At 31.9% G+C, this 57,671-nt stretch carries 70 protein-coding genes, 1 tRNA gene and 2 pseudogenes (1 of these 73 running past the window's edge); 9 read left to right on the forward strand and 64 right to left on the reverse strand.

The window, feature by feature from the left end:
• Positions 1-110: 110 nt before the first annotated feature.
• From LQ694_RS12900 to LQ694_RS12920, 5 genes and pseudogenes are all read right to left on the reverse strand, one after another.
• Positions 111-428, reverse strand: coding sequence for a DUF4889 domain-containing protein (locus LQ694_RS12900; RefSeq protein WP_096791300.1), 318 nt, complete (start codon positions 426-428; stop codon positions 111-113).
• A 232-nt stretch (positions 429-660) separates the two neighbouring features.
• Positions 661-1,448: pseudogene (locus tag LQ694_RS12905) on the reverse strand (PhzF family phenazine biosynthesis protein).
• 181 nt (positions 1,449-1,629) lie between these two features.
• Positions 1,630-1,782, reverse strand: a complete 153-nt coding sequence (locus LQ694_RS12910) for an Rv0909 family putative TA system antitoxin (protein ID WP_158256831.1) — start codon at positions 1,780-1,782, stop codon at positions 1,630-1,632.
• Positions 1,783-1,867: 85 nt separating this feature from the next.
• A complete protein-coding gene (locus LQ694_RS12915) occupies positions 1,868-2,752 on the reverse strand; it encodes a hypothetical protein (protein WP_196968180.1) in 885 nt (294 codons plus the stop codon).
• Positions 2,753-2,855: 103 nt separating this feature from the next.
• Positions 2,856-3,293: a hypothetical protein gene (locus LQ694_RS12920; RefSeq protein WP_231493029.1), complete on the reverse strand. Its 438-nt coding sequence runs from the start codon at positions 3,291-3,293 to the stop codon at positions 2,856-2,858.
• A gap of 747 nt (positions 3,294-4,040) precedes the next feature.
• Between LQ694_RS12920 and LQ694_RS15655 the strand changes: the two genes are divergently transcribed.
• The 4 genes from LQ694_RS15655 to LQ694_RS12935 all read left to right on the forward strand — a co-directional run bounded on the left by LQ694_RS15655 (position 4,041) and on the right by LQ694_RS12935 (position 6,289).
• Positions 4,041-4,397: a tyrosine-type recombinase/integrase gene (locus LQ694_RS15655; RefSeq protein WP_196968178.1), complete on the forward strand. Its 357-nt coding sequence runs from the start codon at positions 4,041-4,043 to the stop codon at positions 4,395-4,397.
• 306 nt (positions 4,398-4,703) lie between these two features.
• On the forward strand, positions 4,704-5,123 hold the full coding sequence (locus LQ694_RS12925) for a YolD-like family protein (protein WP_239772099.1): 420 nt from the start codon (positions 4,704-4,706) through the stop codon (positions 5,121-5,123).
• Positions 5,124-5,133: 10 nt separating this feature from the next.
• Positions 5,134-5,634, forward strand: a complete 501-nt coding sequence (locus LQ694_RS12930) for a hypothetical protein (protein WP_048542402.1) — start codon at positions 5,134-5,136, stop codon at positions 5,632-5,634.
• Between the two features lie 154 nt (positions 5,635-5,788).
• On the forward strand, positions 5,789-6,289 hold the full coding sequence (locus tag LQ694_RS12935) for a P-loop nucleotide/nucleoside kinase family protein (RefSeq protein WP_048542400.1): 501 nt from the start codon (positions 5,789-5,791) through the stop codon (positions 6,287-6,289).
• A gap of 58 nt (positions 6,290-6,347) precedes the next feature.
• Here LQ694_RS12935 and LQ694_RS12940 read toward each other — a convergent pair whose 3' ends face one another.
• The 37 genes and pseudogenes from LQ694_RS12940 to LQ694_RS13125 form a co-directional block, all read right to left on the reverse strand.
• Entirely contained in the window at positions 6,348-6,905 is a 558-nt protein-coding gene (locus tag LQ694_RS12940) for a hypothetical protein (protein ID WP_048542398.1), read from the reverse strand.
• An 11-nt stretch (positions 6,906-6,916) separates the two neighbouring features.
• Positions 6,917-7,867, reverse strand: coding sequence for a Kiwa anti-phage protein KwaB-like domain-containing protein (locus LQ694_RS12945; protein ID WP_231493028.1), 951 nt, complete (start codon positions 7,865-7,867; stop codon positions 6,917-6,919).
• Positions 7,868-8,557: 690 nt separating this feature from the next.
• The gene (locus LQ694_RS12950; RefSeq protein WP_155403652.1) at positions 8,558-8,734 is read right to left on the reverse strand and encodes a hypothetical protein; all 177 of its coding nucleotides are present in this window, start codon (positions 8,732-8,734) and stop codon (positions 8,558-8,560) included.
• Between the two features lie 179 nt (positions 8,735-8,913).
• The gene (locus LQ694_RS12955) at positions 8,914-9,783 is read right to left on the reverse strand and encodes a peptidoglycan recognition protein family protein (RefSeq protein WP_053076881.1); all 870 of its coding nucleotides are present in this window, start codon (positions 9,781-9,783) and stop codon (positions 8,914-8,916) included.
• 75 nt (positions 9,784-9,858) lie between these two features.
• The gene (locus tag LQ694_RS12960) at positions 9,859-10,119 is read right to left on the reverse strand and encodes a phage holin (RefSeq protein WP_048542394.1); all 261 of its coding nucleotides are present in this window, start codon (positions 10,117-10,119) and stop codon (positions 9,859-9,861) included.
• Positions 10,120-10,131: 12 nt separating this feature from the next.
• Positions 10,132-10,518, reverse strand: coding sequence for a hypothetical protein (locus tag LQ694_RS12965; protein ID WP_048542392.1), 387 nt, complete (start codon positions 10,516-10,518; stop codon positions 10,132-10,134).
• Positions 10,518-10,979 (reverse strand): hypothetical protein, encoded by a 462-nt coding sequence (locus LQ694_RS12970; protein ID WP_229412508.1) that lies wholly within the window; start codon positions 10,977-10,979, stop codon positions 10,518-10,520. Before LQ694_RS12970 ends, LQ694_RS12965 begins: the two co-directional genes overlap by 1 nt.
• A 40-nt stretch (positions 10,980-11,019) precedes the next feature.
• Positions 11,020-11,307, reverse strand: coding sequence for a hypothetical protein (locus LQ694_RS12975; protein WP_048542390.1), 288 nt, complete (start codon positions 11,305-11,307; stop codon positions 11,020-11,022).
• A gap of 40 nt (positions 11,308-11,347) precedes the next feature.
• On the reverse strand, positions 11,348-11,509 hold the full coding sequence (locus LQ694_RS12980) for a hypothetical protein (protein WP_048542389.1): 162 nt from the start codon (positions 11,507-11,509) through the stop codon (positions 11,348-11,350).
• Positions 11,509-15,312 (reverse strand): phage tail spike protein, encoded by a 3,804-nt coding sequence (locus LQ694_RS12985; protein WP_070373049.1) that lies wholly within the window; start codon positions 15,310-15,312, stop codon positions 11,509-11,511. The genes LQ694_RS12980 and LQ694_RS12985 overlap by 1 nt, the downstream gene beginning before the upstream one ends.
• 15 nt (positions 15,313-15,327) lie before the next feature.
• Positions 15,328-16,848 carry a phage tail domain-containing protein gene (locus LQ694_RS12990; protein ID WP_239772087.1) on the reverse strand — a complete coding sequence of 507 codons (1,521 nt, stop codon included), beginning with the start codon at positions 16,846-16,848 and terminating at the stop codon, positions 15,328-15,330.
• A 14-nt stretch (positions 16,849-16,862) separates the two neighbouring features.
• On the reverse strand, positions 16,863-21,860 hold the full coding sequence (locus LQ694_RS12995) for a phage tail tape measure protein (RefSeq protein ID WP_048542387.1): 4,998 nt from the start codon (positions 21,858-21,860) through the stop codon (positions 16,863-16,865).
• A gap of 250 nt (positions 21,861-22,110) precedes the next feature.
• Positions 22,111-22,560: a phage tail assembly chaperone G gene (gene gpG / locus LQ694_RS13005; RefSeq protein ID WP_048542385.1), complete on the reverse strand. Its 450-nt coding sequence runs from the start codon at positions 22,558-22,560 to the stop codon at positions 22,111-22,113.
• A gap of 111 nt (positions 22,561-22,671) precedes the next feature.
• Positions 22,672-23,352: pseudogene (locus LQ694_RS13010) on the reverse strand (major tail protein); the annotation flags it as partial.
• A 12-nt stretch (positions 23,353-23,364) separates the two neighbouring features.
• Positions 23,365-23,745 (reverse strand): DUF806 family protein, encoded by a 381-nt coding sequence (locus LQ694_RS13015; protein ID WP_229412507.1) that lies wholly within the window; start codon positions 23,743-23,745, stop codon positions 23,365-23,367.
• Entirely contained in the window at positions 23,742-24,119 is a 378-nt protein-coding gene (locus LQ694_RS13020; protein ID WP_048542381.1) for an HK97-gp10 family putative phage morphogenesis protein, read from the reverse strand. Before LQ694_RS13020 ends, LQ694_RS13015 begins: the two co-directional genes overlap by 4 nt.
• A complete protein-coding gene (locus LQ694_RS13025) occupies positions 24,119-24,451 on the reverse strand; it encodes a head-tail adaptor protein (protein ID WP_048542379.1) in 333 nt (110 codons plus the stop codon). Before LQ694_RS13025 ends, LQ694_RS13020 begins: the two co-directional genes overlap by 1 nt.
• On the reverse strand, positions 24,441-24,773 hold the full coding sequence (locus LQ694_RS13030) for a head-tail connector protein (RefSeq protein ID WP_048542377.1): 333 nt from the start codon (positions 24,771-24,773) through the stop codon (positions 24,441-24,443). The genes LQ694_RS13025 and LQ694_RS13030 overlap by 11 nt, the downstream gene beginning before the upstream one ends.
• Before the next feature lie 11 nt (positions 24,774-24,784).
• On the reverse strand, positions 24,785-24,979 hold the full coding sequence (locus LQ694_RS13035; RefSeq protein ID WP_048542375.1) for a hypothetical protein: 195 nt from the start codon (positions 24,977-24,979) through the stop codon (positions 24,785-24,787).
• Positions 24,980-25,021: 42 nt separating this feature from the next.
• On the reverse strand, positions 25,022-26,248 hold the full coding sequence (locus LQ694_RS13040; RefSeq protein ID WP_048542373.1) for a phage major capsid protein: 1,227 nt from the start codon (positions 26,246-26,248) through the stop codon (positions 25,022-25,024).
• Positions 26,249-26,357: 109 nt separating this feature from the next.
• Positions 26,358-26,966, reverse strand: coding sequence for an HK97 family phage prohead protease (locus LQ694_RS13045; RefSeq protein WP_048542371.1), 609 nt, complete (start codon positions 26,964-26,966; stop codon positions 26,358-26,360).
• Positions 26,947-28,155 carry a phage portal protein gene (locus LQ694_RS13050; protein WP_376751187.1) on the reverse strand — a complete coding sequence of 403 codons (1,209 nt, stop codon included), beginning with the start codon at positions 28,153-28,155 and terminating at the stop codon, positions 26,947-26,949. The genes LQ694_RS13045 and LQ694_RS13050 overlap by 20 nt, the downstream gene beginning before the upstream one ends.
• Before the next feature lie 62 nt (positions 28,156-28,217).
• Positions 28,218-28,418: a hypothetical protein gene (locus tag LQ694_RS13055; RefSeq protein ID WP_048542367.1), complete on the reverse strand. Its 201-nt coding sequence runs from the start codon at positions 28,416-28,418 to the stop codon at positions 28,218-28,220.
• A gap of 11 nt (positions 28,419-28,429) precedes the next feature.
• Positions 28,430-30,157 carry a terminase large subunit gene (locus LQ694_RS13060; protein ID WP_048542365.1) on the reverse strand — a complete coding sequence of 576 codons (1,728 nt, stop codon included), beginning with the start codon at positions 30,155-30,157 and terminating at the stop codon, positions 28,430-28,432.
• A complete protein-coding gene (locus LQ694_RS13065; protein ID WP_048542363.1) occupies positions 30,141-30,623 on the reverse strand; it encodes a phage terminase small subunit P27 family in 483 nt (160 codons plus the stop codon). The genes LQ694_RS13060 and LQ694_RS13065 overlap by 17 nt, the downstream gene beginning before the upstream one ends.
• A gap of 169 nt (positions 30,624-30,792) precedes the next feature.
• Positions 30,793-31,149 (reverse strand): HNH endonuclease, encoded by a 357-nt coding sequence (locus LQ694_RS13070; RefSeq protein WP_048542761.1) that lies wholly within the window; start codon positions 31,147-31,149, stop codon positions 30,793-30,795.
• A 132-nt stretch (positions 31,150-31,281) separates the two neighbouring features.
• A complete protein-coding gene (locus tag LQ694_RS13075) occupies positions 31,282-31,491 on the reverse strand; it encodes a sigma factor-like helix-turn-helix DNA-binding protein (RefSeq protein WP_229412506.1) in 210 nt (69 codons plus the stop codon).
• 225 nt (positions 31,492-31,716) lie between these two features.
• Complete coding sequence (locus LQ694_RS13080) at positions 31,717-32,175, reverse strand: nucleoside triphosphate pyrophosphohydrolase family protein (RefSeq protein WP_070373048.1); 459 nt, start codon at positions 32,173-32,175, stop codon at positions 31,717-31,719.
• Entirely contained in the window at positions 32,162-32,371 is a 210-nt protein-coding gene (locus LQ694_RS13085) for a hypothetical protein (protein ID WP_048542359.1), read from the reverse strand. Before LQ694_RS13085 ends, LQ694_RS13080 begins: the two co-directional genes overlap by 14 nt.
• Complete coding sequence (locus LQ694_RS13090; protein WP_053076879.1) at positions 32,365-32,580, reverse strand: YopX family protein; 216 nt, start codon at positions 32,578-32,580, stop codon at positions 32,365-32,367. The genes LQ694_RS13085 and LQ694_RS13090 overlap by 7 nt, the downstream gene beginning before the upstream one ends.
• Positions 32,581-32,640: 60 nt before the next feature.
• A complete protein-coding gene (locus LQ694_RS13095; protein ID WP_048542357.1) occupies positions 32,641-33,039 on the reverse strand; it encodes a hypothetical protein in 399 nt (132 codons plus the stop codon).
• On the reverse strand, positions 33,039-33,461 hold the full coding sequence (locus LQ694_RS13100) for a RusA family crossover junction endodeoxyribonuclease (protein ID WP_048542355.1): 423 nt from the start codon (positions 33,459-33,461) through the stop codon (positions 33,039-33,041). The genes LQ694_RS13095 and LQ694_RS13100 overlap by 1 nt, the downstream gene beginning before the upstream one ends.
• Positions 33,458-34,165, reverse strand: a complete 708-nt coding sequence (locus tag LQ694_RS13105; protein WP_048542353.1) for a hypothetical protein — start codon at positions 34,163-34,165, stop codon at positions 33,458-33,460. Before LQ694_RS13105 ends, LQ694_RS13100 begins: the two co-directional genes overlap by 4 nt.
• Positions 34,149-35,078 (reverse strand): DnaD domain-containing protein, encoded by a 930-nt coding sequence (locus LQ694_RS13110; RefSeq protein ID WP_048542352.1) that lies wholly within the window; start codon positions 35,076-35,078, stop codon positions 34,149-34,151. Before LQ694_RS13110 ends, LQ694_RS13105 begins: the two co-directional genes overlap by 17 nt.
• Positions 35,079-35,110: 32 nt before the next feature.
• Positions 35,111-35,593 carry a single-stranded DNA-binding protein gene (gene ssb, locus LQ694_RS13115; protein WP_048542350.1) on the reverse strand — a complete coding sequence of 161 codons (483 nt, stop codon included), beginning with the start codon at positions 35,591-35,593 and terminating at the stop codon, positions 35,111-35,113.
• On the reverse strand, positions 35,594-36,196 hold the full coding sequence (locus LQ694_RS13120) for an MBL fold metallo-hydrolase (RefSeq protein ID WP_080964691.1): 603 nt from the start codon (positions 36,194-36,196) through the stop codon (positions 35,594-35,596).
• A gap of 95 nt (positions 36,197-36,291) precedes the next feature.
• Complete coding sequence (locus tag LQ694_RS13125; RefSeq protein ID WP_048542348.1) at positions 36,292-37,200, reverse strand: recombinase RecT; 909 nt, start codon at positions 37,198-37,200, stop codon at positions 36,292-36,294.
• A 63-nt stretch (positions 37,201-37,263) separates the two neighbouring features.
• On the opposite strand from LQ694_RS13125, the gene LQ694_RS13130 reads away from it, so the two are divergent.
• Positions 37,264-37,734 (forward strand): DUF2321 domain-containing protein, encoded by a 471-nt coding sequence (locus LQ694_RS13130; RefSeq protein ID WP_070373047.1) that lies wholly within the window; start codon positions 37,264-37,266, stop codon positions 37,732-37,734.
• A gap of 162 nt (positions 37,735-37,896) precedes the next feature.
• On the opposite strand, the gene LQ694_RS13135 is transcribed toward LQ694_RS13130, so the two are convergent.
• The 6 genes from LQ694_RS13135 to LQ694_RS13160 form a co-directional block, all read right to left on the reverse strand.
• On the reverse strand, positions 37,897-38,232 hold the full coding sequence (locus LQ694_RS13135; RefSeq protein ID WP_048542345.1) for a hypothetical protein: 336 nt from the start codon (positions 38,230-38,232) through the stop codon (positions 37,897-37,899).
• Entirely contained in the window at positions 38,229-40,181 is a 1,953-nt protein-coding gene (locus LQ694_RS13140) for an AAA family ATPase (RefSeq protein WP_048542343.1), read from the reverse strand. Before LQ694_RS13140 ends, LQ694_RS13135 begins: the two co-directional genes overlap by 4 nt.
• 87 nt (positions 40,182-40,268) lie before the next feature.
• Complete coding sequence (locus LQ694_RS13145; protein ID WP_048542342.1) at positions 40,269-40,574, reverse strand: DUF1108 family protein; 306 nt, start codon at positions 40,572-40,574, stop codon at positions 40,269-40,271.
• The gene (locus tag LQ694_RS13150; RefSeq protein WP_048542340.1) at positions 40,575-40,754 is read right to left on the reverse strand and encodes a hypothetical protein; all 180 of its coding nucleotides are present in this window, start codon (positions 40,752-40,754) and stop codon (positions 40,575-40,577) included.
• Positions 40,751-40,978 carry a DUF771 domain-containing protein gene (locus LQ694_RS13155; protein ID WP_048542338.1) on the reverse strand — a complete coding sequence of 76 codons (228 nt, stop codon included), beginning with the start codon at positions 40,976-40,978 and terminating at the stop codon, positions 40,751-40,753. Before LQ694_RS13155 ends, LQ694_RS13150 begins: the two co-directional genes overlap by 4 nt.
• A gap of 100 nt (positions 40,979-41,078) precedes the next feature.
• Positions 41,079-41,291, reverse strand: a complete 213-nt coding sequence (locus tag LQ694_RS13160; RefSeq protein WP_048542335.1) for a BRO-N domain-containing protein — start codon at positions 41,289-41,291, stop codon at positions 41,079-41,081.
• 48 nt (positions 41,292-41,339) lie between these two features.
• On the opposite strand from LQ694_RS13160, the gene LQ694_RS13165 reads away from it, so the two are divergent.
• Complete coding sequence (locus LQ694_RS13165) at positions 41,340-41,549, forward strand: hypothetical protein (protein ID WP_048542334.1); 210 nt, start codon at positions 41,340-41,342, stop codon at positions 41,547-41,549.
• Between the two features lie 111 nt (positions 41,550-41,660).
• On the opposite strand, the gene LQ694_RS13170 is transcribed toward LQ694_RS13165, so the two are convergent.
• Positions 41,661-42,443, reverse strand: coding sequence for a phage antirepressor (locus LQ694_RS13170; RefSeq protein WP_048542332.1), 783 nt, complete (start codon positions 42,441-42,443; stop codon positions 41,661-41,663).
• Positions 42,444-42,476: 33 nt separating this feature from the next.
• Complete coding sequence (locus tag LQ694_RS13175) at positions 42,477-42,716, reverse strand: helix-turn-helix transcriptional regulator (RefSeq protein WP_048542330.1); 240 nt, start codon at positions 42,714-42,716, stop codon at positions 42,477-42,479.
• Positions 42,717-42,860: 144 nt separating this feature from the next.
• Here LQ694_RS13175 and LQ694_RS13180 point away from each other — a divergent pair, with 144 nt between their 5' ends.
• Positions 42,861-43,481 (forward strand): LexA family protein, encoded by a 621-nt coding sequence (locus LQ694_RS13180; protein ID WP_048542328.1) that lies wholly within the window; start codon positions 42,861-42,863, stop codon positions 43,479-43,481.
• 58 nt (positions 43,482-43,539) lie between these two features.
• Positions 43,540-44,511, forward strand: a complete 972-nt coding sequence (locus LQ694_RS13185; RefSeq protein ID WP_048542327.1) for a DUF6414 family protein — start codon at positions 43,540-43,542, stop codon at positions 44,509-44,511.
• On the opposite strand, the gene LQ694_RS13190 is transcribed toward LQ694_RS13185, so the two are convergent.
• Positions 44,485-44,673, reverse strand: coding sequence for a hypothetical protein (locus tag LQ694_RS13190; protein WP_048542325.1), 189 nt, complete (start codon positions 44,671-44,673; stop codon positions 44,485-44,487). The two genes, LQ694_RS13185 and LQ694_RS13190, sit on opposite strands and share 27 nt — an antisense overlap.
• Before the next feature lie 171 nt (positions 44,674-44,844).
• Between LQ694_RS13190 and LQ694_RS13195 the strand changes: the two genes are divergently transcribed.
• The gene (locus LQ694_RS13195; RefSeq protein ID WP_048542323.1) at positions 44,845-45,873 is read left to right on the forward strand and encodes a tyrosine-type recombinase/integrase; all 1,029 of its coding nucleotides are present in this window, start codon (positions 44,845-44,847) and stop codon (positions 45,871-45,873) included.
• A 125-nt stretch (positions 45,874-45,998) separates the two neighbouring features.
• On the opposite strand, the gene LQ694_RS13200 is transcribed toward LQ694_RS13195, so the two are convergent.
• The 13 genes from LQ694_RS13200 to LQ694_RS13260 form a co-directional block, all read right to left on the reverse strand.
• A tRNA-Arg gene (locus LQ694_RS13200) sits at positions 45,999-46,072 on the reverse strand.
• A gap of 122 nt (positions 46,073-46,194) precedes the next feature.
• Entirely contained in the window at positions 46,195-46,410 is a 216-nt protein-coding gene (locus LQ694_RS13205) for a hypothetical protein (RefSeq protein WP_037587508.1), read from the reverse strand.
• 182 nt (positions 46,411-46,592) lie between these two features.
• Positions 46,593-47,099, reverse strand: a complete 507-nt coding sequence (locus tag LQ694_RS13210) for a metallophosphoesterase family protein (protein WP_049319312.1) — start codon at positions 47,097-47,099, stop codon at positions 46,593-46,595.
• Positions 47,096-47,680 (reverse strand): XTP/dITP diphosphatase, encoded by a 585-nt coding sequence (locus tag LQ694_RS13215; RefSeq protein WP_048542319.1) that lies wholly within the window; start codon positions 47,678-47,680, stop codon positions 47,096-47,098. Before LQ694_RS13215 ends, LQ694_RS13210 begins: the two co-directional genes overlap by 4 nt.
• A 12-nt stretch (positions 47,681-47,692) precedes the next feature.
• Positions 47,693-48,490 (reverse strand): glutamate racemase, encoded by a 798-nt coding sequence (gene racE, locus LQ694_RS13220; protein WP_049319314.1) that lies wholly within the window; start codon positions 48,488-48,490, stop codon positions 47,693-47,695.
• Positions 48,487-48,921, reverse strand: a complete 435-nt coding sequence (locus LQ694_RS13225) for a MarR family winged helix-turn-helix transcriptional regulator (protein WP_049319315.1) — start codon at positions 48,919-48,921, stop codon at positions 48,487-48,489. Before LQ694_RS13225 ends, racE begins: the two co-directional genes overlap by 4 nt.
• A gap of 286 nt (positions 48,922-49,207) precedes the next feature.
• Positions 49,208-50,017 (reverse strand): succinate dehydrogenase iron-sulfur subunit, encoded by an 810-nt coding sequence (gene sdhB, locus LQ694_RS13230; RefSeq protein WP_196968177.1) that lies wholly within the window; start codon positions 50,015-50,017, stop codon positions 49,208-49,210.
• 2 nt (positions 50,018-50,019) lie between these two features.
• Positions 50,020-51,783: a succinate dehydrogenase flavoprotein subunit gene (gene sdhA, locus LQ694_RS13235; protein ID WP_231493025.1), complete on the reverse strand. Its 1,764-nt coding sequence runs from the start codon at positions 51,781-51,783 to the stop codon at positions 50,020-50,022.
• A gap of 32 nt (positions 51,784-51,815) precedes the next feature.
• Complete coding sequence (locus LQ694_RS13240; RefSeq protein ID WP_048542311.1) at positions 51,816-52,427, reverse strand: succinate dehydrogenase cytochrome b558 subunit; 612 nt, start codon at positions 52,425-52,427, stop codon at positions 51,816-51,818.
• Positions 52,428-52,622: 195 nt separating this feature from the next.
• On the reverse strand, positions 52,623-54,404 hold the full coding sequence (gene uvrC, locus LQ694_RS13245) for an excinuclease ABC subunit UvrC (RefSeq protein ID WP_048542309.1): 1,782 nt from the start codon (positions 54,402-54,404) through the stop codon (positions 52,623-52,625).
• Between the two features lie 150 nt (positions 54,405-54,554).
• Complete coding sequence (trxA, locus tag LQ694_RS13250) at positions 54,555-54,869, reverse strand: thioredoxin (protein ID WP_025904628.1); 315 nt, start codon at positions 54,867-54,869, stop codon at positions 54,555-54,557.
• A 111-nt stretch (positions 54,870-54,980) separates the two neighbouring features.
• Complete coding sequence (locus tag LQ694_RS13255) at positions 54,981-55,727, reverse strand: enoyl-CoA hydratase/isomerase family protein (RefSeq protein WP_048542307.1); 747 nt, start codon at positions 55,725-55,727, stop codon at positions 54,981-54,983.
• 120 nt (positions 55,728-55,847) lie between these two features.
• Positions 55,848-57,671 carry the 3' portion of an endonuclease MutS2 gene (locus LQ694_RS13260; protein ID WP_239772093.1) on the reverse strand. Its footprint extends 525 nt past the window's final position, so 1,824 of the gene's 2,349 nt are visible here — the last part of the coding sequence; its start codon lies off the right edge, out of view; it ends in the stop codon at positions 55,848-55,850.

Consider the following 57,671-nt stretch of genomic DNA (forward strand, 5'->3'; position numbering starts at 1 on the left):
CAACTTTCAACTTAAATTCATCACTATATTTTGTCATATTAAAACACCCCTAAAGTTAGTTTTTTTACTCTAACTTTAGGGGTGCAGTACCCAATTAAGGTGGGTTTAACTTATTTTAGAGATTTATATTTATTTATAATATTACTTGGTACATCACTTTTATTAATAACTTCTTGTTTTACGATCGTACCTCTATTTTCAGTAAATGTAATCTTTATCCAATCACCTTTCTTTAACTTTTCCTCGTCATCTGGTAAATGATAATTATAGACAACATCTTTTTCCTCACTAACTAACTTATTAACTCTATTATTATCACTTATGACTCCATAATACTCAACATTTCTATTTAAATAATAAACTGAACATACTAAATAAGTAATTACTATTAGTAAAATAGTCCCAGTGATTATTAATATCTTTTTCATAATGTTCCTCCAATTTAATATACATTTATTGTAAAACATTACAAAAATTATTTTATCAGTCTTCAGATGTATATTACAAAAACATAACTTCGTATAACTAAAAACCCCATCACACAAAGTGACAGGGCAAGCATTGGAAGTTATATTAAGAAGCAATAGCACTAAAAAGTGCTTGTATATAGTAATACTACACTATTATAAAATAAGCAAATATAATCCTATTCATTAATTTTTAATTCTCTATTCTAATTTTTCCATCAATTACGATTTTTGAAATTCCACCAAGTTTCAAACCATCTTCTCGCTTAATATAAACTCTGCCATTTCGGTTTATACATTCTCCTTGTGAATTGGAATACTCTTTATTTTCTACCAAACCATATAGTTCATTCAGTGCTGCAACACACCCATTATCACTTCCACATACAGGATCTTCATTTACGCCTTCGTTAGGTGCAAATGATCGAACTTCATGAGTGGTATCTTTGACATCTTCGTTTTCACCAAAAATTGTTACACCAGTCGTTCCTTCGTATATATAATCTTTCATTTGTTCAAAATTAGGTTCAATTCTTTTAACAATACTAGAATTTTTTATATGTAAAGTTAGCCATTCAGCTCCAATGTTAACTTTTTTAGAGTGAATTACATCTTCACCATTTATACCTAAGCTTTCAATTATTCCCTCTAATTGCTTTAGTTCTATATCACTAATTTTTGGTTCAGGTAAGCTAAAGTAAGTTTTCTCTTCCGTGTAACCTATCTTTACTAAACCAACTCCACATTCTTGTACAAGATAACCTTTGTTTTTAGGTATTAAACCATTTTGTAATATTGCATAAGAAGACCCAATGGTTGGATGACCGGCAAAAGGCAATTCTCAGATAAATTAGTCCAACTAGCTATATCTTTCATTTGTTCAACCGTTAAGTCATAAGCATCAAAAATCACCGCAACTGGATTTCCCTTAAATGGTTCATTCGGGAATACATCAACTTGCTTAAAACTTAATTGTTTCATATACAACCCTCCAAAATTATTTTAAAGTTAACATAACACAATTTTTATATCACTGTATACTATTGAGACACATATAAAAACAACCCTACCTAGTTTTTTCGCTAGATAGGGTTTAAAATTCTATATAAATGTTAAGTAGAACTAATGTACCATATACAAATTTACATCACAAAATTTTGTATTATTTCTTTAATTTATCCATACCTTTGTCTATATACTTCGAATAGTCTTTACCACTTTTCTTTTTATACATATCGTTTGCTTTGTGTAACCCTTTTTCAAGTTGACCGTTTTTAACTAATTTATCGAATGTGCTTTTAATTTTATTTTTCACTGTTATCTCCTCATGTTTTCTATAAGATTATATCAGTCTGAAATATACCCTATTACACGAAAGGATAAACTTACACAACTTGAGGTTACTCTTCATCTTCATATTCAATGTCTACAATAGCGTTCATTTTAGTTATCAAATGATTGTTAATAGTTATAGTAGTTGGCTCATCTATTTCGTGTGTTTGCATAATTGGGTGAACTCTATCATTATAACTTTGAACATTTTCGTTGTACTCAGTTTTTGTTACATCTTTTTCTTCATCTTGTATACCAGATAATTTAAAGATTTTCCAAGAAGCGTTATCAGTATCAAAATTTTTATACTCGTCTTCTGGTATTGTTATTTTATCGTTGTATTTTGTGAGCTCAGCAAAATCGGTATAACTATCTTCTAGTTCCTTTTCTGTAACAACTAACGTTTCATCTAAATCATTTGATAGTTTTTCTCCAAGTATATTATCACGTTCTTCTTTTCCTATATCATCATAGGCGTATTGAGTTTCATAAAGTGCTAAATCAAAATTGTTACCTAATGTATAAAGTGCGAATATCATTGGTGGTGTATACTCTTCTTTATCATCATTCAATTCGTATAATCTTGACGTTTCGTTATAATACGTTTCATACATCCCACTGATATTAATTAGATGATCTCCTAATAGACTACCGTCAGCCATTAATTTTTCTGTATCTTTAGTGAATGTCTTTCTATTCTTTTCTAATTTGTTTTCAAGTTTTTTGAGTAATTTTGAAGTTTCTTTATCATTTGTTTCGTCGTTGTCCATATATTCGTCGTGTTCATCTGCAATATCCACGATAACTTTAGCAAATTCCTTTATTTTCTTCGCATATACTTTATTATCTTCTTCTACTTTTTTGTAATCATAATCATTCATTTCACTTTCGTTTTGACTACATCCTACTAAAAATAACACCAGTACTACCACTACACCTATTATCTTTTTCATTCCACATTACTCCTTTACAAATAGTCTTTTAACATTTCATTTCTTTTAAATTTATATTCTTCTTCAGTTAAAATTTCTAGATCATATAATTCTTTAAGTTTTTTCAATTCTTCGTAAGGCATATCAGTGCGTTTCTTTTTATATTCTTCTTGTCTCTCTTTTTATATTCTTCTTGTCTCTCTTTTTCTATTTCTTCTTCATGCTTTTGTCTTATTGATTCAATCATCCCGTTTAAGCTATCAATAAAGTTATCTCTATCTTTTGCAAAACTGAAATCGATAGTCACTTTATCTTCTTCTATAGGGAATTCAAGTATCGCTTTTTTAGATAGAAAACCATTTTTTTGAGTAATATTGTGCAAACTAACAAGAAAGTAACTTTCATCACATTTTTTATTCAATATCACAATAAACATATCGTTAATAAATAAACCACAGTCCCCTTTGCAATCTTCGTTTATTGTTACTAAAGCAGTTGTTTTATAGAGAACTGACATGTGGCTATAATCAGTCTTATCATACATTTCATCAAATTTATCCATTTAACATTTCCCTTTTGTTTTATTTTAATTATATTAAGTATTTCCTTATTCATGTTAACTTCATTGATTTTCTTCGGTATACTTCGTATAAATTTTTTCATCTTTGGTTAATTATCTAACAAAATATTTATTATTACTTATAATAATAAACCATTGCAAGTAATTTTAAAGCACTAAATTTAGTTTTTTAAAATTTATATCACTAATTCTTTTTAATACATAGTACATTTATTACTTAATCACTTTAAAGGTGGCTTCCGTACTAAACAAGAAGCACGTGCTGAAGCTGTTGAGTTAGAATCTTATTTTAGAAAAGGTATCGTATTAAATAATAAGTTTGAATTTGGAGACTACTTCAAGTCCTAGTATGAAACAAATAAGAAGGATAAAGTCACAAAGAAAACTTATGATCGTTATGTTATAGCACACAGATTAATTAAAGAATATTTTAACCACACGTTACTTACAGAACTTAATAGAATGGACTATCAGAAATTTATAAATGAATATGCTGGTAATCATTCGACAAACAGTACACGAAAGTTAAATAGTTATATTCGCAATTGTTTAGACGATGCTATACATGAACGGACTAATACACAAGAACGCCACATATAAAGCCAATACAAAAGGCTCTGTGGCGTCTAAAGATGAAAAGGATAAATACATTAGTCATAATGAGTTTAAAAGTAAAAATACTATTTAGAAACAAAAGAAAGTATGTCGTCCTTACTATTACTTATCATAATGGTTACTGGTGCAAGATTTACTGAAATACAGAAAATGAAACGTGACGATTTTAATTTGCCAAATAATCAAGTTCATATCCCTGGTACTAATACACAAACATCAGACAGACTAATTAGTATGGATCATAAAACTTTAAGTCGTGTTAAAAATTTTATTAATAGTCGTCCACATGATATTAATGGATATGTATTTTCTGAACATGGTACATTGATAACTAATAACGCAGTTAATAAAGCATTAAAGCGAGCGTGTAAGCAATTAAACATCAAAGAGATAACGGCACACTCACTACGTCACAGTTTTTGTTCAGTTTTTTTAAAGGGTGTTCAATACATTATATTTCTAAACGACTAGGACACAATAATATTAATGTTATCCTATCCATAAACTCACATTTATTAGAGGAAACATACCAATATGATGATGAGCAAGCCATTTACATATACAAAAAAATCCCGTCATATCTACGTTACAAGTAACGAGATACAACGGGATATTGGTAATTTACGTCCTGGGAGGGATTCCTTAAAGCCTATAACATCAGTGTTCTCAATAGTTTGTTGGCGTGTCGTTGGCGTAGATTAATTTTGATATAAATTTTTAAACTCTTTACAAAACAGAACATTTGTTCGTATAATGAAACTACTAATTATACGTGAGGTGTTTAAATTGAAAATCATTAACCCGGGTATGCCTGAACCATATAAGTATGAAACGGACTATAGAAAAATACCTAAAAAGTATTTGAATAGTAATATCCCAGAAGGTCGCAAGATGATTAAGTGGGCGCCATTTGCAACAATGCCACAACAATATGAAACGATTAACGGTTTTATCGAAGACCAAAACAAAGTTGATAAGCCTGTGTTTGATGAATTAGCGTTGCGTGATTTGAACGATGTCTTAGCGCAAAAATTATTTTATGATCCACCAGCAACAATTAAGTATTGGGAAGATGGATATTATAAAACGATTGAGTGTGAGATTAATAAGTTTGATAGTGAAAGAAATAAGTTAGAAGTGTTGGAGAATGGTGAGAAAGTGCAATTGAGTATGGATTGCATTGTGGAGATAGAGTAATATTGTAATAATGGAAGTTCGAAAAAATGAAGGGAATGGTAGAATGAACATTTTAAAAGTTATAATGTCTTTATTAGTTATAGCTATTTTGATGATAGGATTATCTTTTGCTGCGTTTATGGTGTATGAGAACACAATAGCAAAAAAGGATGATGTATCAACCAGTGTTAATGAACAACATCAAACTGTTGAAAACGATACTAGTATGAATAGTGAACAGATAGCAGAGGATAACAACGAAGTGTCAGAAGAAAATCCCGAATACTTACCTCACTTATCTGATAAAAATTATGCATTCAGACTTATGACACTAAATAGAGATGCATTACCTGAGGGAAGTAGAGAACAAAAAGAATATGATGGCACTATACAAACTGCACGTACAAACATTGCAAATGGTCTGGGTAAAGACTTTGATTACAAGATTGTTGAACAATATGAAGCAATAACTGCTGCAAGTGGTAACCAAGGAAAGGCTCAAGAATATATTAAAAATCACCCATATAAATAACCCACCAATTAAGGTGGGTTTAACTTTTAAAATCTGGATTGTATTATTGAGATAGAATAGAAAACACCATATTTACAGTACATTTATGATAAAGTGTATATTATATTAAAGTATAAACTATTATAATCCAAAAACATTTAGGAGTAGATTCAATATGAACAATTTAGGAACTTTATATTTTTTCACAGGTAAAATGGGTGCTGGAAAAACAACAATGTCAAAACAATTAACGAACGAAAAAAATGCAGTTTTATTATCAGAAGACGAATGGCTTGAAAGTCTGTATCCAAATAAAATTAAGACAATAGAAGATTATCAAAATTTGTCAAAACAAATAAAACCTTTGATAAAAAAACATGTACAGAATATATTGTGTGTTGGGACAGATGTAGTTATGGACTTTCCAGGAAACACCAAAAATCAAAGAAGATGGTTATTAAATATAGCTAATGAAATAAATGCTTATCATAAACTTATATATATAAATGTTGATAACAAAAAATGTTTAGAACACCTAAAAATAAGACAACTAGAGGAACCAGAAAGGAATAATTTTGATACTGAATCTACTTTCAATTATCTCACTTCATTCTTCGAGGAACCAAAGGAATCGGAAGGATTAAATATTCTAGAAATAAATAGCAAAGATAAATAAAAAAGCCCACCAATTAAGGTGGGTTTAGTTATAATTTTCTATTAAAGACATAAAATAATTATTTTCTCACATTTTTTATAATCCAAAATTTTTCATCAATCTTACGAGCGAAAACTTTTTTGCCCTCACATTTTAATGACTTCAATTCTTCTATACTGTATTTACTCAACAAAATTTCATTGTTTGAATCTTTGTAAAATTTATAATTTAATAATGAAAATATAGGATTTAAAAACAACAGATTTTGCTGTATATAAATTGTTCCTATTATCGTAAAAAGAAACGCATTTTGTAATAGGTTAACATAATCATTTGGATCAATAGAAAGCAAAGGAACTAGGTATGTCATAATGTAACTAATAATATTATCTCCCTGTTTTTCTAGGTTTGTATCAATTTCTATAGTTTTATTTCCTTTATCTTTAAAAATAATGTATATAGAAATCACTGAAATTATAATCAAAGTTATTAGTATAAACCAATATATGTATATAGATAGTGGTAGTTTGCTTAAACTGTTGTATTTAAAGGCACTATCAATTTCTTGTATAATTAACATTACATATAAAGGTGCAAAGGAAGAAATAAACAAACTTATTTTATATAATATTCCCATGACATTCTCCTTTAAATCATTTCATCTAATCTTTTCTGCTTTCCTACTATAGATTCATAAGCTGAGTCACTAATTAAACTAATAAATTGTTGAGTTAATTCTTCTTTATATACCAATTTACCATTTTCCAAGACAATCCCTTTAAATTTTTCATTAAATTCTTCAGAATTCAAAACTTCATTTACACCTTCAATATTTTCAAAAAAAGCTACAACTCTTTCAGGATGTTCGTTTAATTTAGCCAATCTTCTGGAAAATCTTTTATCTTTTTTTACTTTTTTATCAAATTTTTCAAAGTTAGTTATTACATCATATTCAGATATAGTATTCAGTAAATTTGTTGCCTGTTCATCAAATTCTATATGCATATTACATAATTTTTCAAAAATACTAATTTGATTAATTAGCATTTCTTCATCATGTATAAACATAGCCATTTTTTCATTAAATCCAACTAAATTGTTCTGTTTAATTTTCTTCAATTTATCATCTGTAATATTTCCTATAAATTTAGTTTTATTTAAGGAGCTTAATGCTGATATTTCTCCTATATAATATATGTACTTATCAGTTTCATATTCAATTGTAATTATATATGCTATAAATTTTTCAATATTTACATTTTTAGAACTACCAATTGAATTAGAATTTTTCAAATCATTAACAAATTTTTTGACATGATTATAATCTGATTTTGCAACTAAATAAAAACCTTTATAATCTTTACGCTGAATCACAGCATCGTATTTACTTTTATCTCTGTTTCTTATCCTTTTATCGTTAAAGTAATTCTTTACCAACGAATATAAATCCTTTTGAACATCAGCTTCAACCTTATATTCATAAAACAAGTTTTGTTGATTGTCACTATCTGATTTTTTAACCAGTGCAAACGAGACAGATTTTGTTATAACTTCGTCATCCATCTCCTTCAATTTATCAAAAATACTATCTAAATTCATTCCCCTTACCTCTTTCAGTGTGTATTTAACAATATTATACATTTTACACAATAAAGTAGAAAGAGTTTATTTATAAAAAGCGCAACTAACATCGGGGAAGACATTAGTTGCTAATACACATTTATATTATACCATATATTAAGACCTAATACTATTAGTAGATACTAATTAATAAATTTTAAAAAACAACCCCATCACTTATAGTGACAGGGCATAGGATAACTTAATTAGATTTGTTTATATTTGGAAGAGAAACAAACCTATAATCATTGTAACATAATAAAAACCCCATCACATAAAGTGACAGGGCTAGTATTGGAAGTTATATTAAGAAACACTAGCACTCAAAAAGTGCTTATTTATAGTAATACTACACTATTGATATTAAAGCAAATAAAAACCCCCTACATCATGGCATTGTGTAGAGGGTAAGTGTTTTAGGGTTAAACACTTTCATCTAGCTACTATATCATTATTTCGTCTTAAAAACAATAACACCCCACTTATTAGTGAGGTGCAAAAAGGTATTACTAAATATGAGTTTAAAACTAAAACGGAGATAATAGGTTTAAACTATACAAATTATATCATTAATATTACATAATTCAAAATAATAACCTACTCAATTACATGAGTAGGCTCGCCGTAATATTGTGTTTAATATGTCTAAAGTTATCTTAACATACTTAATCACACTTCTGTTTTAAAATCAGGACTTTGTATGGTAGTACTTTTTAATTTAGTAATACATTCTTCTAATATCGCTATTTCTACATCATTGTTGAAGTCTCCATTTAATTTTTCATTTAACAATATAGAAACATACAATAAATCATCGCTTAAATCTTGATAGTTAATTTCTTTCATAAAACTTATTCCTTTCAATTAATCTTGTATTAATAATAGATACAAGATACAAATACCCGATTAATTATCTTGCAAAACAAATTAAATAATAAAAAAATAACCCCACTCTACAAATAAGAAGTGGGGTTTGTGTGTATGAACTACCTAGCGGTTAAACTAAATAGGGTAAACATATAATACTACTTTTTACTTGTAATCTTCAAGTCAAACCATAATTTGGTTTCTTTTTCTAACTTCTCATCTTTGTGTGTAATAGGCCCCAATGCACAATAGAATCGTCCAGCTTTAGGGTTAGTTGGATATTCAAACTCTGCCCACCAATATTTATCCTTTTTAGTAACCGAGAAGAAGTTAATATATTGACCAGCTAAGATGTTATTTGGTGGTGCTAATGCCGGTTCGTTTAAACCTGGTTTCTTTTTAGCTGCGATTGGAGATACACCTTTCTTAGCTGTCGCTTTACCAGACCATTTCCAAGTTGTTTTAGGTGGTTTAGTTGTTGTGCCACCGTTGTAATAATGTTTAATACGAGAAATAAAGTAATCTTTTAACTTATTACGATTAGCTAACGTATCTGGTGCGTTTTTTCCTACATGCATATCCCAAGAACGATGAGGACAAGATGTGCCAAAATACTGTCTATGAAGATTAACTGTCGTGCGATTGACTGGCAAACCATAAGACTTCATGACAGCTGCTGCTACTTTAAATGTTGCCTCTTCATTTAATTTGAACTGGGCATCTGTTAAACCTGCTGCTGGGTGTGATTGACAAACTTCGAATCCGATCAGATTACTGTTAGCCCAGTTATTACCACAATGCCATTCTACATAATCTGTTGGGTGATACCAAAGCGTCTCATCTTTGTTTACATAAACTGAAGCCCACCCATTAACATGCGTTCCGTTTTGTTCTCTTGTATATAACCATGGTAAATACTGATTAGGTGTCATTGAACCATAATCATTGTGAATAACAATACCTGCAATACTTGCTTTTTTACCTGTTAACTTACTTCCTTGAATGTGATTTGAATAAATATCTTTCATTATAAATCTCTCCTTTAGTTTTTTCTTGGCTATAACTGCACTGTCATAACCAAGTCATAATAAAAAGCCGACTGATCATTCAGCCGACTTTCTAGGTTTTGTATATCGTTGTGCTTGTTCACTATCTTTGATACCACGCGTTGTTGGGTCTTGCACTACACCTAGTAACACCAACACACCCAATACACTATTCACAATATTTGTTATTTGGTCTGTATACACTGTTATATCGTAATCGAATGCACCCGCTACTTGTTGAGCAAATAAAAGGATAGCCGATATAATGGCTACCCAAAATGATTTTTGCTTGATTCGTACTTTCCAGTTGATTTTCATGCTATTGCCTCCTTATTTAAATAAGACTTGTATTAAAACTGGCACAAATCCACCTGCCCCAAGTCCAGCTGTAATTATTGTTATGAGAAACTTGTTTCTATCTACAACACCTGCTTGTTGGCTTTCTTGGACTCGTTTTAATTCAGTTTCAATACTGTCTGTTTTCTTTACGTAATCTATTAATATGGTATTGACCTCTTTTAAATCATCACGAATTCCTTTCATATTTTCATTTATTGGTTTTTGTCCTTCTATAAATGTTCGTATTGTTAAATTCAAAGCATTAAAGTTCTGATCGTGTTTATCTTCTACTTCGTTTATTCTTGCATGTAATTTACCTTTATCTTTCTCACGGCGTAGTTCGTCTTCATAATATTTCTCTGTTGTTAGATAATTCATTACTTACTCTTTTCTTGCTTCATTTCAGAAATGTTTTTGTAAGCTAATAGTGCAGTTGCTCCACAAAATATAGAAAAGGAAAGATTCATAATTGGCGTGACTAAATTTAAGCCACTGTCAAAACCAGCCGTTGAGAAAATATAATAAAAAGGACATGCTATTGCATATCCCCATGCAGTCAATCTATAAAAACTAATACTTGTTTGATGATATGGTAGTTTGATTCCTGCAAGAATAATTAATATTCCAGCAAGTACAAATGGAATGCCCCAAATCGTTAAAGGCATCACCTTATGCATAGCTGTGTAGAGTTCACTTTCGTATTGTGCTTTCTCAGCAAAAAGAATCCAATAACTACCTCGAACAATACAACAAATTCCAAAAGCGAAATCCCACGCAATTGCGTAAAAATGAAAAAAGTTCAATCCTTTTCTGCCCGTCATTAAAGCACCTACTTTCATTAGAATCTAAAAGCACCTACATTAGTAAGTGCTTTATGATCTACTCTGTCTCTTCTGTACCTTCTACGTAATTCTGTCCGTCTTGTTGTTTTTTAGTACGTGAAATTGTTTCTTCAATGTAATAAGTGAATGTGTTATTACCAAAAATTGTTGCTAATGTGTTCTGTACTGTACAAGCTGTTTTAGCGTCTGCTTCATTCATAAACTTATGAGCTGATTGAGGCGTTCCGCCTTTATTAAAGCCGTTCCCATAATTCTTGATTAGACATGTTTCTTGTCCTTTTTCGTCACGCTCTACTAAAAAATACTGTTTGATATTCATTTCCATTTAAAACACTCCTTTAAATTTTTATATATAAAAAAGCACCTTACTCGCTTTGAGCAGGCGCTTGATTATCAGTTTGTAATTGATCGTTTTGTTCTTGAATTATTGCTTTTAACACTGCATTCTCATGCGTTAGTCTTGAATTTTCCTGTACTAGATTGCTTATAACAATTTGTGGATTTGCTTGTATGCTTTGTTCATTCATTATTTTGCCTCCAATTCCGCTTCTAATGTACGGACTTTTTTAGTTAATTCTTGTATAGCTTTAAGACACCATGCCGTCATTTCATAAGAATCGACACCGTCCCCATTTTTCCATTCGTCTGGCGTTTCTCTTTCTAAAACAACACCGTGTCTAACTCTTTGACTGTCTTCTTCGATTTCTGAATATAGCTTATAACTATATAACTGCACTCGATCAACCAAATGTTCTAATACATCTATATCCCAATTCTCAATATCATATTTATAACGTTCAGAAGATGTCCACGTTGCACTTGCTGCTCTGATAGGTATATAACTATCAGTCGTATTTCTTTTAGTAATTCGCACTTCTCCGTCAGCCCTTAAATAAAGATTTACGGCATTTGTATTAGGGTTGATATCTAAGAAGTTGGCATATAGTCCATTAGCCGCTAAGTCGCGCCAAATAATATCCCCACCATTATATAAAGAACGTCCTGTAATTCTAACGCCATTATCGCTACCAATATAAAATCTTGCATTTGTATCTCTATGCGCTATTGAAGCTAACCAACCTATACCACCTCGAATATCAACATAATTTTCTGTTGTACCTCTAACAGTGAATCTAACCTCTGAACCACTGTCCGGACGAATATAGATATGTTGCCCCGCTGTAACATAATTAGAATCTAAAAAGTTACCGAAATATCCTAATGCTCTTACATTTCTATATATAGTATCTGTGCCATTATAACCACCACGAGAGGTCATTCGTATTTCTGCGTCTGAACCTAAATACAAGTTAGTTCCTGCGTTAGTCATCAATTTATCGCCTATAAAGCTATGCGCTCTGATAGGTACATATCTGTAACTATCCCATGCACCGTCACTTGGTATTTGCGTAATATCAACTGCTCTTACCTCATAACCTTGTTGAGCCGCAAGATATACATTTGAATTAGATGTACCTAATGCTGCACTTGTAACTAATAATCTGTCCATACTAAAACGTTTAGACCCATCGGGATTTAACATTTCAATACCATTAATACCCATATCAAGTTTATGACCATCTGCTCTAGTCATCGTTATTGTGCCATTTTCGATGTTTACAGATGCTTTATTGTCTTTTGCCTCAATACGTTTCGCTGTTATATCAACACTATTTAAGTAATTGATTGTCGCTTGTTTTGAGAATAGTTTGTCAATGTATGCGTCTTTAATCGTTGTGACACCGTTCTTAACGATAACGTCCCCGTCATTTATCTCAAACACATTCGTATTCAGTTTAACGCCACTAGGACCAACTGTAACATCACTTACTGTTCCATTCTCGTCATACTTTAATGTCACGCCTGTTGTCGTGTTCACTAAAATTTCGGCTGCAATTTTAGATAGCGTTTGTTTTGTCTTGTTCAAGTCTGTTTCTTTGGCTCTTAATGATATATCTATACCATTTTGTTCAATGCCTGTTTCCATTGTTTTAAGACGTTCTGCGGTTTCTTTAGGTGCTTGTTGATAGTCGCCAATTTTATCGCCTTCTACTAACATTGCATTAGTAACATTCACATTCAATGTATGTGGCGAAGTACCTGCAATATCTTTATAAACTAGGAATGTAGAACTCTCAACTTTAGCAACAAACGTTACTTTGATTTTACCTTCTACAATATCGACATCTATCAGGCCATTATCTGGTGTATATCCTCTGACAGATGTTCTTCCACTTTGATTAGTGTCCGTTGTATTAAAGTTACAAGTAAATGTATACGTCTTACCAACTTTTAAAGGTGTCGTTAAGTAGTATCTGAAAAAAGCATGAGTTAATGAACTGCTAGTCGCTTTGTCTTGATACAAACTATTTAATAATAGGTTTTCTGTACCTACCTTCATGTTGTTGTATTCATTTAAAGTTACACGGTCTTTTATCAATTTATCTAATTGTTCTCTTGCACTATCAGCACCATTTAAACGTTCGATAATACCTTTCTTATCCGTTTCATAATCAACACCTTTTACCACTTGCTTGAATTGTTCTTCAGTGTCCTCACGTAATGCTTGAATTGCACCGCTTATTAAAGAACCATCTCCAACAAGAAAACCATCTTCTTTATATTCAAACCCAAACTTTTCAGCTACCTTTTGCATTGCCTCGTTGTATTTTTCATCTGTGTATTGCGATTGAAGTAATTTAAAGCGTTCATCAATGGCTTGTCTAGCATTAAGCAACGCCGTATTTAGTGCATACGCTTGACCGCGATATTGAACTATCATGGCTTGTGTATCCATTAATTTACCTATCGTTGCTGTTTCTACTGTCATGCTATCTAGTGATGAAGTAATGCTTGAATAAATGTCAAGAAGTATATTTAGTTCATTGTTAAGCCAATCTCTTATACCCTCGTCAACTAAATATTCACTATTTAAAACCTCGTATACTTCGTTAATTACTTTTGCATGTTGTACAGATATAGAAAGAAATGTGCCGTTAATTTCGTTGTATATAATAGCTTCTTTCGTCATACCACCAATTTGTTCAACGTCGTGTGCTGACGCATTTTCCCAACGACCATTTTTAAATTCTCGTAATACTGCAACTTTAAAATTGCTAGTATCGTACCAAAAGTCGCCTTCTTCTGGGCTTGGTGGTGCTGTTTCGCCTCTGTGAATAGTTCTTTGTAATCTTTCAATTTCTTCTTCAATTCTATCTGTGATGATCGTATTAGAATTGTTGATGTTATTATTTAATTTCTTTTCGATTTCTTCCATTCTACTTCTGAAATATTTTAATAAATCATCTTCTTTATATTCGATTACATTTCCAAACTGCCATGTTAAGTCGTCTGAAATTAATTCGTGTACGAAACCAACAACTTCACTTTCTGCATATAAACTTGGCGTGTAATCTGGATTTTTAATCCTAACAATATCTCCAAATCTAATAATTTCATGAGGGTACTCTTTCTCTAAATCAAATGCATCTATTTCATAGCTTAATGCTGAAGACTTACGCTTGTTCAACTCGGTCTTAGTCAAAGTGATCAGTCTCTCAAGTGTCATATCTTGGTCATCTGATTCAGGCTCATATATACCCCATAAATAACGTTTAGGTAAATTAAACTGTTGTTGTGCTTCATCATCTACCACAACTGTACTGATACGTGTTCCATCGTCTTTTTCAGGACCAAAAGCAAATAAGGCTGTTTTAACTTCTGACATATCAACCGTTCTTTTCATAGAGATTAAATCTTTACCATATATGATTTCCTTTCCTTCAAATAAAGGTTTCGGTTGAATCATATTAACTTTTCTTCTCACGACTTCATTACCTTTAATCTCAATGACATAGTCTGGCTCTAATTTATAAGTGGTTGTTAATTGACTAATTATTTCATGGGGTGTTCGTACAGAAGTCCATGACATTGACTTGATTCCACCATATTCACAAAGACCAACTTCCCAACCTGAATCTTTTAACGTTTCTGAAAGTGCCTCATTTACAGTCATTTTCGTAAACTTACCAGCTGGTATAGGTTTTGCTTTACCAATGTCTTCTACATATGAAGCATCACATTCTATTTCTAGATATTGACCTTCTTCTTCAAGTCTATTAATTATAAATTCTTTATATGCACCATTAGGCTCTTGGATAATAACTCTATTTCGTTCTTTAAAATGTTCTGCTCTTTCTGAAAGTAAGGTGATATTTAACAGTTCACTTTTGTCTTCTTTACTTCTAGTGTGTTCTGCTCGAATAATCGCAGAATCATCTTGACTGATAAAATCAATAATCTCACTATTGAAATTAAGTACATGTATCAAATCCTCACCTCCTTCTTAATGGTATCTATCACGCCAGATTACTTTTGTATCAAACTTTCCAGCAGGTTCAATTATTAATTCCGACAAACCACTATCTAAATTAAAATAATTAGATCCAAAATCTTTCATTTTCAAAGCACTCTCATCATATAATGTAACGAGATTTTGTCCAGTATCTATTACAATTAAATCTCCTTGCCTAATTACAATAGGTGTTACGTCTGACTGTTTTGGTAATAACTCTTGAATTGAAAAACCTAATAAATTTACATACATTCTTTTTTCATATTTAACAGACTTTCCAACATACATTTGTGCTATTCTTGCTTTTCGTTGATAAAAGTTACCGCTGTCCTTAAACGTCTTAGAATCTTTATCGAGTGGTTTTCGTCGACCTTTATCTTTACCATAATCATATTTACACGTTTCAATGTATATCTCATTGCCTTTACGTTCTAATGTCATAAAGACATGCATATTATCTATTTTTAAATATTTAAACGGCGTTTCTCTAGCATAAATACGTTGTGCCTCACCGTGTTCATTATATGCATATGCGATAATCTGACCGAAGTTACGACTAGTTGATGTATTGACATAACCGATACTGAATAACGTTCTATTATTCTCATCAACTATATAGGTAAAACCTTTACCGGGACCTGTATCTGCATGATGTCTCACAAGTACTTTGAACTTCACTCTAAAATCTCCTAAACTTTTACCAAGTGATTTATAAATTGCTGCACCATGCCAATTAGTTGTACTTGCGGTCCCATAATTTGAAGGATATATACTCTCTTTCAATTCTGAAACCCCGAATCTTCCCCCGTTCGCATCTCCGCCATCTAACTTATTGCCAAATGAAGTATTTGCTGCAACATAAGCCCAATTACCTATACCTGTATGAAATTCATCATTGAACAAAAACGGTTCTTCATCTTTGTTAACTTTATTCGCATCTTCTGATTTACCAATCATAAAATAATCTTCTGCTACTCCATTTTGCCCTTTAGCAATCATATAAGATGTACTGTCTTTCAATGCTCTTGCTTCAATTATGACTGGTGTATCTGCAGTACCTTTATTAAGAATTGCAACTTCATCGGAAATAGCTGTATTTTCATATTCATTAGATGAGTATTTAAATGGATCTGTTAAAATAACTTTTATAGAAAACCTAACAAACTCTTTAGGATTTTTCGGGATTTCTATAGGGCCGTCAAATCTTGCTTTCCAGTACCATGATTTCGACTTAAACCTTAATTCAACTTCACCGTCGTAATTAAAAAATCCCACTAATTCATTTACTATCTCATCATGACTTTTTATTCCACCAGGCGATAAATAATCATTTCTCACAATTAAAGGTAATTCAAATTCTACTTCATCAATATTTCTTGATTTTTTCACACTACCTGGTCTGCCATTAACTTTTTCTCTTTCTGTAGCAAAATTAAAAGAGGGTATATTAAACCCTCTTGCTACAACAAGCCAATCAATTTTCTTTTTATTAACTAAAATAGTATCAAGCATTTATACACCTCCTATTAAGTCGCTGGATTATATCTACCTTTTCTCTTTTTAGTTCGTTCGTATTTCTCGATTAATTTAAACACTTCATTTTCAAGTGAATACTTATCAATTACTGGCTCATAATCTTTATTTGCAATTGCTTCATTACTTGATACAAGTTTAGAAACTAAACTTAATAACATATCAAATTTCTTTTCAAGATTTGAATTACTACTACCTGAACCAGTTGAAGGATTTGGTAAATTATTAGGTCTCTTACTTTTCGGCGAATTTTTCTCTAAATCATTAGCAGCTAAAGCTAGCAATTTCCATGAATCTTCACTACGTTTTGGATCTGATGGTATTATCCATTCTGGATATCCTTCTTCTCCCAGATGATAGAATCCATTCCAAACCTTACCACCTGTAGCAAATCTACGACTACCAGTTGGACCCCAACCCGAACGACCATAAGGCAAATTCTTTCTCCAATTAGAGTTATTAAAGAATGCTAGTAATTGGTCATATCCAGATTTAATGTTTCCGTGTCCTTTCATGGCATATGCTTTAAATGTACTAGGTACATATTGTAACAAGCCTTGTGCAGGTGTACCTCTTAAGTTGTTAATATCTCCAATATTACCTTGCGTTACACTTGCATCTCCACCGCTTTCACGTTGAATTTGTGCAATAATACCATTCATCTCTTTGCTAGATAAATTTACTTTCATTCTTCTTGCTGCTCTTTGAATAGTAGAACGCCATTGTGAAGGTGCTTGTTTACCTCCACCTTTTCCAGATAAGAATTTAGCAGGATCCACTGTATTTCTGTTAGTAATATCTGCTGAATGACCTTTCTCTACTTGATAATGTAAGTGAGGTCCAGTAGTCCAATGACCACTGTTACCTGTGTGTGCGAATTTTTCGCCTTGTTTAACCTTACCTGTCTTGAATATATCTTTTAAGTGCATAAAGAACTGTGTGAACTTACCACTTAATAATTTAGCAACTGTACCGCCGCCGTAGTTACTTAATTTTGAAATAGTACCGCTAGTTGGCGCTGTCAGTGTTGTACCGACTGGTGTTGCATAATCAATTCCATAATGACGTCCACCATTAAATCCATATCCAGCTACCGCTTTATTAGGACTATATGGTGTTGTAATAGCGTACTTCGTGAATGAACTACCATCTCCACCACCACTATCTTCAAGCCATCCGCCAAATAAATCTTTTACGCCTTCTTTTAATTTTTTATACATTCCTGCCATCATTTTTCTAGGTAATTCAGGTAGACTACCGAAATCTACACCAAAATGAGACATGACCTTATCTACTAGTTTTCCTGGATTGGATGCAAAGTCCCAGACATCACCTATAGCTTTATCAAATCCTTTTTTCAAAGCTTTAGCAGTGTCTTTGGTACCATTAATAATTTGCTTTCCTGCATTATTTGCTTGAGCCATTTTCTTACCTGCATATTTACCTGCATCTTTTTTCTTGTCATCAAGCCAACTACCTAGACTAAATCTCGGTAATGTACCCGTGCTAAACTGTGGAGTATTCAAATAATTATAAGTTGCTGTTCCGTTATGAACTCTTGAGCCTTTTGGCAAAATAACCTCTGTATCTGTTTTAGGTGTCATTGCTAGGCGTCCATTCGGATACTCAATCATTTCATGTCTAAATCCACCAGGACCATTACCAGGACCTTTATCTCCAACTATCGCTCTCGTATGTTGTTTCAACCGACCTTGGTTATCAGATAAAGAGTGATTGTGTTTTACTGTACCAGTAGACAACTTAATCTTTTTAAATTTATCCATTCCAATTTTAGTAGCTACTGCATTGACTCCATCAATTAATTTGTTTAAACCTTTTTTAACACCTTTGACCATACCACCTATATGATCTTTAATTTTCCCTACAATACCTTTTAATTTATCCCTCATTGATCTAAAACTTCCAAGCACAGCATCTTTAATATTTCTTGCCATTCCCGTCGTTTTATCTTTTATTCCACGCCAAATATTAGACATGAAATCTCTCAATCTTTGATTGATACTTTTACTGCTAGAGAATAATTTTTCAAAATGATTCTTAACACCTTTATATAAAGATGCCACTTTATCAACTGTATTTCTACGGATTGATGTCCATATATCACTCATAAAACTACGCAATTTCCTGAATAATTTGAGTGAATTATCATATAATCTCGTAAAACTACTTCTAACATTTACATATACTCTTAATGCCAAGTTAGAGATTGAATCTCTTAATCCTTTCCATAGATTCACACAAAAATTTCTTAATTTACTAAAAATATTTTTTGATGAACTGAAAGATTTTGTGAATGCATTTTTAATAATTGCATAAATAGATTGGACTATATTTTTGATTCCAGTTCTCATATGATCCAAAATTGTATTTACTGACTTTCTCATGAGTGTAAATATGTTTTTAGTAAAACTATAAGTTTTTGAGAACCCACTTGAAACTGCTTTATAAATAAATCCTAGTGAATTTCTAAATATACTTATAATTGCTTTCCAACCACCACTAAGTATAGATTTAAACAATTGAATAAAGACTTTTCCTGCTCCTAAAATTTTTCCAACAAGCATTAACTGTATTCCGTTCCAAATTAATTGAAGTGCACCTTTGAAAATTTGTTTGATGCCCTCCCACATTTTTCGGAAGTCTCCAGTAAATAATCCTGCAAAAACTTTAATTACGCCCATAATTACATTTAATGCGCCTGAAATAACGCCTTTAATATTACCCCAGACTGAGACTACTAACCATTTAATACCTGGCCAAATAATTTTCATGAGGTTCCAAATCAAAGTCATGATCGGACGTATTATGTTACCCCAAATAAATTTGAAAACAGTTGATATAACATTCGCTATATTTTGGACTGCTTCAGTAATTTGAGCACCGTTTTGATTCCAAAAACTAGTTAATTGACCACCAACTTGACTAGCAAAACCTTTTATTGCATTCACAACTTGAATGAATGTATTTTTTATTTTATCTGCAAAGGATGTTATTCCAACTACTACATTCGGTGGAAATATTTTAGATAGAGTAATGATTCCGTCTTGTCCATTTCCTTTGAATAATTGGAAGAAACCTTGAAGTGCAATCTTTGCTGCTTTAAAAACATTCATTACACCTGAAACAGCTTTATTTACAATATTTCTAAATGTTTCCGACTTCTTATAAGCGACAGTGAATGCGATGCCTAAGGCTGTTAATCCACCGACAATCCATAATAACGGACCGCCTGCAAAACTTATTGCAGGACCAAGCGCAGGGAATAGCTTAACTAATGTAGCTACTTTTCCAGATAGAAATGCCATAACTCCTCCAGCTTTACTAATACCAACTAACAATGGTCCTAGTGTTGTCATTGCACTACCAATCACACTAATAAACGAACCAAATATAAATACAACCGGTCCTATTGCTGCAACTAAAGAACCAACAACAGCTATTGTTATCTTCATACCATTAGACATGTTAGACATACTTTTTAAAACACCTGTTAATCCCTTGGCTAGCTTTATAACGATTGGTGCGATAGCGTCACCTAATGAAATACCAAAAGCTACAACATTGTTTTTCAATATTTTTAGTTGAGACGCCATTGTTTTATATCTTTGATTAGCTTCGTTAGATAAAGCTTTATTTTCTTTCCAACCCTTACCAGAGATTTGTACAGCTTTCCCCAATAATTTGTGATTATTAGCCATTCTTAAAATTGTATCCGATTCTCTAATTCCTTTGATTCCTAGATTCGCTAAAATATCAGAAAGGTTAGCTCCTTCTTTTTTAGATTCTGATAAACCACCGATAAAAGTATCTAAAGCTTTTATAGGGTCGCTTTCCCATTGCTTTTTAAATTCTTTAGATGAAACGCCACTTGCTTCTGCAAACTCTTTCAAAGCATCTCCACCATAACCAACTGCTTTATCAATTTTTTTAAGTACTGTTGTCATTGCAGTACCACCTGCTTCTGCTTCAATACCTAAAGAAGACATTGTCGCTGCAAGACCTGTTATATCTGATTCTGTCATGCCTACTAACTTACCTTGTGCAGCTATTCTCATGGACATACTCATGATTTCTGATTCTGTAGTTGCCATATTGTTACCCAAAGCGACGATACTTGAACCTAATCTACTAAATGATTTTTGTGGCATATCAACGATATTAGCAAATCTAGCAAACTCAGTTGCCGCTTGTTCTCTCGTTAAGTTCGTTGACTCACCTAAGTCAATTATTGTTTTAGAAAAATCTAATATATTACTTTTCTTGATACCTAGTTGACCGGCCATTTCTCCTACTTCAGCAATATCCGTTGCTGCAACAGGTAGGTTTTTAGACATTTTGATAATTCCGTCGGATAATTTTTTGTAGTCTTTTTCACTACCATTTACAGTTTTTCGAACTCCGGCAAAAGCACTTTCATAATCAATAGAAGCTTTAACTGCAGCACCAAAACCACCTACAATAGGGGCTGTAACATACATACTCATTGACCTACCGACGTTTTTCATTCCATCTCCCATCGTTTTTAAATGAGGTCCAAATTTAGAAAAGTTATTCCCTAATTTACCAAGAGTAGTATTTAAGGCTCTTTGATGGTCTTGTAAAGATTTCATATGTTTTTTAGCTTCTTCTAATTCATGATCGTATTGATTTAACTTAGCTGCTGCTTCATTATATTTAGATGCAGCTGCTTGAGTTTTGGCACTATTTTCTCCGGTTTCGGCACTTAAACGGTCATAATTTTGTCTAAGTTCTTTGACAATCTCTTTTTGGACTTTTTGTCTTTTAGTTAGTCCGTCAACTTTTACTTTTGATTTTTCCAAGCTGTTATCGTAACGACTGAATTTAGATAAATTGGCAGATAGTTCTTTACTGACCATCCTCATTTGTCGATTTAAACCTGTGACACCTTTATTAAAGCCTGAACCGTCTAAGTCAACTTTTATGACCATATTTCCAATAGGACTTGCCATAAAATTCCTCCTTTCCTTCTAAAATTAGATAAATAAAAAAAGTCACTCATTTATGTTTGAGTGACTTAACCAAATATGTCTTTAAAGCTATTGGCTGCTTTTTTGTTTTCGATTTTTGATTCTACAATTTCCAAGAAAAAATTAATTGGCATATTAGCTATTTTTTCAGGATCCATTCCTTCATCAATTAACTTTTTAGCAATTTTTATATAATTATTATATACACCTTCAGGCGTTAAATCTTCAGGTGTTATTTCGCCTTCTCTTCCACAAACTTTTTTGTATCACTTGGTTCTCCACCACTAGTAATATTTCTAAGAACAGTACCTAAAGTTTCAAAACCTTTATCTCCACTTTCAAGTCCTTTTTGTAATTCTTCAGGCGTAAATTGATTATCAAAAGCTTCAGCAATAAATTGAAAAACCTCGTCTAAAACATCAAACTGTTCTTCTGCCTTCTCAGATGCTTCTTCAAGTTTTTGATCATACTCTTTCTTTTCTGTTTCAGATAGTTCTTTATACTCTTCATCAGTTAATTCATTCAAATCAACAGCATTAAATACTTTTTGCATTTTTGCTGAAAGTTTTGAACCATAAATAGTTTCATATAAAGTAATAACTGGTTTAGCTAAATATTTTTTCGTCTGAACTTTTCCTGTCTTTGTAAATCCTGTAATTAATTCGATTGATGTACGTTTCATTTGTTTTCCAACTTTCTATTATTATTTTTAATTTGGCCAAAATAAAAATAAGTAGAGGACAAATGTCCTCCACTCTTATGCTTCAGGTACGACTCCACCAGCAACTACTGGTTTTTCAACTGCAGGAACAACTTGTTCTCCAACAGTAGACATAAATTCTTCGTATGTTTTACCGAATGTTTCCATAAACACATAGTCACGACCTTTAGTTTCACCTTTTGCATCATAACCTGTAACATGGGAAGCTTCGTCGAAAATACGGTCAACAAAACTACCTTCAACTTCGTCATTTTGGAATTCTACTTTATCTTGTTTTGATTGTCCTTTAATAGACGGTCTAGTAAATTTACCTTTAAATAGACCAACCCACTCGCTAGAGCCATCATGGTTACGACGTTCAAATACTGCACCTACGTCTGGCGGAATATCTTTCGCACTATATTTAAATCCACCCGTACCTTTAGTTGCACCCGATAAGAATGCTTTTTGTTCAGCAGGTACAGTAACAAAAGTAGTTTTAATTTCTAATTTACCATTAGATACAGCAGTTGCAGCAACGATATCATCACCGTAATCTTCTTCTGATTCTTGTGGTCTTTCTACTTCAATTTCTTTTAAGAATCTTGTTCGAGTTCCATTACCGTATTCAATACCTTCTTCGCTATCTTTTTTAATTGGTGCGAAATAAAAGTTTGAGACGCCAATTGCAATCCCTGTAACTCCAGTGCTTGAAGCAAAGTGCTGTAGGTTTAATTTTAGTAATCTTTCAGATTGTTTTAAGTTTTTTAACATGTTTAACTCCTCCTAATTTTCTCTTAATGAAAAAACCGTACCTTTTACACGAATGATTTCTCTAAATGTAAGAGTCTCTATTTCATATAACGGTTCACGGTAATATGCTTGGAAATTCATTTTTTCCAATAAAAAAACAAGCATTTCTGCTTGCTCAAATGGTTCGTTTTCTGACCACCAAATATCAATTTGATAATCATATTCTCTTGAAAGTTGCTGATCATCAGCGTAATCTTCTGGTGAAAAAGGTAAAGGAACTATTCTCACTATTGGATTATCTGTTTTTTTATGAAAATTTTCAGGCACGATATATTTAAAAACATTATCTGCCAGTGTTATATCTTTGTTTTTGATTATCTCATTATAAATTTCACTCGTAATGTTTTTAATCATCGTAACCCTCTTTTCATTGCAGTCTTCATAGCATTAAATACTATATTTCTGCTTTCTTTTTCTGATTTTGTAATAAATAATTGTGGTCTTTGATACATTGTACCGAATTCAGTTGTATGAATACGATGCGAGTACCCTTTTTCATAACCAACAGCGACATACTTTTCTAACGTACTTCTATCTGTTTTTACATTAGAAATTGCAATATAATTCCTAGCGTGCCTTTGCTGTTCGCCGAGTGGCGTGTTTTTTCGAAGAATTGGAATGATAGTAGATGCTCCAGCTTTCAAGACTCTCTTTTCTAGTGTAGACATTTGTAATAATTCTCTCTTTAATCCTTCAGCAACCGTATTTTTAACGATTTTTCCACCCATTAAAAAGTAACCTCACAATAAATACGTATAAATGATTTATCTATATAATCAGGTTTATAATATTTAATATTATATTTATAACCTTCATGTAAGACATAGTGCTTATTGCTCGGTTTGTAGTCGCCTCTTGGATCACGAATTATAATTGTTTTGATAAACTTGCTTTCGTTTGAAAGTGCCGTTTGAGTATCTGTCTCTTTAGAGTCTTGAATACAAGCAAAGCAATTATATAATTCAACTGTTTTAGGTCTAGATGGTAAACCATTAACAGATTTACTAATATCTTCGCAAAAAGATACTCTTTCATTCAGATTATTTGAGTTAAATTTCATTTTCATCACTTCCAATGTAATCAATAAACCTACTTCTCAAACGATGTACTACACTCATTACCATATGTGGAGCATAAGATAATGTTCGTTCGTTAAAAGCTATTCTATTCTCATAATAGTACGCTGTTAGTGGAAAAACAGCAGTTCTAAATGAAGTCTGATTATCAAACCAATCTTTATGTTTTTCATATTCATCAGTTACTGCACTCGCAATATCTTCTTTTGCCCACTCATAATAAGCTTTTAATAAATCATCTTCATAGTGATGATCTACCTTGCAGTGCATTTTTAATAATTTAAAATCTTCTTCAGTGATTGTCATTTAATCACCTCTTATTTTTTATCTTCGGATTTTACATCTACTTTTTCTTCAACTTTTTCAGCACGTTCTAAAATAACGCCATGCTTCTTTAATTTCTCATTAATTTCATTCGCACGCTTAACTGTCATTTTTACAACATCACCAGGTCTAAAAACTTTCCCAATTTCAATATCTTTATAAATATGTTTCACTTTAAATTCTGTCATTTTATATTCCTCCTAATTTTGTTAAATTAAAGAGGCTTAAAATTAAGCCTCTGGTGTTACAGGTGCATCTGTGTAATTAATAACAATCGCTGCTTTATAATCAAGTATTCTTACATCTTGACGCGTAGCAACCATTAAGCATTCACCGAAATGCATGTAATCTGTCCAACCCGCTTGATATTGAGAACGGTCGAATAATACTAAAGCATCTTTTAGATTACCAAATACTAAGGATTCATTACCTGCAGTTCCAAATGTTTCATCAGGTAAAATTTCGACTTTCGCTCCTAATAATCGTTGTTGTGACGCTTCTTTCACATCAGGTTGAATTAAGTAATTACCATTTTTATCTTTTAACTTATCTAGTTTAGCAAACATTGTTTGAGAAACTAACGCTACATTGTGTTCATAATTCGGTCTAATGTTTAAATTAACTGCATCTTTAAGTCCGTCAATTCCTTCTGCTGCAATTGTTTGTAATTTAGTGTTATCACCTAATTCACCTGGTCCACCTTTTTGAATTACATCAATAATTGCTTTATTACGTGTAGCTGCAATTGTACGTGCTAACCACAATTTTAATTCTTTCAATACATCGATTTGGCTATCCTCGATTGCTTCGCGTGAAATTCTGAAATAACCACGACGTGTCTTGATATCGTACGACAATTGGAAGAATGGTTTAACTGCTAACTCTGGGTTTTCTGCTAATTCTTCAACTTCTGGTAAAGCAGCAACTTGTGATTCGCGAACCACTGGGTATTTCCCTGAACCATTCTTAACACGTTTAACCGTTACATATTTGTCTAAATTAAATTCAACTTCTTTTAATTTAAGAATTTCTGTAACTATCTCCTCTGGAATAACCACATATCCTGAATCAGTTTTTAAGCTACCGCCAGGGATATCCGCTCTTGCTTCAATGTATTCAGTAAAATCACGAACTTCTTGAGATACATCATTACTAGTATGATTTGCACCTAATAAATTTGCGTTCGGAGTCTTTTTACTTCTCTTTTCAGGATTATTGTTACGATTTGCTTCAAGATTAGATGGATCATCCTCATCATTTGAACTCTCCTCTTTTAGTTTTGAAAGTTCTTCTTCCTTATCAGCAATTTGCTTTCTAAGTTCTGAAATTTCTTGTTCTAACTTTTCAGCTTTCTCTAAATCATCATCATTTAATGCTCTTGTTGCTACTTTGATTTTTAAATCAATACTACGTTGTAAATCTTCAATAACTGCTTTTAATTTTGATTTCTTGTTCATATAATGAACCTCCTAGTTTAAAATTTTTAATAAAAAATAAGCTCTACCTTATTCGGTAAGCTTGTCGGATTCATTTGATAACGGTGTTAATCTTCACCGAGATATTGGATCACCTCTTAGACATATTATTTTCAATTTGTAATTTACGTAACCTTTGAGATAATTCCTCTTTTTTAGCGATATCTTCATTTTGTTTTTCTATCATTTCAATACTTCGTAACGCAGGTGCTACATCTGTATCCTTATAAGCAGGATATGTGACAACTGAAACGTCTGTTAATTGACTTATATTCTTTAAAGTACGTTGATAAATGTTGTTATTTTTATCAAATCTCATTTCATCACCGTCTTCACTCAACATAAAACCAAAAGAACACTGATTGATATTTCCTAGGCGCATATTTTCGTATAAGTCTTTAGCATAATTGGTATTAGGTAATTCACAACGATATTTTAAACCAATTTCATCTTTAGTAAGTTTTAATGTACCTGCAGTTGTTCTTCCAATAATTTGAGAAGGTATGTGATCTACTAAACATCTAACATCCGTTAAATCTGTTTCATTTAAAGCATCAGGTGAAATCGTTTCTTTGAAACCGCCCAAATCTTCGGACCATGTGTTGTATTTTAAAGCATAGCCTTCAATAAACATTTTGTTACTCTCATCATCGCTTCTAACCTCTATTGATTCGAGAGTCCTAATTTCCTTTCCCTTCACTGTCGTCACCTCCCTTCAATTTATTATTCGTACCTTTAGATTTATTCATTTGGTAACTATCCACCAGTTCAATGTTCACATGATTTAAATCAACTCTATGAATACTTCCAAATCCACCTGGCACTGGTGGTAGTCCATCTCTTTGACGAACTTCATCAATATTTGTTTTTCCTGAATCCAAATTGATTTTGTCTATCTCTGCTTGTGTTTTTTCGTCTACAACTCGTATTTCTGTTGTATCGAATTTAAATTCTCGAATTCCATCTTCATAATCATTATTAAACTTGAAATTACATTCGGCACAAATACAAGTTGTGTATGGTTTAAGTGTTGAAAGATAGTCTAAATTTGCATCTTCAATGCTCATATTTGTTGGCTCAATACCAAATTTATGAAGTGGTATACCAAAGACACCAGCAATTTCACGTGTAGACGATTTATTGTCACGTATAAGTTTTAAAATTTCAGTATCTACTTCTAATTGTTCAAATGACATTGATTCATCCATTACTACGACTTTACCAGCTTGTTTCGTACCACTATATTGTTTATGAAATGACTCTCTCGCTCTATCTCTTGCTGCCTTATTATCCAATACGCCTTTCATCTTCAAAATGCCACCAGCATGTGTTCCATTTTTTAAAAAATTATTTAAAAATGATTTTCCGTTTTTATCAGTATCAATAGTGTTGCTTAAAGTATCTAAAAGCGACAATCCATTTACACCATCTAATGAATAAAATTTGATATCAAGCATGTCGTTAAACTCAATTTCTTTCTCATAGCCACTGCCATCAGATAATGTAGAAGTTAATTTATAAAAATAATCACCATTTGGACGGATTTTTAATTGCACTTCTGATGTTTTGCGAAAACACAAACCGCTAGGATTTCCTTTTCTATCTCTAAATATTTCTACATATCCATGTGACGTTAATAACGCATTAGCAAAAACAATGAATTTAAACATATAGCCGTTATACATGTTATTAGGGCGTATATTAAATAGTTTTGTCAAAGGGTGGTTATAGTCTATTTGTTTGTTTTCAATCAATCTGATAGGCATTCTAGCCAAATCAGAGGCAATCATGGTAACAGCTGTAAAAATATCACTATTCTTAATAGCTTCTACTGAAGAATATGTTGTAATTGACTGTCCTTGAAAGCCTGGTAGTGTTTGAACCATCATTTGTAAATCATCTTCATTGTATTGTAGATCACGAGTGTTGTTTAAAAAGATTCCCAATCACTTTACCTCCTTTCTGGTTTAGATTCATGGTCAATAATCAATGCAATTAAAATTAATGTAAGTCCTGTTGCTACTAGTCCGACTATTTCATTAAATCTTAAATACATAGCAATATTAACCAAGGTTAAACCTAATAAAAAAAGGATGCCTGTTAAATTAGCAACCAATAACATTAAGAAGTCTTTAATTTTGCTCAATTTCATCAATACACCTCCTAGAAACCAAATTCTTCACTTTCGTATATTTCATCCCAATTTTCTTGGAACTCATGCATTCTTGCTTCAGTCCATGCAATAAGAACTGAAACAATACTGTCTATCTTTTCTCTATACATAGACTTATCAACTTTGCAGTTCCCTTCTTTGTCATATATAAGGACTGCATTGTTAACACCAACGTCTAACGCTGGATTACTTGCATGAATAATTTTTTCTTGAATGACATCAAGTTGAAAATCTTTAATTGGTTGTGACATTACTTTAAATGATTGACCTACTTCAATCAGTCGCCAGTTAATATTTTTCCGCTTCTCTAACGAAGTTAAAAATGTTTCTGAATGCCAAGGATCATAACATAGTCCAATAACATTTAAGTTATACTCATCTACATAATTAATTAAAAACTCAATTACATGTTCGAAATCTATAACTCCATATTCAGACCGTGTTAAAGTTGCATTGCCTCGGTTCACCATTTCTAAATAATCTATTTTGTCACGTTTTATTTTCGCTTCAATACCACCTCGAGTTCCAACAAATACATGTGAATCAATATAATACTTTTTATCTATAGGATATATAAAACCAATACCAGTTAAGTCATTTAATCTTGATAAATCGACACCGATATAAACATCTCTATTTTTAATATCAGGTATATGTTCAACACTTATTTTTTCCCAATCTTTTATATTGACTAGTGATGATTCACTATTTGATTGCCAGATATTAAAGTTCTTTGTTTTAATTTTATGTGTTTCACCTTTATCGATTTGTTCTTGCATATCGTCTTTGATTGTTTGTAAAGCAACATCATAAAACGATTCAACTTCAAGTAATGGGTTAGCTTTAATCCAATTTTTCTCATTATCTATTTCTTCGTCATTATCCATTTCAGCACAATAAACAAAGTAATTATCATTTTCGAACTTTCCATACATTAGCCCTTTGCAATATACATATTCTTTATACATCGGTCCATTCAAATTAAAGCCTGCTGTACTTATGATAGCTATTAATCTATTCACTTGTTGAATCATACCTGAACGCAGGACTTCAAACATTGAATCGTCTTTAGCTTCGTGATATTCATCTAGAATACCTATATATGGGTCAAATCCATCTAATTTTTTAGTATCTTTTGAAAGTGGCTTCAATATTGATCCATCTCGCTTATTTGCCAAAAGGTTTTTTGATTCTGTTATTTTAGTAATGTTGTATACTTTAGCCGATTTATCTCGTAATGAATTCAATTGTTTCATACACATTTCCCAAACAACTTTAGCTTGGTCTTTCGCATTGGCTGTACAATATATTTGTCTACCTAATCTAGGATTTTCACCAAAAAGTAATTCATAAAGATTAATACCAGCAACTATGATAGACTTACCATTTTTTCTGGCCATACTGATATATGCACGTTTAAATCTTCTATGTCCTTGTTCGTTCTGCCAACCATAAATACTACCTACAATAAACTTTTGAAATAATGCTAATGGATGACATTCACCTGTTTTAATATCTGGTAACTTCTCAATGAAATTAATAACATGTAATGCCTTGTTTGGTTGCCACTGAAATGCTAAATCCTCACGTTTTAAGTCTTTTAAATGCCGTTTACACGCTCTTTTAACCATATTTGATGCTAAAATGTCGCCTCTTAGCACTTTTTTTGCATAAAAAGTAACTGGATCAATTAATTTATTATCAGTTAAAGAACTCATCCATTGGGTCCTCTACAACTTCATTTTTCTTTGGTGCGACAATTTTTATACGACTATCTAAACTAATACCAATCATACTTGCTGCAGCTCTCATTTCCCTTGCTACTTCTAACCTTTTTGATACTGCAGGATTAATCTTGATGTTAATAATTTCACCGTCGTCATTTCGAACTGGTATATTATGACCATTCTCTTGTAGTTCTTTAGTGAGTTCCAAATAACTTGAAACTTGTTCACAATAGTGACAAACGATTTGTAAATCTAGGTTTGCTATTGGCAAATTTTTCATTAAGGGAACAATACGCTTATATTCTTTTTTGGCCAATTTACTTAACCAAGTTGGTGGCCGTTCAGGTACACCCTCAAAGACATTCAAAAGTTCTTCTTCTTGCTTTCGTTGTCTGATTTCATCTTTTGTTAAGTTCTTTTTAGTAACATCAGTCGCAACTCGTCTTCTTCCTGCCAAACAAACCACCTCCTTCATAAATTCGGCTTAAAAAAGGGAAAAAGTCACAAAGAAAGCCCCGCCCCGTTCCGGGGAAAAATTTTTTCTTGGCCGTCAAAATTGGTGGGGGACTTTTTATTTTTCAATTTTTCATTTTCTGAATTTTTGTTTTTCACTTTGTTGCTTTTTATTAATTTCGCTTTTTTAAATCTTCTTGTGTTTTTTTGTTATGACATTCATTACATAGTGGTTGAAGGTTGTCTTCATCCAATCTCTTTGACCAATCTACTTTTGTTGGAATAATATGGTCTACTACTTCAGCAATTCTTCCACAACTACTACATAAGTAATCATGTTTCAGAAGTATTCTTTTTCTCATAGTTAACCAAGCATTTGATTTATAGAAGTTGATATATTCTGGATCGTTTCTTCTTCTAGTATCGTTGTATGCTTTGTTTGTATATGTTTTGTGCTTATCACAATATGTTTCGTCTCTACTTATCAATGTATTACATGTTGGATGATTACATCTTCGCATGATACTAATATCAATCACTCCTTCATCACATAATAAAAGGACCAACACAATGTGTCAGTCCTAGTTATAATTTTTCTATGCTATAACAATATCATGATTAATCAATAGTTTGTGTAGACTGTTTGTTGACAACGTTGACTACTAACTAATGAACTTGATTCTCTTGATACACTCAGCATGTTTCTTTCTAATGTATTGTTCACTATAACCTAAGTCATATGCAATCTCTTGTAATGTCATACCATCTACATATTTCTTTCTAAGTATCTTGTGTTCTATACCTTGGAAGCGGTCCAACAAACTTAATACTCTTTCCTTCTGTTCTTCTAACTTCTTTATCCTCTCATTCAATTCCTCTAACTCCTCCTCAATACGGCTGACCTGTTGTAAGCGAGAATGAAAGTCATGCTTCTTTCCTAAGTCTGCTCGTGCATAACTTATTGAGTGCCACCTCTCCATTTCTTCAATGCATATATCTTTTTTTATCTCTAATGCCTGCTGTTGCATATCCAAGTTCTGGTATAACTCTAGCCACTCGAACAATACATCTCACCACCTTTATTAAGAAGAAACTAATTACAGTTTCTTTACATCATATACATTAACTTGCTGATCATCATTATCGTTACTAATCAATAATGTATTTCCAATTACATCATCCACAATATATTGGTTATTACTAAATAAAACTTTATCTCCTGGTGAAATGTTCTCTATTCGATTAATACTATGCTTTTGATTAAATCCACCTGGATATCTATTAGATAATTTATTTAAATTATGACCTGCCACTTCATCAAGTGTTACGTCACACATACTAGCGAGTGAAGATAAGTACCAAAGAACATCACCGAGTTCTTTAACAATTTCGTCTTTGTTTAACTCATGGCCATGGAATATATGTTTCTTAATGTTGTCTGCAACTTCTCCTGATTCACCTGTTAAACCTAACGCATAATTAGTTAATGCTTCGCTTATGTTTTGTTCAACGTTATGAGTTCTTAACGCTATCTCTTGATATTTATTTAGTTCCATTATTATCACTCTCCATTTTCATCTGTAAGATAATAAATTTAAATGCTTGTTCTTCTGTAAACTTTGCATTTACTAATTCGTCAAATAGTACTTTCATTTGGCGAAAACCTAATCTATTCTCATCAGTTTGTACTTGTTTCTTAAAGTCTTCTAAAGTTAACTCAAACATCATATTTCTAACGTCTTTGTTTAGCATTTAGAATCCCCCTCAAATATTTCCTTGCCGTTCTTGTCTAATAGTCCTGTGGATTGTAGTAGTTCAATGTCTGAAAAGTATATGAAATCTCCATTATCTTCTTCATCAAATACTTCTTTAGTCCATACACCGTCTGCATCATAGTTAATTCCGTGAACATCTAACATTTCTTTATCAAATTTATCCCATGCTTTAAAATTCGGTATCATCTTCTCAACACTTCCTTTACCTTATCTAAAATATCAGGGTGACTTTCGCCACCCTTTGTTTTATTGGATTTCTTCGTTTGATAATTCTTCAACTTTCTCTTCTCCGCCATCAAATAGTGTTTCGTTTTCTGTTTGTTCATGTTCTTCTTCATTATCAACATCTTCAATTGTTAGTTGGTCTGGATTCTCTCCACTATCTTTAAAAAGTTCTTCTCTAATATAATTAACTCTTTCATACTGTAGATTCATGAATTCTGTTGGAACATTATCTCCAGAAATTTTATATTTTGAGCCTGCTTCACTTACAGTACAAGTAATCGTTGCTTCGTAAGCGAAAAACTCGATTGACCATGTTACATGTTTATCGGTAGCATTAAATTGTTTTCTTACTACTCCATCTTGTTCACTTTCACCAAATGTTTTTTTGATTAGTTCATCTGCAAATTGAATGTTTCTCATTATAATTCCTCCACTTTAACTTTTATTTTTGGTACTTCTGCGTATCTTTTAGCACAATGTAATTCAACGACTAATGCATCATCAGTCCATATCTTTTCATTTGCTGCATCCATAAATGTTTTCACCAAATTATCAATGTCTGGTTTATTCTTTTTGAATGCATGTATCATTCTTTTTATTAATGATTTAGACCATGACTTATTCATTGGAAATTCAAATAATAAAGTAAGCTTGATAGCATCATCGATGTTTAATTCTGGCATTTGTTCTTTTATAAATTGTTTGTGTTTCATGTAAGTAGTAGGCATGTAAGTTTGAATAAATTTACCTACATTCCTAAATCTCGGTCTAGGGGATGCCATTGGTTTATCTAGATGTTTTACGTCTTTTTTGAACAGTATTGTAAATGAATGAACCGTCATGATACTTCAATTACTTTCTGGTAATATAGCAACGCATGATCCTTATAAAATGCTAATTCATGTTGTATTCCTTCAATATCAATTTCTGATTGTTCTGTATGTCTTTCACTAAGCAGAGCTAATTTGTTTTGATATTCTTTGTTTGCCTCACGGTATTTCTTAGCTTCTGCTAAAATGTTATTAGATTCCTTAACTAATTCATCTAGCTGCTTTTTGTATGACACTTTGTCTTCGTTAATCTTCTGATAATCACGTGACAGCTTTTCATACTCATTTCTCAGTTCCGTCTTTTCTTCACTAATCACTTTAATTTCGTCTTCAAGTAAATTAATACGACCATGTAATTGATTCTTTTCAGAAGTTAGCTGATTTATTTTTTTATTAAGTGACTTATTTTCTTTCTCTAAAACCATTTTTCTAGCAATAGCAACCTTTGTTGTTGACTCATCATTTTGTTCATCATTTACTATCTTCTCTGGTTCTAAAGTTTTTGTAGTTAATTTAGTATTAGTTGTTTTATTTTCATTTCCTTTAACTTCCGACTCTTCTTTTAATTTTTTAAATGCTTTATGATTTTCTGATCTAAAACTATAAACTGCTCCAGGTGTTACACCAATTTCTTCAGCAACAGCTTTAACTGATTTTAATTCTTGTAGTAATTCAAATACTTCTCCTATAGTTTTACCTTTAAGTAGTACGCCCAAATTCTTCACTCCATTCCATTATTTCTTTTTCCATTTGTTTTTTTGTTTCTTCAAAAGCTTTACGTTCTTCCGTTGACATTCTTTCCTCTTCACTACTTCTCTTGTTTTTATAGCTGTTATCTGAAACCCATTGCGGCGTTTTTTCAATTGACTTTAATATATAAGGTTCATTGCTCTTATTTTTATAATTGGTCATCTTTTGCTTTTCATATGCGCGTACCTCATCCATTGATTTAAGATTAGACTTTAACCAATCCTTTAAAATAGCTTTAGCATATCCCCAATTAACTTTATTTCTATCTAGTGCTAACTTTAATGCTGCTATCACTATTTCATCTGAATCATTCTCAAAGCTTTCTAGATAGTAAGTGATATCTTGTGCAGTGTATTGATTAATAATTCCGAATCCTGATTCTTGATAAAAGTCGTAGACGTTCGACGTCTTCTTATTCTCCTTATTATCATTATTTTCATTATTCTCCTTATTATCATTATTGTTTGTTTTTTTCTGTGTCTTTTCTCTGTCTTTTCTCTGTTCTTTCTGTGTCTTTTCACTGTCTTTTCTGTGTCTTTTTTCTAAATCAACATTTTGATAGACGTCATAATTAACAATGGTTACAAGCGTTTTTTTAGTGTCTTTTTTTACAACTATCATTTTGTCTTGTTCTAACAGTCGTAAAAATGAATCTACTTTAGTTAGTGACCACTTCCATCTATCGCCTAGTTTTCTAAGTGAAGTGATTCGTTGACCTCTTTTTACGGTGACTAACTTACCATCCATAATTGTTTTATTATCTTTGTGATTAACCATTAGAAGTAAATCAATCCATGCTTCAAATTTAGAAAATTTTCTATCTTCCTCATATAACCAGTGATTTTCAATTGATCTATGCAAGCTAATCCAACCAGCCATAACTCCACACCTCACTTTCAAAACTGGTTAAATTAGAATGGCAAATCATCGTCGCTAATATCGATTGGGCCATTGGCATTTGAAAATGGATTACTACCACTTGGTTGATACGAACCTTGATTTGTTTTACTTCTTTGGCCACTTTGGGCATTACCTGATTGATTAGTATTGTTACTAGATTTTTCTTTATTCAAAAATAAAATTTGAGAATTTACTTTATTTACTTTCAATTGCATACCGTAATTAGTTGTTCCATCTTGACGTTCAAAGTTATTATTTTGCAACTCGCCTTCAACACCTATTAAATAACCTTTCTTTGCATAGTTATTTAAAAATTCAGCAGTTTTATCGAAGGCAATACAACTTATAAAGTCACTCTCATATTCATCTTGATTTTTTTTAAACTTTCTTTGAACAGCAATATCAAATGGTAAAATCGTTGTTCCATTTGCAGATACTCTTATCTCTAAATCTTTTGTAATTCGGCCAATAAACTTACAATCATTATTATCCATTTATAAACCTCCAATATAGACAGGCACACCACTTGCTTCTTGTACCTTCCGTTTGATTAGTTCTGCATCAGAATTAGTATTACTAAGATGTATTAGATGAATCTGTTGTAATTGAGATAGATCATTCACACTCAGTAGTTTTATTGCATATTCTAAGCTAAAATGTGAATCCATTATCCTGTTAGCCAATCCTTGGTGAATAATGCCTTTTTGAACATTCTCTTGCATTTTTTCGTAGATATAATTTACTTCTAACATCAAATGCGTTAAACCTTTAAAACTGTACTTACAAAATTTTGTATCTGTAAGATATAAGACTTTATATCCTTGTGTACTTTTTAGTAAAAATCCCACTGGTTCAGCTGCATCATGTTCTATTTCAAAAGGTAAAATTGACCATGTACCGATTCTTGTTTCCTGTTTAGCTTTTACTGAATACAGTCTGTGACTTTGAATATTTTTTACTTTCCTTGTTCCCCTGGTCATGTAACAATTAATTCCGTTCTTTAAATACTGGTCTGTGTATTTAGCATGATCACCATGTTCATGAGTGATGAGACAACCTGCTATATCTCTTGTTCTGTATTGAAGGGCTTTTTGCACCTTTTCATACTTCACACCCGCTTCTAATAAAAGCGTGGTTCTGCCATCTGAAATACGATAGCAGTTACCACTTGAACCAGTTGCTATAATATCAATTAAAATGGTTCTTCATCCTCTGTTGTTTGTTGTGCAGGTTCTTCTTTAATCTCTTCTACTTCTTCAAAATCAGTAACATCAGTTGTCTCTTTATGTGGTACTTCTTCGAATTCTAATAGTTCTTTATTCGCATTTGCTTCTTCTTCAGCATCTAAAATTTCTTTTCGTTGTCTATTGTCTCTATTTTTAATTTCACTTGATAAAAGACTACTGTCATCAGAACTATTTAATAGTTTCTTACATGCTCTATTAATTACAGTCTTTTTGGCCATTTCTTGGGGGAATCTTCTATGCGTTCCATCTTCCTTGAACTTGCCGTCATATACCATTTGAGATTGTTTCCATGCTTCTTCAATTTCTTCGAAGCTCATAATCTCTGTATAGTTTTTACTTTCATCCTCAAACACAACAGTTGCATATGCACCAATGATTTTTTTACTATCTCTGTTTCCGAATGATTGAGAATGTTCTAAATCGACGATTTTACCGTTCTTTGTTTTATATTTAACTTCATCACCTTCAAAGATAACTTCAGCATTTATTTCTTTAGCACCAGTAACTCGTCTTGTAACTGCCATCGTACCTAAGTAAGAACGTTGGAACTGAACTTTATCTCCGTACATAATAAAGTAACCTTGATTTTTAGCTGGATTTAGTCCTTGTACGACCATATCCATTAACGCGTTGGCAATACTGTTTGGATTAGCAAACTCAAGCGCCGGCTTATAACCATCTTTCTTAGAACCTTTTAAATCCTGAAGTGTTAACATTGCTGATTTCATTGCATTTTCAGGTGAATAGTTTTCAGGAAACTTTAGATCACCCTGTGTTTCTAAACTCTTAACTCTAGCTAGGACGTTGTCTCCCATTTTTTGATTTTTTACTAATACTTCGTTTTTATTTGTCATATATATAATCTCCTTTATTGTGTATAATTAAATTAATTTATTATGAAAGCGTGGTGATAAAATATGCGCGGTTATTATGAAAATGCTACAATCTGTTTAAACGGTCATGTTGCATCGAGTCAAGTTTCAAATTACATAAAATTTTGTAAAACATGTGGTGAATCTACAATTTCAAACTGCTTAAAATGTGAATTCCCAATTGAAGGTTCTTATCGTACTCGAGACTTTATAGATTTCACTACGTATAACCCACCAAACTATTGTCATGAATGTGGAACAGCTTATCCTTGGACAGAAAAAATATTAAATAATATTATCGAATTAGTTTCGTTAGACGATGAGTTATCTCAAGAACACAGAACAATAATCAAAAACGCAATTCCTGATTTAATTATTGATTCACCTACAACACCTTTAGCTCAAGCAAAATATAAAAAATATATGTCTCAAGCTGCTGAATATGTGCAAGAAGGAGCTAGAAATTTACTAATTGATTTAGTAAGTGAAGCTGTTAAGAAATCATTATTTAATTAAATTTGTGTCTGCATCTCGTACAATAGTTAGCACTACCAATTACTCTTGATGAACAAATTGGACATGCTTTAGTATTTAGATAAAACTCAACTAATTTACTAACACTTCTAATCTCCTCCGCCAAGATGATGATTAGGAGTGTTAATTTTAATACTTTAAGTTTCATCTTAATTCCTCCACGTCTTTAATTAATTGAATATCTTCTTTGCTCACTTCATATAGACAATTCATTCTTGTTGCTACCAGATAAACATCAATTGAATTTGTTTCTATTTCAACCATTTCTTTAATATAGTCATTCTCGTTAAGTTCATATGTGGCTGATTGTTTTAATTTATATCGATAACCTGCAATAAATCCCTTATCAACACAATCAACTTTCTTTCTAACAACAACATATTGTTCGTTATCGTCATTAACTTCTGATATAAGAGGATAACTATTCGTCTTCTTCCAACGTTTATTTATTCGTACATAATCACCTAACTCATATTTCATTCGCTTTTCTCCATTCTTAATGTGTCGTCTTGTTTACTAACAACTAATCTAATTTGTTGTGATTTTGTTGGTAAGATATCTATTACTGATTCAGCATTATCGATAAAGATTGGTGCATTAATTTTGTAGTGATCACACAACGTATTAATGATGTCTAGTCCTGCATTAAGCTTTTTAGCACTATTTAATCCCCTGTGATACTCAATCCCATTCACAGTTGTTTCACACGTTTCTTTAACTTCTCCGTCAACTTGTGTATAGAATAATTTAAATGTCACATATTTAAACTTTTCATTGATGTTATCTGTTAACTTATTGATTTTTGTAATCGTGAATTTATTCAGTTTGTAAAGTTGGCCAGAATAAATTTCTTTGTCGTCTAATAACTCATCTTCTTTATTTCTTAATTCTTGAATACGCTTTTCTATATTTTTATTAGATGCAGCAATCGACTTCAATCTATCTAGATTTTCTTTTTCAGCGTTTAACTCATTTAACTGTGAATCTAATTCATCGAGTTGATCATCTACTTCTTCTTGAATATTCATACGTTTTTTATTGAGTTCCTCAATATCGCTTTGAACTTCTTGATATTCGCTTGATTGTGTAACATCTGTGATTTTTGATTTCAGGCTATCGATTTTCCTTTTGATTCTTTTAGACTTCTCTGTAGCTTCATCTATTAATTTTTGATGTTTATTATTTTCTTCGTCTAGTGCATCAATGATTGGTTTAATCTTTTTACCATCTGCCAATACTCTTTCCATAGACCCTGTAATAACCTCAAGTTGAAGTGACTTTTCTTTGTTAAACTTTTTGAGTGCATTTTCTCTTGCCTCATTCAATTTTTCTATTGGTAACTCTTGACCACAACATGAACAAACTTTTTCATCTACATATTCAAACTTGTGATTTTTGGCCATTTCTAAATCAGACTTTAATCTTTTATGCTCTGCTAAAAGTTCTTTTCTTCTACCTTCTTCATAATGAATCTGAGCTAGATTATTCTTCATTTTTGATTTGTAGTTCAAAATAGTACTTTCTTCGGCGTTAAACTCATTCATAAGTGAATGAATTCTTGATTCAGTATTAGATGAGTGATCTCTTTTGATTCTTTCTAATTCTGATTGTTTATCTTTAACTTGATTACGCAACTCAATTTCTGCACTTCCGTTCTGCAACTCGTATCTCTTATTAACAAGTGCTTGAATGTTGTCTTCAAGCTGTTTGTAATCAGATTCATTCAATCCATCTACTTCAACCAATGAATGTGATGCTTCATTAATACGTGTTGGTATATCTTTAATTTGTTGATTGATTTGTTTTATCTTATCTACAACTATCTTCTTCTTTGTTTCAATATCATAATCAGTAAGTAATTCTTTTAATCCCTCTAGTTCTGAATCGCTTGCAATGACATCATCATCTGTAATGTCATCTGCAATTTGAAATAATAGTTCCCTACGCTTTTTCCAATCAAGATTATTGAAAGCTGTAGGATTTGTAATAAGTTTAAAAACTTCTTCATCTACAATCTCAGCCACTCTATTTTTGTAATCTGTAACTTTTACCTTTTCATCATTCACATATTGGTACTTTGTTCTACTTCTGGTATATTCTTTACGATTTGTTTTTTGATTTGTAGAATATTTTGGGTGTGACTCTTTCTTAAGTGTTAGTAATCCACCATCAATCTCAAATTCAGCAATTACTATAGGGATTAGTTCATATAGTTCTTCTCCATTTTCATCTTCAGGTACAGGATTAAACGATTTAGTTGTCCCGTCTAATCCTTTATCAAATAGCAACCATTGTAACGCAGTAGCTGTTGTTGTTTTACCTGTACCGTTTTGGCCAAAAATATCTGCATCTTGGCCATTAAATTCAAAAGTTTGATTTTTAAAGCCTGCAAAATTCTCCATTACTAATTTGTTTAATTTTAATTGCATTGCTAAATATCCTCCTTCGTGATATTCTGTAAGTGTATTTTTAATTCACATTGCGCCTTCTCCAATTGCCGTTGGATTAGGCATTTTTTAATATCGTGCCTTAATTTTGAAATCATACGGTTTATTACTGCCCTTTAGTATTTCAACCATTAGTGCGTCTACTTCGCTTGTGTTGTCGTCAATCCAACTTAAAATTGTCTCATTCATTTCTTCAAAAAGACCTTCAGCTGTATCTTCAACATGTACTTCTGCAGCAAATACCAAATCATGATTAGTACTAAATACCTTTACTAAAATTAGGTCATCCCCTATAACTTCATAGCGATGTAAAAATTTAAATCCGTAATGGTATTCTGTTTTAGTTACTTGAGAACCTGTTTTAAAATATGACAATTACATTTCCTCCTGTTCTAAAAATATTTGATCAGCCATTTCAAATCCAGCTACCGTCAATAGCCAAAATAGAAACGAATGCTCAATAGGTGTTGTACTAAATGACGATATAATAAAGAACTCAACTACAATTGCTAGTGTTAATGCTGGGTATTTGATGATGTTCCATGCTACAGTCATTTCACTGCCTCCTCAAATATCTCTTTGAAGTTATCTTCTAAGAACTTTCGCATTTCAGAACCAATGAAACGATATTGATCATTACTGTTGATTGGATAATGCGCAAACTTCTCAATTTCTTTTTTAAATTTAGGTACTTTTAAAATGTTGTCTTTAACCCAATTTCTAGTGCGTCCCGTTTCATTCATTAAGTCCTCCATGCTCCACCATGTTTTTGTATACATTCCTCATCAACTCCTTAAATTTCAATTTGCGATGCTTTTAAATCTTTAATATGTTGAATTGCCATATCTACATCTTTACGTTTATTGTGATTAAACCTGATTAGTTAATGAGTGTTACAGTTCTCTTCTGACCTGCGTAGTCAATTTGGCTACGCAGCTTATCTTCTTCATCTACTTTCTTATTGATTGCTCCTCGATAATCTTCATATCCTAAAATCTGAGCGACATCGTTACCTACAAAATATGGTTCTTCGTTTACAACTACCGTCCTTACTTCATTTGAATTAAAATTGAAAATTTGTAATTCTTGCATATCGTGCATGCTCCTTTCTGCTATACTCCTTATTAGGAGGTGATACTTATGTTTGAGGGAATGCCATACGATCCAAAAGGATTTGCAGCAGCATATATACAAACCCTTCCTCATGCTAAAACGCCTGAGGATTTTGATACTGAAGATGAATTCTTTGAATATATGGATAATAGACGAAATTCATATTTCCATCAGTATCTAAAATCACTTGAATTTGCTAACAGTTTTGCGAAACACGAAGAAGAAATCGATGGATAATCATCTTCTTTAGTACTTAAATGATTTTCAATCCTACATACCTTCCATGTCACAACTGCCATTGTGATGAGGAGGGTTATTTTTTGTAATTCGTTCATTTAGGTTCCTCCTTTAAGTTGGTTGGTTTTGCTTTTCAATTGTTGGTAATATGCCATTTTCTTTCAGTAAGTTATATAAGAAAATACGACCTTTTTGCGTCCATTTTGTATGCAAACTAAAATCTTCTGTACCATCTTTTTTTACATATCTATGTGGTTCAGAATGCGTATAACCTTTATCGTGATACTTCGCATACAATAACCACTGCCCAGATTGTTTAAATTGAACTTTTAAATCATGCAATACTTTGTTTAAAGTTTGAGCTGACATACCATAATCTTTAGCTATAGCATTTACAGTGATAAGCTTTTTACTTTTGAGTATTTGGTCATAGTAGTCAGCTTTAGGTTTCAATTCGCCTACTTGTTGTTGAAGTAACATTCTCTGTTCTTTCTCTTTTTTAAATTCTTTTAATACTGTAATAATGTAATCTGGGTTTTGTATCGTTTGTTCAATCACACTGTCAGTAGCATATATCCCATGTTTTCTGATTGCTGGTAAAACTTCTTCAAAAACCCATTCTTCAAATTGCTCTGCTTGTGGTAGTTTAGATTTTGTAATTAATCTGTATAAGTTACCTTCGTCGATAAATTTTTTCTTTTGAGTACCTCCATTTGAAAGGACGGAACGAATTGTTACCCCCTTTTCTTTTGTGTGGTCTCTTATTGCTTTTCTTGGATTGGTATATCCTAATATTTCAGCAACTTTTATTGCAGGAAACCATTCTTTACCTTCGACGGTTAAAATTTCTAAATTCCCGAATTGTGAATTTTGAAATACTTGTAAATCTTGCATTGGTTAATCCTCCTTTTATCACAAAATGTGATATTAATATTTAAAAAAAATATCTTCAACACTTACATCAAAGGTACTTGCTAAAATTTCCATTTCATAATCATTGAAAGGATACTTACCTTGTTCTTTTTGCTCATATTGTCTACGTTGTAAACCTATTAAGCTTGCTACATATTCGGTAGTGAATTCTTCAGATAATCTAAGCTTACGTAACTTAGTTTTGGGCTTTAAGTACCTTTCTCTAAGTACTTTCTTTTTATCTGTCGCTGTCATTTGCTTAACACCTCCTTCGTTGATTGCAAATACAATATATCACGTATCGTGATGTTTTTCAATGCTTTATTATCACATTTTGTAATATTTATTATTGTTTCCTTATTATATATGTGCTATATTTATCTCAAGGAGTGATACTAAATGAGCAAAAACGTAATAGGAAAAAGGATAAAAGAACTAAGAAAACAAAAAAAATTAACTCAAACGGATTTAAGTAAATTAACTGGTTATAAACAAAATACTATTTCATCACATGAAAATGGAACTCGGGGATTAGATGAATTAGATATACTAAATTATTGCGAAGCTCTCGGTGTAACTCCGACAGATTTATTTCAAAAAGAACAACCTGTCGTAGAAACTATGCCAGTCAAGAAAATACCTGTCGTTTCAAAAATATCTGCTGGACTACCTTTATATTCAGAAGAAAATTTAATCGACTACATTTATTTTGCTACAGATAAAACGAATTCTAATAAAGAAAAATTTGCTTTAAAAGTAATTGGTGACAGTATGGATAAAATTTTTCAAGATGGTGATATTGTTGTGGTCGAAAAAGATTCCGTTGTAGAAAATGGACAATTGGGAGTCGTAATGGTGAATGGATACAATGCAACTGTTAAAAGAATTAGATATAACGGCGATCAAGTCATGCTAATACCCGAATCAAATAATCCCAATCATTACCCACAAGTGTATAATTCACAAGATGAAGTAAAAATTGTTGGTAAAGTGGTTGCTAGTCAAAGGATTTTTAAGTAGGGTTAACCATTCTAACAAATCTTAACTTATATAATTTTAAACAAAGGAGCAATGTAGAATGAAAGATTTTGTTTATTTAGATACTGATTCAATATCTAGTATCTCAGCACAATTATTTGAAGGTAATATATTAGAAATTATAGATGAGAAAGCTAAACAGACCGGTGATAATATCACTGATAATTATGGTAGCGACGATAAAAAAAGTAATTCTGTAAAGCTAGGTATCAGTAGTACTAATGTAAATGGATTAAATGAAAGTACCACACGCGAAGGTAAATCTATTGAATTTTTGAATAACGAAACATTTAAATTAGGTGTAAAAAAAGCTTATGATGATTTTCTTTATAATAAAGTTTATGATGAATTAAAACAAACAGGGGACATACACCAAATAAAAGATAGTAATCAATTTGATTTTGTTGAAATTGATGACAATTATAGCGTATTAGATATATATACATCATCTAAAATTTTTGATACTGATCTACTAAGACAAATGCCTTATGTTGACAATCGCTTTGAATTACCAAGTATCAAATCTTTAGAAGATAAATTCAAAAGTGCTAGTAAATACCTTGAAAATCCTGGATCAAATAAAAAACCACGTCATTTTCAAAATATCCATGAATTAGAACGATTTTATGAACACTTTAGCAATATGTCTTTATTAAAAACATTTAATGAAATGAGTAAACACTTAGCAACTGTCTTAGGGGATAAAATTATTTTAAATAAAGGGAACAGTATATTGATTGGAGAACGTGAAAATCTTCGTATACCTGGAGAAACATTATCCTTAGCTAATGAAGTACAACTAAAAGGTTTTGGTAGAAAGATAAGTAGAACAGCAGCACTTCATACAGTAACTGATTTTCAACACTCAGAATTTGATAAAGAAGAATTTCTTTCGAAAGGAACACAAGGTATGCTAATGATTTTTTTATCTTCAATATTAAACCTAAAAGAAAACGACACTTTCGAGATTATTCAACCTATTGGATTAGAATTCTCGAAAGTGCCTAGATAGTTCTTTTTCTACATGTTTTTGAACATCTGATTTTTTTGTATATCCTTGTTCATGTTCTCTAATTTTTTTCTGTGTTTCAATGTATCTTTCATGATGTGATTTTGACATATCAGTACGTTGTCTATTAATTTGTTTAATTCTATTTTTAACGACATTAAACATCAAATCACCCCTATTTTTTTAATGATTATAACATATTTTTTAATTTTACCCTACCAGCACGCTGATTATTTTTAGCAATAGGTGTGTGGTATTAAAACTATATTATTAGATATTGATGAATAAATAACACACCTCACACCTCGTGAGGTTTTCTTATAAGGAGTGATATATATGTCTATAAAAAAATACTGTAGTGGTAATTGGGGATATTATTTCGGTCATGAAGGAAAACGATATAGAAAACAGGGCTTTGCAACAAAACGCGAAGCAGTCGAAGCAGAAACTAAAGCAAAAAATGATTTAATAGACGGTTTTCAATTCGATAACAATATAACTTTATACGATTATTTCAAACAATGGTCAGAAACTTATAAAGAACCAAATGTTAGCGAAAGAACTTATGTTTCTTACACAACAATTATGAACCACTTAAAAAACCATTCTATAGGTAATACACCTTTAAAAGACATCACTAAATTGATGTACCAAAAATTTATAAATGAATTTGCTAAAACACATACAGACGAATCAGTTAGAAAATTAAACGGAAAGATAAGAAGTTCAATAGATGATGCTATATATGAAGGTATACTCAAAAAGAATTTCACTTATAAAATTAAGTATGTCGGCAAAAATGAATCACAGCAAGAGGAAGATAAATATATTACATTGAAACAATATTCTGATCTAAAGAAAGAGTTGAAAACAAAATACACTGACTCATCATTAGTATTATTCATTATGGTCGTTACAGGTTGTAGAATATCTGGCGCTATTAATTTGAAGTATGAATACTTAGATAGATTTAAAAGAACTATTTATATTAATGAACAGAAAACAACAACATCACCTAGAACTGTTGAAGTATCAAAACAAGACATGGACCATATTTATAAAGTATTAGAACAAAGACCAGTTGCAATGGACGGATATGTATTTAGTAATGGTATTAGTACCAATGCAGTAAACAAAGCTTTAAAAGGATACTGTGACCTATTAGGTATCAAACAAATAACTACTCATGCAATTAGACATACACATTGTTCATATCTATTATCAAAGAATGTTTCGATACATTATATTTCGAAAAGATTAGGTCATAAAAATATAAAAGTGACATTAGAAGTATACTCACATTTACTTGAAGAAAGTTTTGAAGAAGAGAATAAAAAAGCAATAAAAGCTTTATCAATTTTATAATCTCGTTGGCGTTACGTTGGCGTAAAAGTTCAAATACCACATATAACAGGGTACAACCATATATAAAGAAACCCCGTCATATCAAGGTTTTTGAACACCAGATACAACGGGATATTGGTAATTTACGTCCTGGGAGGGATTCGAACCCCCGACCGACGGCTTAGAAGGCCGTTGCTCTATCCAGCTGAGCTACCAGGACATTTTCAACACAAGAATAATTATATCGAATAGATACTGATTTATCAATACTTTTTAAAAAGAAAAAGGTTTATTAAATCGCTTTCGAAGTATTATTACACGTTTAGTTATTTTGTTTTACTTTTATTCGGTGATTACAATGTCATTAACTTTAACTGTATTGGCTTTTTCGGCTTTACACAAAGATTTATCTTCAAATATTTCTATAACACTCGCATGTACAAGTCCGTTTGCTGTTAATACATATATGTTTTCGTTCTTATGTAAGTCGTTATATTCGTTTTTGTTTATACAAAACTCATCATCATTAATAACTGATGTAACGTGTGTTCTGCCCATTTCTACCCCTCCTATGTATGATAACTTATTAGTTTTTACATAAAATTAACGACATTCATAATTATAAAACAATTTTTGTTTAATTGAAAGTTTATTCTAAATTTTTAATAAAATTGAGATATTCGTAAGAATATCTCAATAAATAAAATCTATTTGCCATTTTTGTTTTGCAAAATTTAAATTTAAATTGCTAATGATAATTTTTCTATTTCTTCATTATTTCTATTTAAATATGTTAAAGTTGCATTAATTAATGCTTCATCGAATTCGATGATTGCATATGTTTCTTCCCATTGTCCTCTTGTTTGAGAGATGCTTCCTGGGTTGATACAATAAACGCCATCTATTGTCTCACATAATGCAACATGACTATGTCCATAAAATGCAAATTTAGCATGATTATTTTTTGCATGGGCACTTAATACTTCTCTAGATGCTTTAATATCATATCTATGACCATGTGTATAGAAATAGCCAATACCTTCTATTTCACCTTGTTCTTCTATTGGAAATTGTGGATCGAAATCACAATTTCCTTTAACTCTTTGATACAAACTTAGTTCTGTATCGTTATAGTCGAATTCAGAATCACCTAGATGTAAAAATAAGTCTGCGTCTTTATTTTTTTCGTATATTTCATGAAGTATGCCTTGTTCGCCATGATTATCGCTAACAATTACCCATTTCATTGGAATCGCTCCCCTATATCTTCATTCATTAATTTAATTGCATTTCCACGGTGACTGATTGCACTTTTTTCTGCAGCAGTTAATTCTGCCATCGTTCTGTCTTGTGAAGGTACGAAGAAAATCGGGTCATAGCCAAATCCGTTTTCGCCTCGTGGTTCATCTATTATTTCACCAGGTGCTTTACCTACATATGTAACAGTTTCTTTTCCAGGCTCACTTACAGCAATTGCACAAACAAATTCTGCTGCTCTATCTTCTATACCCTTTAAGTTTGTTAATAATTTTTCTATATTATCTTGATCATTTTTTTGTGTACCTGCATATCTTGCTGAATAAATACCTGGCTCACCATTTAAAGCTTTTACAGATAGTCCACTATCATCTGCAATAACGATTTTATTTAATTGTTTTGAAGCCGCTTCTGCTTTCAAAATCGCATTCTCTTCGAATGTTGTACCCGTTTCTTCTACATCAAAATCTGGTGCAATTTCAGAAATACCTATAACATTTGCTTTTGGAAAAATTGTTTTAAAGTCATTTATCTTTCCTTGATTGTTTGATGCAATAATAATATCTTTCATATTTATCTCTCCTTACAATGTTATTCGTTCAACTTGAGCATCTGCTATATGTAGCCATTCTTTTATCGTTCTCGTGATATGTTCAACATCACCATTTGCAAAAAATTGATGTTTCGGATTTGGTGTATAATATGAATGCTCATTACTAAAAGTCAATAATGCACTTACTTCTCTTGCTGTTTCTAAACCTGAAGATATGATTGTCTTGCCATCATCAAAATATTGATGAATCGCATCGTATAATAATGGATAATGTGTACATCCTAATATAACTGTATCAGAATCATCATATCGCCACTGTTTAAGAGTTTGATGGATAACAATACTCGTAATCGTCGGATCTTTATATCTCATTTGTTCAACTAAAGGAACGAATCCCGGACAAGCAACGCCTTTAACTTCTACTTGAGGATTAATAGATTTGATACTTCGTCTATATGCTTCAGATTTAATTGTCCCTTCAGTACCTAGAACAAGTACGCGATTATTTTTAGTCGTCATAATTGCTGTTCTTGAACCCGGATCAATAACACCAATCACGGGTATTGATAACATTTCTTGTAAAGGTTTCAAAGCAACCGCAGTAGCTGTGTTACATGCGATGACTAACATTTTAATATCTTTTTCAACTAAAAAGTTAGCTAATTGAATTGTAAATGATTTAACTTCTTCTCTTGTTCTCGGGCCATATGGACACCTTCCAATATCACCTAAATAAAATATCGTCTCATTTGGCAATTGTCGCATGATTTCTTTAGCAACTGTTAAACCACCAATCCCTGAGTCGATTACGCCAATTGGTTTATTCATTCATCTTCACTTCGCATTCTTTTTAACATAATTTCTAACGCTTCTTTAAACTTTATTTTATCTTCATCTTCCATTATAGATAGAAGATCTTCAGTATAAATTTGTCTCGCTTGAACAACTTCGTCAATAAGTGCCGTGCCTTTTTCTAACAACTTGACGTGGAATACTCTTTTATCTTTCTCAGATTGAATACGTTGAACGAGTTCTTTTTTCTCAAGTTTATCTACAATATCTGTTGTTGTAGAATATGCTAAAAACAAACGTTTAGATAACTCACCAATTGTAATTTGATCATGCTCATTGAGCCATTGTAAAGCAATAAATTGAGGCGGTGTTATATCATAAACCTTTAACTGCCCTCTTGATTTTAATTTCGTTCTTTCTACTATATGTCTTAACGAATATTCAATCTGTTTTGTAATTTCTTCCATAGTTGTTTGTACCTCTTTTCTCATCAAACTTATATTAATAATAATAACACATACCCTTATATGCAGTTAATGAATTGGTCTTTATGTTATATAAATAAACAAATAAAAGGCCAAGACATAAAATTATGCCCCAGCCTCTTATAGTATTTTGGCAGTAGCTGACTGAACCCGAAATACGTTTGTACCAAGCTTTTTTTCAACACTAGTCATCCTTGCCGGGGCGAGACTACGAAATCTTTTTATACAAATTAGATTTCTGTCCCGCTCCCTCTTATTCATATCTTTATTAGTTTACTTCGTGATCTGAACCGAAGAATGATTTAAACATTTGGAAAGTAGCTTCTCTGTTCATCGCTGCGATTGATGTTGTTAAAGGAATACCTTTTGGACAAGCATTTACACAGTTTTGAGAACTACCACATTCTTGTATACCACCATCAGACATCAGTGCTTTAATACGTTCATCTTTAGTCATGCTTCCAGTTGGATGCAAGTTGAATAAACGAACTTGAGAAATTGCTTGAGCACCCATGAAATTATTATTCACGTTTACGTTCGGACAAACTTCTAAACACACACCACATGTCATACATTTAGAAAGTTCATATGCTGTTTGACGTTTCTTCTCAGGCATACGTGGCCCTGGTCCTAAGTCATAAGTACCATCAATTGGTACCCATGCTTTAACTTTTTTCAAGTTATCGAACATACGAGAACGGTCAACTTGTAAATCACGAATAACTGGGAAGGTCTTCATTGGTTCAAGTTTAATTGGTTGTTCCAATTGATCAATAATAGCTGAACATGATTGACGTGCTTTTCCGTTAATAACCATAGAACATGCACCACAAACTTCTTCAAGACAGTTCATATCCCAAGTTACTGGTGTCGTCTTCTCACCATTTGACTTAATCGGATTTCTTTGGATTTCCATTAAAGCTGCAATAACGTTCATATTTGGTCTATATGGAATTTCAAATTTTTCTTCATAAGGTTGAGATTTATCATTTTCTTGACGTTTGATAATGATAGAAATCGTTTTGTTTTCTTGGTTTTGACCTTGTGCATTGTTTTCAACTGTTTGAGTGTCTACCATAATTATTTACCTCCTTTAGATTTCTTAGAGTAATCACGTTTACGAGGTTTAATGTGACTAATATCCACTTCTTCATATGAAAATTCTGGTGCTTCTTTAGGTCCTCTATATTGAGCAATCGTTGTTTTTAACCACTCTTCATCATTACGGTCTGGGAATTCTGGTTTGTAATGCGCACCACGTGATTCGTTACGATTATAAGCACCAATCGTAATAACTCTTGCTAGTACTAACATATTCCATAATTGACGCGTAAAGAATACAGCTTGGTTACTCCAAGTAGATGTATCTTCCATATCAATATTTTGATATCTTTCCATCAACTCAACAATTTTCTTATCTGTTTCTAGAAGTTTATCATTATGACGAACAACTGTAACATTGGCAGTCATAATTTCTCCTAATTCTTTGTGTAACTTATATGCATTTTCTGTACCTTTAAGTTGTAATAAATGATCGAATTTTTCTTGTTCTTCATTTATGCGTTTTTGGAAAATTTCTTCATCTATTTCTGTATATGATCTTTCGATATCTTTAACATATTTAACCGCATTTGGTCCTGCAACCATACCACCATAAATAGCTGATAATAATGAGTTTGCACCTAATCTATTACCACCGTGTTGTGAATAGTCACATTCACCAGCAGCGAATAAACCTTTAATATTCGTCATTTGATCAAAGTCTACCCAGATACCGCCCATTGAATAATGAACTGCTGGGAAAATTTTCATTGGGACTTTACGAGGGTCGTCACCAGTGAATTTTTCATATATTTCTATTATACCACCAAGCTTAACATCTAACTCATGTGCATCTTTATGTGATAAATCAAGGTAAACCATGTTTTCACCGTTGATACCAAGTTTTTGGTTCACACAAACATCGAATATTTCACGAGTCGCAATATCACGAGGTACTAAGTTACCATAATCAGGATATTTTTCTTCTAAGAAATACCAAGGTTTCCCGTCTTTATACGTCCAAATACGTCCACCTTCACCACGAGCTGATTCACTCATTAATCTTAATTTATCATCACCAGGAATTGCAGTTGGATGAATTTGAATAAACTCACCATTTGCATATTTAGCACCTTGTTGATAAACAACTGAGGCTGCTGAACCTGTATTAATCATTGAGTTTGTAGATTTACCAAATATGATACCTGGTCCACCTGTTGCCATAATAACAGCATCTGAACCAAATGATTCGATTTTAGAGTTAGTTAAGTTTTGAGCGACAATACCGCGTGCAGCATCTTCCTCATCTTTAACTATCCCTAAAAATTCCCAACCTTCATATTTCGTAACTAAACCTTTTACTTCGAAACTTCTAACTTGTTCGTCTAATGCATATAATAATTGTTGTCCAGTTGTTGCACCTGCGAATGCAGTTCTATGATACAAAGTACCACCGAATCGACGGAAATCTAAAAGACCTTCTGGTGTACGGTTAAACATAACACCCATTCTGTCTAATAAATGTATGATACTAGGTGCTGCTGCAGTCATATTTTTTACAGGTGTTTGGTTAGCAAGGAAATCTCCACCATACACTGTGTCATCGAAGTGAATGTCAACAGAGTCACCTTCACCTTTAGTATTGACAGCTCCATTAATACCACCTTGAGCACAAACAGAGTGTGAACGTTTAACAGGAACTAATGAGAATAAATCAACTTGTGCACCTTGTTCAGCAGCTTTAATAGTTGCCATTAGTCCAGCTAAACCACCACCGACAACAATGATTTTGTTGTTTGCCATAAAAATTGTCACTCCCCTAAAAAGTATAAATCCTATACGAATGCAAAAATAGCTCTTAAGCCAATGATACTAATTACGATAAATACAAATAAAGTCACATAAGTCATAATACGTTGTGATTTTGGTGATTGTGTAATTCCCCAAGTGATGAAGAATGACCATAAACCATTTGAGAAATGGAATATAACACTTAATACACCAATAACATAAAGCGTTACAGAAATTGGATTAGATAAAATATCTGAAACCATATCAAAGTCAACGTGATGTCCTAATGCAGCTTGAATACGTGTTTGATATACATGAACAGCTATGAAAATAAATGATATGATACCAGTTATACGTTGTAATAAGAACATCCAGTTTCTAAATAGTGAATGTCTTCCTACGTTTTCTTTAGCTGTAAACGCTATGTATAATCCATAAATAGCGTGGAATAGTATAGGAATATAAATAACTACAACTTCTAATACAATTTTAAATGGTAAGTTCCACATAAAATCTGATGCTTTATTAAAAGCCTCTGGACTTATCGTTGCAAAATGGTTAATAACCAAATGCTGAATTAAGAATATTCCTATAGGAATTACACCTAATAATGAATGAATACGACGTAAAATAAACTGTTTTTCGCTTGACGCCAAAAGAAGTCCCCCCTAACTTTAATCTATGGCCCTATCGTTATATTAAGAACATAATAATCTGAAAACGATTACATACATCCCAAAAAAAATTCGATGAGCATTTACATGTATATTGTAACATCATTAAGTATGAATTTGGGCATGAGAATTATTCTCACACCCAAATATATAGATTTTTTGTTGTAATTTTACCATTTATTTACTAAGCTTATCTACTAGGTTTTGAGCAACCTTTTTAGGAACACCAATTTTCACAAAATCCTCTAAATGTGCTTCTCGCATTTTTTTAATTGAACCGAAATGTTTTAATAAGGTTTGTTTACGTTTTGGTCCAATACCTTCTATTTCATCTAAAGCTGACTTAAGTGTTGTTTTTTGTCGTGTTGATCTATGGAAACTAATTGCAAATCGGTGTACTTCATCTTGAATTCGTTGAAGTAAATAGAATTCTTGTGAATTTTTCTTTAGTGGTATAATTTCAGCTTGTAATCCATACAATAATTCTGAGGTTTGGTGTTTATCATTTTTACTTAGCCCTGCAATGGGTATATCAAGTCCTAGTTCATTTTCTAATACATCTCTAACTGAAGACATATGACCTTTACCACCATCGACAATAATCAAATCAGGTATTGGTAGACCTTCTTTTAATACTCTTGTGTATCTTCTTCGAACTGCTTCTTGCATAGACTTGTAATCATCTGGCCCTTTAACGGATTTAATTTTATATTTACGATAGTCTTTTTTACTTGGTTTACCATCCACAAAAGCAATCATAACAGAGACTGGATCCACACCTTGAATATTAGAATTATCAAATGCTTCAATTCTAATCGGTGTTTGAATACCCATTGCCTCACCTAAGTTCTCGATAGCTTTGACAGTTCTAGATTCATCTTTCGCAATTAATTCGAATTTATTTTTAAGTGAGATGCTCGCATTTTTTATAGCAAGATCCACCATTTCTTTCTTCTGACCTCTTTTAGGCTGAATCACTCTTGAATCAACAACTGATTCAACTGTTTTTATATCTAAATTCTTCGGGATATGAATTTCTTTTGGTGTTAAATGTTGGTTTAAAGAATAGAATTGACCGATAAATGTATAGAATTCTTCTTCTGCTGTTTGAATAATGGGTATCATAGATGCTTGTCTTTCAATTAGTTTGCCTTGTCTAATAAAGAATACTTGAATACACATCCACCCTTTATCTACAGAATAGCCAAATATATCTCTCATCGTCATGTCCGCTGACATCATATTTTGTTTATAATTTAACATTTCAATATGTTGTATTAAATCACGGTATTCTTTTGCTTCCTCAAACTTCAATGCTTCACTCGCTTGATTCATCTTCTCGTTCAAATCATTGACAATCGTTTTGTCATCGCCATTTAGAAAATCAGTAATTTCTTTAATCATCGTTTGATACTGACTTTGTTCGACTGGATATACACAAGGTCCTAAACATTGTCCAATATGATAATACAGGCATACTTTATTTGGCATTGTGACACATTTTCTTAATGGATAAATTCTATCTAGTAATTTTTTCGTTTCATGTGCAGCATAAGCATTTGGGTATGGTCCGAAGTATTTACCCGAATCTTTTTTTACAGTTCTCGTCACGATAAGTCTAGGGTGTTTTTCTTTTGTAATTTTTATAAATGGATAACTTTTGTCATCTTTTAATAATATATTGTAGCGTGGCTGATGTTTTTTGATTAAATTAAGTTCAAGTAATAAAGATTCTATTTCACTTGAAGTCACGATAAATTCAAAATCTCTAATCTCACCTACGAGCCGAGTTGTCTTTTCATCATGTGCACCTGTGAAATAGCTGCGAACTCTGTTTCTTAATCGTTTAGCTTTTCCAACATATATAACCGTTTGTTGTCTATCTTTCATGATGTAACATCCAGGCTCCGTTGGTAATACATCAAGTTTTTGCTTAATTTTCTTTTGGTAGTCTTCCACCTTTATCACCTACCTTTTTAAATTCATTATATCAATAAAATTTACATTGACCAAAACATACGTTCTATATAAATATCTATCATCACACAAAAACTGCCTACAAAGTCATATGCTTTGTAGACAGTTTGGATTAATCATAGGTTATAACGATTAATAATGTTTAGATAATACTTGTTCTAGTTGTTCTTTAGGTTGGAAACCTACTACTTTATCTACAGCTTCGCCATCTTTAAATACGATTAAAGTTGGGATACTCATAACTTCATATTTAGCTGCTGTTGCTTGGTTTTCATCTACGTCTAATTTAACGATGTTAGCTTTACCTTCAACGTCTTTAGCTAAATCTTCTAATACTGGCGCGATCATTTTACAAGGTCCACACCATGGTGCCCAGAAGTCCACTAAACTAACGCCTTCTTTGATTTGTTCATCGAAATTTGCATCTGTTGCTTTTAATAATGCCATTGGAAAAATCCTCCTTGTTAACTTATGATAATGAGAGTATAGCACGCTTTATTTTGCAATGCATGTTGTTTGCTCAAAGTGTATTGTACTTGATATGAACTATATTAGCAATCACTTAAATTCAGGTTTTCTTTTGTTCATAAATGCATCAATACCTTCTTTTGCATTGTCACTTTCAATAATATCAACGAAATGTCTTTCTTCAATTTGATCACTTTCTAATGATAAATCTAAATTAGACATTTGCTTGATGACTTTAATAGAGTCTAAAGATTTAGAAGCGATAGTATTAGCTAATTTTTCAGTAGCCTGTTCTAGTGCTTCTTTATCTTCTACTATTTCATTAAATAAATGTTTAACTTCATCTAAATTGATATTCTCACCTGTTAACGCAGCTTGTAATGCTTTATGTTGACCTACCATAGCTGATAATCGTCTAACACCACCAAAGCCTGGGAATATACCTAAATTAATTTCAGGTAATCCTACTTTTGTATCTTTCGTGATTAATCTCATATCACATGCTAAAGCAAGTTCAAAGCCACCGCCTAAACAAACACCATGAATTGAACTAATAACTGGCTTATGACATGTCTTAATCAATCTAAATAATTTAGCACTTGTAGAAGCTAAATCTAATCTTTCATGTTTAGTTAGTTCTGGGAATGATTTAATATCTGCACCTGCAGAGAAACATTTTTCATTACCCTTTATAACGATGACTTTCACATCTTCATCGAATCCTTCTGTTTCAATTGCTTCAATAATGCTATTTAATACTGCCTCATTTAAAGCATTTACCGGGCCATGATTTAATTGTATATAAAGAACGTGGTTTTCAACATTTGTATTTATCAAGAAAATTCCTCCTTATAAAAATATTAAGTATGCAATACCTGCTATAAATGTTAAAGCAGAAATAACGAGTAATACTTTAGCTAGTTTATACATATCAAAATTATCCAATATGTTTCCTCCTTATTTCAATGTTACAACTGTAACACCAAATCCACCTTCTGAAGGCATACCTGTACGATATGAATCTACAGAACGATGTTTTTTAAGATGGTCAGCTACACCTTTTTGTAATGCACCTGTACCTTTACCATGAATAATGTTTACTGTACCGTAATTAGAAAGTACTGCTTGATCGATATATTGGTCTAATTCTAACATAGCATCTTCATATCGGTAACCACGTAAATCTAAATCCATTTTTATAGTAGATCGATTCGTTCTAGGAACAACTTTACTTGGTTGTTTTTTCTTTTTATCTAGTTTTTCTAAATCTTTTACTTCTATTTTCATTTTTAGTATACCCATCTGAACTACTACTTCTTCATCGCTGATTACATCGATAACTTCACCTTTTTGACCGTATGATAATACTTTAACGTCATCACCTTTTTCAATCTTATCGTGACGTTCTTTCTTAACATTTTGTTTCAGAGATTGAGATGTATATTGATTATCAAGTCGTTTCTTTCGCTCAATGAGTTCATGCTCTTTTACATTTGCAGCTGAATTATCTCGCATATCTCTAAGTTCTTGAAGGATTGTTTCCGCTTCTTCAGTCTTCTGTTTAACTTCTTGATTGGCTTTATTTCTCGCTTCATCCATCAATTGTGTTTTGAAGTTTTCAAATCGTTGTAATTCCTGTGTTAATGATTGATGCAAGTCTATAGATTCTTGTTTTAATTTTTCAACTTCAATACGATCATTTTCAACAGATTTAGCATTTTTCTCAAGTGATTCTATCATGACATTGATTTCTTTTTCATCTTGACCAATCAGTGATTTTGCATGATTGATGAGTTCATTTTTAAGTCCTAATTTTTTAGAAATTTCAAATGCGTTTGAACGTCCTGGTATGCCCATTAATAATTTATAAGTTGGTCTTAAAGTTTCAACGTCAAATTCAACACTCGCATTCATCACTTTCTCTCGATTATAGCTATATGCTTTAAGTTCAGGGTAATGTGTTGTAGCCATGATTAAAGCATCTCTTTCAATCGTATAATCTAAAATACTCATTGCTAATGCTGCACCTTCACTAGGATCAGTTCCTGCTCCTAATTCATCAAATAATATTAATGAGTCTTTATCCGCTTGATCAATAATATTGACGATATTTTTCATATGTGATGAAAACGTCGATAACGATTGTTCAATAGATTGTTCATCACCAATGTCACAAAATACTTTCTTAAATATTGTTATAATTGCGCCATCTAATGTGGGAATTAACAAACCAGATTGTGCCATTAACGTGATTAGACCAACTGTTTTTAAAGTAACTGTCTTACCACCTGTATTAGGACCTGTAATAATAACAGCATTAATGTCTTCTTTAAATTCAATCGTATTGCTAACAACTTCTGATTGATTAATTAATGGATGTCTTGCTTTAGGTAAATATATTGCTCTATCTTCAGATATGATTGGTTTAGTAGCTTTATTAGTTGCACCAAATTTAGCTTTTGCTGTTACAAAGTCTAAATGCCCCATAACTTCTGTACTTGAAAGTAATTCATAGCCTACTTCGCTAACTTGTTCTGTCAGTATATATAACAATCTATCTTTTTCTTCTTTTTCTTTAGCTTTAACTTGAGCAATTTGATTATGCATTTCAACAATTGCACTTGGTTCAATATATAATGTTTGGCCAGATGCAGATTGATCATGCACAATACCATTAAAATCTTGACGATATTCTGCTTTAACCGGAAGTACATGTCTATCATTTCTAACCGTTACAATTGAATCCGATAATTTTTTCTGATTAGCTGAAGATCTAACCAT

Origin of the sequence: Mammaliicoccus sp. P-M58 (genome assembly GCF_022386165.1) — a bacterium.
Taxonomy (GTDB): Bacteria; Bacillota; Bacilli; order Staphylococcales; family Staphylococcaceae; genus Mammaliicoccus; species Mammaliicoccus sciuri.

What these genes read in the sequence shown, in the direction of transcription:
- LQ694_RS12900 (WP_096791300.1), bottom strand. Translation starts at nt 428, where the DNA reads ATGAAAAAGATATTAATAATCACTGGGACTATTTTACTAATAGTAATT.
- LQ694_RS12915 (WP_196968180.1), bottom strand. Translation starts at nt 2,752, where the DNA reads ATGAAAAAGATAATAGGTGTAGTGGTAGTACTGGTGTTATTTTTAGTA.
- LQ694_RS12920 (WP_231493029.1), bottom strand. Translation starts at nt 3,293, where the DNA reads ATGGATAAATTTGATGAAATGTATGATAAGACTGATTATAGCCACATG.
- LQ694_RS15655 (WP_196968178.1), top strand. Translation starts at nt 4,041, where the DNA reads ATGGTTACTGGTGCAAGATTTACTGAAATACAGAAAATGAAACGTGAC.
- LQ694_RS12930 (WP_048542402.1), top strand. Translation starts at nt 5,134, where the DNA reads ATGGAAGTTCGAAAAAATGAAGGGAATGGTAGAATGAACATTTTAAAA.
- LQ694_RS12935 (WP_048542400.1), top strand. Translation starts at nt 5,789, where the DNA reads ATGAACAATTTAGGAACTTTATATTTTTTCACAGGTAAAATGGGTGCT.
- LQ694_RS12940 (WP_048542398.1), bottom strand. Translation starts at nt 6,905, where the DNA reads ATGGGAATATTATATAAAATAAGTTTGTTTATTTCTTCCTTTGCACCT.
- LQ694_RS12945 (WP_231493028.1), bottom strand. Translation starts at nt 7,867, where the DNA reads ATGAATTTAGATAGTATTTTTGATAAATTGAAGGAGATGGATGACGAA.
- LQ694_RS12950 (WP_155403652.1), bottom strand. Translation starts at nt 8,734, where the DNA reads ATGAAAGAAATTAACTATCAAGATTTAAGCGATGATTTATTGTATGTT.
- LQ694_RS12955 (WP_053076881.1), bottom strand. Translation starts at nt 9,783, where the DNA reads ATGAAAGATATTTATTCAAATCACATTCAAGGAAGTAAGTTAACAGGT.
- LQ694_RS12960 (WP_048542394.1), bottom strand. Translation starts at nt 10,119, where the DNA reads ATGAAAATCAACTGGAAAGTACGAATCAAGCAAAAATCATTTTGGGTA.
- LQ694_RS12965 (WP_048542392.1), bottom strand. Translation starts at nt 10,518, where the DNA reads ATGAATTATCTAACAACAGAGAAATATTATGAAGACGAACTACGCCGT.
- LQ694_RS12970 (WP_229412508.1), bottom strand. Translation starts at nt 10,979, where the DNA reads ATGAAAGTAGGTGCTTTAATGACGGGCAGAAAAGGATTGAACTTTTTT.
- LQ694_RS12975 (WP_048542390.1), bottom strand. Translation starts at nt 11,307, where the DNA reads ATGGAAATGAATATCAAACAGTATTTTTTAGTAGAGCGTGACGAAAAA.
- LQ694_RS12980 (WP_048542389.1), bottom strand. Translation starts at nt 11,509, where the DNA reads ATGAATGAACAAAGCATACAAGCAAATCCACAAATTGTTATAAGCAAT.
- LQ694_RS12990 (WP_239772087.1), bottom strand. Translation starts at nt 16,848, where the DNA reads ATGCTTGATACTATTTTAGTTAATAAAAAGAAAATTGATTGGCTTGTT.
- LQ694_RS12995 (WP_048542387.1), bottom strand. Translation starts at nt 21,860, where the DNA reads ATGGCAAGTCCTATTGGAAATATGGTCATAAAAGTTGACTTAGACGGT.
- gpG (WP_048542385.1), bottom strand. Translation starts at nt 22,560, where the DNA reads ATGAAACGTACATCAATCGAATTAATTACAGGATTTACAAAGACAGGA.
- LQ694_RS13015 (WP_229412507.1), bottom strand. Translation starts at nt 23,745, where the DNA reads ATGATTAAAAACATTACGAGTGAAATTTATAATGAGATAATCAAAAAC.
- LQ694_RS13020 (WP_048542381.1), bottom strand. Translation starts at nt 24,119, where the DNA reads ATGGGTGGAAAAATCGTTAAAAATACGGTTGCTGAAGGATTAAAGAGA.
- LQ694_RS13025 (WP_048542379.1), bottom strand. Translation starts at nt 24,451, where the DNA reads ATGAAATTTAACTCAAATAATCTGAATGAAAGAGTATCTTTTTGCGAA.
- LQ694_RS13030 (WP_048542377.1), bottom strand. Translation starts at nt 24,773, where the DNA reads ATGACAATCACTGAAGAAGATTTTAAATTATTAAAAATGCACTGCAAG.
- LQ694_RS13035 (WP_048542375.1), bottom strand. Translation starts at nt 24,979, where the DNA reads ATGACAGAATTTAAAGTGAAACATATTTATAAAGATATTGAAATTGGG.
- LQ694_RS13040 (WP_048542373.1), bottom strand. Translation starts at nt 26,248, where the DNA reads ATGAACAAGAAATCAAAATTAAAAGCAGTTATTGAAGATTTACAACGT.
- LQ694_RS13050 (WP_376751187.1), bottom strand. Translation starts at nt 28,155, where the DNA reads ATGATGGTTCAAACACTACCAGGCTTTCAAGGACAGTCAATTACAACA.
- LQ694_RS13055 (WP_048542367.1), bottom strand. Translation starts at nt 28,418, where the DNA reads ATGAAATTGAGCAAAATTAAAGACTTCTTAATGTTATTGGTTGCTAAT.
- LQ694_RS13060 (WP_048542365.1), bottom strand. Translation starts at nt 30,157, where the DNA reads ATGAGTTCTTTAACTGATAATAAATTAATTGATCCAGTTACTTTTTAT.
- LQ694_RS13080 (WP_070373048.1), bottom strand. Translation starts at nt 32,175, where the DNA reads ATGGAACTAAATAAATATCAAGAGATAGCGTTAAGAACTCATAACGTT.
- LQ694_RS13085 (WP_048542359.1), bottom strand. Translation starts at nt 32,371, where the DNA reads ATGCTAAACAAAGACGTTAGAAATATGATGTTTGAGTTAACTTTAGAA.
- LQ694_RS13090 (WP_053076879.1), bottom strand. Translation starts at nt 32,580, where the DNA reads ATGATACCGAATTTTAAAGCATGGGATAAATTTGATAAAGAAATGTTA.
- LQ694_RS13095 (WP_048542357.1), bottom strand. Translation starts at nt 33,039, where the DNA reads ATGAGAAACATTCAATTTGCAGATGAACTAATCAAAAAAACATTTGGT.
- LQ694_RS13100 (WP_048542355.1), bottom strand. Translation starts at nt 33,461, where the DNA reads ATGACGGTTCATTCATTTACAATACTGTTCAAAAAAGACGTAAAACAT.
- LQ694_RS13110 (WP_048542352.1), bottom strand. Translation starts at nt 35,078, where the DNA reads ATGGCTGGTTGGATTAGCTTGCATAGATCAATTGAAAATCACTGGTTA.
- ssb (WP_048542350.1), bottom strand. Translation starts at nt 35,593, where the DNA reads ATGGATAATAATGATTGTAAGTTTATTGGCCGAATTACAAAAGATTTA.
- LQ694_RS13125 (WP_048542348.1), bottom strand. Translation starts at nt 37,200, where the DNA reads ATGACAAATAAAAACGAAGTATTAGTAAAAAATCAAAAAATGGGAGAC.
- LQ694_RS13130 (WP_070373047.1), top strand. Translation starts at nt 37,264, where the DNA reads ATGCGCGGTTATTATGAAAATGCTACAATCTGTTTAAACGGTCATGTT.
- LQ694_RS13135 (WP_048542345.1), bottom strand. Translation starts at nt 38,232, where the DNA reads ATGAAATATGAGTTAGGTGATTATGTACGAATAAATAAACGTTGGAAG.
- LQ694_RS13140 (WP_048542343.1), bottom strand. Translation starts at nt 40,181, where the DNA reads ATGCAATTAAAATTAAACAAATTAGTAATGGAGAATTTTGCAGGCTTT.
- LQ694_RS13150 (WP_048542340.1), bottom strand. Translation starts at nt 40,754, where the DNA reads ATGACTGTAGCATGGAACATCATCAAATACCCAGCATTAACACTAGCA.
- LQ694_RS13155 (WP_048542338.1), bottom strand. Translation starts at nt 40,978, where the DNA reads ATGTATACAAAAACATGGTGGAGCATGGAGGACTTAATGAATGAAACG.
- LQ694_RS13160 (WP_048542335.1), bottom strand. Translation starts at nt 41,291, where the DNA reads ATGCAAGAATTACAAATTTTCAATTTTAATTCAAATGAAGTAAGGACG.
- LQ694_RS13165 (WP_048542334.1), top strand. Translation starts at nt 41,340, where the DNA reads ATGTTTGAGGGAATGCCATACGATCCAAAAGGATTTGCAGCAGCATAT.
- LQ694_RS13170 (WP_048542332.1), bottom strand. Translation starts at nt 42,443, where the DNA reads ATGCAAGATTTACAAGTATTTCAAAATTCACAATTCGGGAATTTAGAA.
- LQ694_RS13175 (WP_048542330.1), bottom strand. Translation starts at nt 42,716, where the DNA reads ATGACAGCGACAGATAAAAAGAAAGTACTTAGAGAAAGGTACTTAAAG.
- LQ694_RS13180 (WP_048542328.1), top strand. Translation starts at nt 42,861, where the DNA reads ATGAGCAAAAACGTAATAGGAAAAAGGATAAAAGAACTAAGAAAACAA.
- LQ694_RS13185 (WP_048542327.1), top strand. Translation starts at nt 43,540, where the DNA reads ATGAAAGATTTTGTTTATTTAGATACTGATTCAATATCTAGTATCTCA.
- LQ694_RS13190 (WP_048542325.1), bottom strand. Translation starts at nt 44,673, where the DNA reads ATGTTTAATGTCGTTAAAAATAGAATTAAACAAATTAATAGACAACGT.
- LQ694_RS13195 (WP_048542323.1), top strand. Translation starts at nt 44,845, where the DNA reads ATGTCTATAAAAAAATACTGTAGTGGTAATTGGGGATATTATTTCGGT.
- LQ694_RS13205 (WP_037587508.1), bottom strand. Translation starts at nt 46,410, where the DNA reads ATGGGCAGAACACACGTTACATCAGTTATTAATGATGATGAGTTTTGT.
- LQ694_RS13210 (WP_049319312.1), bottom strand. Translation starts at nt 47,099, where the DNA reads ATGAAATGGGTAATTGTTAGCGATAATCATGGCGAACAAGGCATACTT.
- LQ694_RS13215 (WP_048542319.1), bottom strand. Translation starts at nt 47,680, where the DNA reads ATGAAAGATATTATTATTGCATCAAACAATCAAGGAAAGATAAATGAC.
- racE (WP_049319314.1), bottom strand. Translation starts at nt 48,490, where the DNA reads ATGAATAAACCAATTGGCGTAATCGACTCAGGGATTGGTGGTTTAACA.
- LQ694_RS13225 (WP_049319315.1), bottom strand. Translation starts at nt 48,921, where the DNA reads ATGGAAGAAATTACAAAACAGATTGAATATTCGTTAAGACATATAGTA.
- sdhB (WP_196968177.1), bottom strand. Translation starts at nt 50,017, where the DNA reads ATGGTAGACACTCAAACAGTTGAAAACAATGCACAAGGTCAAAACCAA.
- sdhA (WP_231493025.1), bottom strand. Translation starts at nt 51,783, where the DNA reads ATGGCAAACAACAAAATCATTGTTGTCGGTGGTGGTTTAGCTGGACTA.
- trxA (WP_025904628.1), bottom strand. Translation starts at nt 54,869, where the DNA reads ATGGCATTATTAAAAGCAACAGATGCAAATTTCGATGAACAAATCAAA.